The following is a 57,671-nucleotide window of genomic DNA, read 5'->3' on the forward strand; positions in this document are numbered from 1 at the left end:
GACCCGGGTGAAGATCTCGATACGCCGGCTGCGGCGGCTACTCGATCTGACCCGACCCGCGTCAACGCTGCTGCGCAGCATTGATCCGGGTGAAGATCTCGATACGCCGGCTGCGCCGGCTACTCGATCTGACCCGACCCGCATCAACGCTGCTGCACAGCATTGATCCGGGTCGCGTCACATATTGATCATGTGACCGGCGAGGCCGTGGAAGGCCTCCTGAACGGCCTCGGACAGCGTCGGGTGCGTGTGCACGTTGCGTGCCGCCTCGAGCGCCGTCAGGTCCCACTTCTGGGCGAGTGTCAGCTCGGGAAGAAGCTCGGACACGTCGGGGCCGATCATGTGGCCGCCGAGCAGCTCGAGGTGCTCGGCGTCGGCGATGAGCTTGACGAAGCCGACGGGCTCGCCGAGGCCGTTCGCCTTGCCGTTGGCCGAGAACGGGAACTTCGCGACCTTGATCTCGTGGCCGGCGGCGCGGGCCTGCTCTTCCGTGAGACCGAACGACGCGACCTGCGGTGAGCAGAACGTGGCGCGCGGCATCATCCGGTAGTCGCCGAGCGTCATCGTCTCGGCCTTGCCGATCGTCTCGGCCGCGACGACGGCCTGCGCCTCGGCGACGTGTGCGAGCTGCAGCTTGGCCGTGACGTCGCCGATCGCGTAGATGTGGGGGACCGAGGTGCGCATGTGATCGTCGATGTCGATCGCGCCGCGCTCGGTGAGCTTGACACCGGTGTTCTCGAGCCCGAAGCCCTCGACCCGGGCGGCGAAGCCGATCGACATAAGCACTTTGTCGGCCTCGATCGAGCCCTGCGCGCCGTCCTTGCCCGTGTAGGTGACGGTGACCTTGTCGCCCGCGTCGACGACGGTCTCGACCTTGGTCGAGGTGAGGATGTCGACGCCGAGCTTCTTGTACTGGCGCGCGATCTCCTTCGAGACGTCGGCGTCCTCATTGGGCAGCGCGCGGTCGAGGAACTCGATGATCGTGACCTTGACGCCGTAGTTGGCGAGAACGAACGCGAACTCCATGCCGATCGCGCCGGCGCCGACGACGACGATCGACGACGGCAGGTCGCGCGTGAGGATCTGCTCCTCATAGGTCACGACGTTGTCGCTCAGGGTGACGCCGGGCAGCAGACGGACGGTCGACCCGGTCGCGATGATCGCGTTGTCGAACGTGATCTCTTCGGTCGCGCCGTCGGACGTGGTGACCGTGATCGCCTTCGGCCCGGTGAACGAGCCGCGGCCCTCGTACTCGGTGACCTTGTTCTTCTTCATCAAGAAATGGATGCCCTTGACGTGCGTGTCGGCGACCTTGCGGCTGCGATCCCACGCGGTGCCGAAGTCGAAGTGCACGTCGCCCGAGATGCCGAACAGCTCGGCCTTGTGGGTGAAGGTGTGCGCCAGGTCGGCGTTGCGCAGGAGTGCCTTCGAGGGGATGCATCCCACGTTGAGGCAGACACCGCCCCAGTACTTCTCTTCGATGATCGCGACCGAGAGGCCGAGCTGAGCGCTGCGGACGGCCGCGACGTAGCCGCCGGGGCCCGCGCCGAGGATGACGACGTCGTAGTGAGGCATGTGTTCCAGCCTAACGCTCGGAGGTGTTCGCGGAGTCGGCCTGAGCGGCCTTCGCGCGACGGGCTCGCGAGGCGACGAGGTAGATGATCCCGCCGACGACCGCCAGGAGCACGACGATGCCCGCGATGATCCACGGGGTCATGTCGGCGGCATCCGAGGGGGCCTCGGTGACCGGCGTCTCCGTCTCGGCCGGCTCCGCCGTCTCGACCGGCGCGCTCGGCTCGGTCGTGGGGCTCGTCTCGGCCGTCTCGGTCGGCTCCGGTGCCGGCTCGGGAGCGGCCGCCGTCACGGTGAAGCCGTACTCGCCCGAGATGGGGTGGCCGTCGCTCGAGACGACCTTCCAGAGCACGGTGACCGCGCCCTCGCCCTGCGCGACGAGCGGCACCGTGAGGGTGTTGTCGGCGGCGACCGGGTCTCCGGCGAGCTGTGTGCCCGCGGCATCCGTCACCTGGACCTCCGAGGCCCCGGCGTCGGGTGAGATCACTCCGCTGAAGGTGAGCGTCAGCTGGGCGGGGGACTCGTCGACGGTCGCGCCGGCGGCGGGATCCGACCCGATGAGCCGGTCGTGCGCCGCCGCGGGAGAGGCGATGAGAGCGGATGCCGCGACCAGCAGCACCGCGAAGAGGGCGAGGAGACCGCGGGAGACGCGGTGGGAAACCTGTGTCATCACGGTTCGAGCCTAGCCAACCCCTTACTGTGCGGGCGCTGTCCGCTTAGCATGACGGCAAGGCGGGACCACGCCCGCCTCAGCCGTGACGAGGAGGCCCGTGATGGACGCCATGATGATGGATGCCATGTCGAAGGACATGATGAAGATGCCCGGCATGGACACGATGGACATGTCCCTCATGCAGGCGTGCATGGACGCGTGCGCCGCATGCGAGCAGGCGTGCACGGTGTGCGCGACCCAGCTGATGTCGTGCGCCACGACGAGCATGAACTGCGCCGACATGTGCAACACGATGATGCGCTCGATGCTGCGCATGCAGGGGATGAACGCCACGGCGATGATGGCGATGCTCGACGCGTGCATCGAGATGTGCCGCATGTGCATGGACGAGTGCGCGTCGCACGCGGATGCCAGCGAGGTCTGCCGGATGTGCGCGCAGGCCTGTCAGGCGTGCATGGACGCGTGCATGGCCATGAAGAACGCGATGGCCTGAATCAGCCTCGCAGCACGTTGAACTGACGGCGTCCGACCGCCAGGACGTCGTAGCGCGCGTGCACGGCGACCGGCGTTCCGACGGCGACGGCATCGGCCGCGCCGGAGCCGTTCCACAGCTCGATGGCCTCGCCGTCGAGCGTGCGCACGACGACGGTGCCCTCTGCGGCATCCGTCTGCTCGACGATCGCGTCGGACCACTCGGTGGGAGTCGCCGATGCGAGGCGCGCCTGGATCAGGTGCAGCGCGTGGCCTCGGGCGAACGAGGAGCAGACACCGTCGAACGCGCACATGCACGTCGCAGCCTCACGCGCCGGGGCGGGTGATGTGCGAAAGTGCGGACTCGACACGGTGGGCTCCTGTCAGTAGGTTCGATCAGCCACGTTAGGCCGCCCGAGCGCTCGAGACATCCCGCGCGAAACACTGCGAAACACTTCGGCGGATCGCCGTCGACGGATCGGCGGATCCGGCTGTTTCACGGAGGGACCGATCGGATAGGCTTTGCGCAGAAGGAGGAGCACCGTGGAGGACAACCGTCGACCCGAACCGGACGACATCCGCCGTGGCGCGGGTGCCGAGCGAGCGCACGATACGACGCAGACGTTCGGCCACGATTCCGACCTCTCGTTCGTGCCGTTCGGCAGTGACCTGTCCGGTCCTGAACTCGATGCGATCGACGCGCTCCCTTCGGGAGCCGCGCTCTTCCTCGTGCGCTCGGGTCCCACGGCGGGTGCACGCTACCTGCTCGACACGGATGTGACCACCGTCGGACGCCACCCCGAGGCCGACATCTTCTTCGACGACGTCACGGTGTCGCGTCGGCACGCCGAGATCACGCGCAGCGACACATCGTTCGAGCTCGTCGATCAGCGCTCCCTCAACGGCACCTATGTCAACGGGGAGCGGGCCGACCGCGCGACGCTGCGCAACGGCGCCGAAGTGCGCATCGGCAAGTTCCGTCTGAACTTCTTCGTCTCACCCGCCGACCTGGTTCAGGCGGCGGACGACTGATGGCGGCTCCCGCCCCCCGCGAACGGTCTACGTCCGCGGGTCTGCTCAGCATCGGTCAGGTGCTTGCGCGACTCGCCCCCGAATTCCCCGGACTGTCGGCGAGCAAGCTGCGCTTCCTCGAAGTGCAGGGCATCATCACGCCCACGCGGACCGAGTCGGGCTACCGCAAATTCTCTCCCGCCGACGTCGAGCGGCTGCGCCTGGCGCTGACTCTGCAGCGCGACCACTTCATGCCGCACAGCGTCATCCGCGAGTATCTCGCCGACCTCGACGCGGGCCGTGAGCCCGTGCAGCCGGCGTCGGTCCCGTCGATCGTCCCGGCTCCGCGACGATTCCGCCGCGAAGAGCTCCTCGCGACGGCCGGAGCCGCCCCCCAGCTGCTCAACGACGCGATCAGCACGGGGATCATCGCAGGTTCCGAGAGCTACACCGATCAGACCGTCGCGCTGCTGCGCGCACTCGTCGCGCTGGATCGTCACGGCATCGAGCCCCGTCACGTTCGGGCCCTGCGCCAGAGCTCGGAGCGCGATGTCGCCCTCGTCGAGTCGGCGCTCGCACCGCTGCTGCGACGGACGGATGCCGGTTCGCGCGGCCGTGCCGCAGAGGTCGCTCCGGAGCTGGCCAAGCGACTCGAAGACGTGCGCGCCATCTTCGTCCGCACGGCGCTGGACCGGCTGCTCGGTTGAGCCGCGGCGCGACACGCCAGAGCGGATGTCATTGCTCGGGGCGTCGCGCTGATCTAGCGTGGAGGAGTCCGATGGGGAGGATCAGCGTATGACCGCTCGAGAAACGGCAGGCGAGCCGACATTCGTCGCCGACCTCCTCTTCACCGATGGCCTTCCGCAGATGGACGACGAGGCCGGCTACAAGGGAGCCGTCGCGGCACGCGCAGCGGGAATCACCTACCGCCAGCTCGATTACTGGGCGCGCACCGAGCTCGTCGAGCCGACCGTGCGCGGGGCATCCGGCTCCGGCTCGCAGCGTCTGTACGGGTTCCGCGACATCCTCGTGCTGAAGCTCGTCAAGCGACTTCTCGACACCGGCATCTCGCTTCAGCAGATCCGCACGGCCGTGGATCAGCTGCGTGCCGCCGGCATCCGCGACCTCGCCGGTACGACCCTCATGAGCGACGGTGCGTCGGTGTACCTGTGCACGTCCAATGACGAGGTCATCGACCTCGTCAGCCGCGGACAGGGCGTCTTCGGCATCGCCGTGGGCAAGGTGCTGCGCGAAGTCGAATCGACGCTCGTCGAGTTCGACCCGCAGGTGCCCGACATCCAAGACGAGCTCGCCGCGCGTCGCGCCGCCCGCACGGCCTGACCTCGTCGAAGGCTCGTCCCTGAGCCCCTCGAAGGGTGGCCCCGGCCGCCCCGGTCCCTGAGCTCGCCGAAGGGTCGTCGCCAGCCGCCCGGCGCTGAGCCTGCCGAAGGGTTGTCGCCAGCCGCCCGGCGCTGACCCTGCCAAAGGGCGGTCCCTGAGCTCGCCGAAGGGTCGCCCCCGGTCCCTGAGCTTGTCGGAGGGTCGTCGCTGGCCGCCCCGGTCCCTGAGCTTGTCGGAGGGTCGTCGCTGGCCGCCCCGGTCCCTGAGCTTGTCGGAGGGCGTCGCTGGCCGCCCCGGTCCCTGAGCTTGTCGAAGGGTCGTCGCCAGCGGCCCGGCGCTGAGCCTGTCGAAGGGTGGTCCCTGCGCCTGTCGAAGGGCGGTCCCTGAGCCTGTCGAAGGGTCGTGAGGCGTCGCCTCCGCTCGGTTTGCCCTTCTCACCGGCCCGCGCCCCGCGCTCCTGCCAGACCCGATGCGGGTCTCGCGGAGGAGACGCCACACTCCGCCACACTCGGCTCCTGAACTTCTCGAACGCGGAGGAGCTCGCCAGGGCGCAGCCACCCATTGCAACCGCCGGCTCCGATGTCGGAGGTGTGTTCTAGTGTTGGCGCATGGAAGATGAAGCCGAGCTCGTACATCTGGATCGGGTGGATCGGGTGGTCGAGGTCGATGGGATGGTCGCGGTGTTCACCGCGGAGCGCTATGTGGTGATCGATCGGTTGCGGGTGGCGGCGATGTCGGATGCTGCGCAGTATGGTGCCGGTCTTGCCGGGGTCGCGGAGCGTTCGGTGCGTCTGGAGCTGGCCGCGGCGTTGCGGATCACCGAGCATGCCGCCGAGCGCCTCATGGTCCGTGCCGATGCCCTGGTGCACCGGTACCCGGCCGCGTTGACCTCACTGGGGGCTGCCCGGATCAGCGAGCAGCATGCCGCGGTGCTGGTGGACCTGCTCGATCCCCTCGACCCTGTCCTGCGTGAGGCTCTCACCGCCCGCGCGGTCGCCCTGGCCGAAACACAGCCGGTGGGGGTGTTTCGCCGCAAACTCCGTGACCTCATCGAAACCGAACGGCACACCACGTTGACCGAACGGCACACGGTCGCGTTGCGGCAACGGCATGTGCGTGTGGAGACCGTTGATGACGGGATGGCGTGGTTGACCGCGTACCTTCCCGCCGTCGAGGCCCACGCCATCCACGGGCGGGTCACCGCGATCGCCAAGACCCTGGGCGGTGACGACGATGACCGGTCCCTGGATGAGCGCCGCGCCGATGCGCTGTGCGACCTCCTCATCGACGGGGACACCACCACCCACCCCGACAGTGCCCGCGGGATCCGGCCCACCGTTGTCGTGACTGTCCCGGCGTTGGCGCTGCTGGGCACCGGGGAGGAGGACGTCCCGGCGACCGTGGAGGGAATCGGGCCGATCCCGATCGAGCGGGCACGCGAACTGTGCGGGAGCGCGGACGGGTGGATGCGGGTCCTCACCCACCCCGAGACCGGGATGGTGCTCTCCGTCGGTCGCCGGCAATACCGGCCCCCGAAATCACTGCGGAAGCTGGCCGCCTGGCGAGCGGACCGCTGCATGGCCCCCGGATGCGGGATCCCCGCCTGGCGATGCCAGATCGACCACTCCATCGCTTGGGAACACGGCGGAACCACCGCCCTGACCAACCTCGCCCCCCTATGCACCGGCCACCACACCATCAAGCACCACGGCCGATGGGCCCTCACCCAGAGGTGCAACGGGACCATCGAGTGGACCTCACCCACCGGCCGAAAATACCTCGTCGAACCCGAACGACGCACCCCCACCTTCCACCCGAACAACGAACCCGCCCCCTTCTAACGCACGACCCCCGAGCCTGCCGAACGGTCCGCGCCCGAACGAGCCGAGAGCCGGTCCCAGAGCCTGTCGAAGGGTCGGCCGTTGAGCGTAACGGAAGGCGGTCCCTGAGCGTGTCGAAGGGTCGGTCCCTGAGCTTGCCGAACGGCCGGCCGTTGAGCGTAACGGAAGGCGGTCCCCGAGCCTGTCGAAGGGCCGGTCCCTGAGCCTGTCGAAGGGTCGGTCCCTGAGCCTGTCGAAGGGTCGGTCCCTGAGCCTGTCGAAGGGTCGGTCCCTGAGCCTGTCGAAGGGTCGGTCCCTGAGCTTGCCGAACGGCAGGCCCTGGAGCGTAACGGAAGGCGGTCCCTGAACTTGTCGAAGGGCGGTCCCTGAGCCTGCCGAACGGCCGGCCCTGGAGCGTAACGGAAGGCGGTCCCTGAACTTGTCGAAGGGCGGTCCCTGAGCCTGCCGAAGGCCGGCCCTGGAGCATGCCGGAACGCGGTCCCTGAGCCTGCCGAAGCGTCGGTTCCCGAGCCTGCCGAAGGCGGGCCCTGGAGTGTGCCGGAACGCGGGCCCTGAGCTTGTCGAAGGGTCGTCAGCGCGTCACGCGGTCGGCGTGGGGATACGCCCCGTCCGCATGATGCGGTCGAGCAGCGCATCGAAGTCGGCCGCGAGCTCCTGAGCGGAGTCCCCGGGCCAGATGTGCAACGGCTTGGCCGCACCCTGCGCCTGCTGCAGCGACGTGCGCTCGGGCAATTGCGGCGAGAGCACGAGCGGACCGAACATGTCGCGCAGCTCTTTGATGCGGAACTGGTGCTCGATCGACTGCGGGCGCACGCGGTTCACGACGATGCCGAGCGGCTGCAGACGGGGGGAGAGTCCCCGTCGGATCTCTTCGATCGCGCGCAGGGCGCGATCGGCGGCCGCGACCGAGAAGAGGCCGGGCTCGGTCACGACGATGACGCGGTCGCTGGCGGCCCAGGCCGTGCGCGTGAGCGCGTTGAGCGAGGGGGCGCAGTCGATGAGCACGAGATCGTAGTCGGGCTCGATCGTGGCCAGCGCCTCCTCGAGCTTCCACACGTCGCGGACGCTCGGATGCGGGCCGTCGAAGTTGATCGCGGACGGGCTGCCGATCATCACGTCGATCGTGCCGGGGTGCACCTTCGCCCAGCCGCTCGACGTGATCGCCTGACGAACGACCTTCTCCTTGGGATTGGCCAGCACATCGGCGACATTGAGTCGCCCGGCGACCTGGATGTCCATACCCGTCGAGACGTCGGATTGCGGGTCGAGATCGACCACGAGAGTGCGCACTCCCCGTGCGAAGGCCGCCGAGGCGAGCCCGAGTGTAACGGTCGTCTTGCCGACGCCGCCCTTGAGGGAGCTCACCGAGAGTACGTGCACAAGCGACTACGTTACCGTCCCCTAGGCTGAGAGCACACTTGGCCCATCGTCGTGGCCGCTCTGCGAGGTGCACATGTTCCGAAAGATTCTGGTCGCCAACCGCGGTGAAATCGCCATCAGGGCGTTCCGCGCGGCATACGAGCTGGGGGCGCGCACGGTCGCGGTTTTCCCCTACGAAGACCGCGGATCACTCCACCGCCAGAAGGCGGACGAGTCCTACGTCATCGGCGAACAGGGTCACCCCGTCCGGGCATATCTCGACGTCGACGAGATCATCCGCGTCGCTCTCGAATCCGGTGCGGACGCGATCTACCCGGGCTACGGGTTCCTCTCCGAGAACCCCGAACTCGCCGCCCGCGCGGCCGAGAACGGCATCACGTTCATCGGGCCCCCGTCGAAGGCGCTCGAGATGGCCGGCAACAAGGTCACCGCCAAGGAGCACGCGATCGCCGCGGGCGTACCGGTGCTGAAGTCCACCCCCGCGTCAGACGATGTCGACGCACTCGTCGCCCAGGCAGACGACATCGGCTTCCCCATCTTCGTCAAGGCGGTCGCCGGCGGCGGCGGCCGCGGCATGCGTCGCGTCGAGACAGCGGGCGACCTGCCCCCGGCCATCGCCGAGGCGATGCGCGAAGCCGGCGCCGCGTTCGGTGACGCCCGGGTTTTCCTCGAGCAGGCCGTCGTACGCCCGCGCCACATCGAGGTGCAGATCCTCGCGGATGCCACGGGTCACACGGTGCACCTGTTCGAGCGGGACTGCTCGGTGCAGCGTCGTCACCAGAAGGTGATCGAAATCGCGCCCGCCCCGAACCTCGATGACGAGCTGCGCACGCGGATCCACCGGGATGCCGTCGCCTTTGCCGAATCCATCGGCTACAGCAACGCCGGCACGGTGGAATTCCTCGTCGATACGGCCGGCGAACGCGCCGGCCAGCATGTCTTCATCGAGATGAACCCCCGCATCCAGGTCGAGCACACCGTGACGGAAGAGGTCACGGATGTCGACCTCGTGCAGTCGCAGATCCGGATCGCCGCGGGGGAGACCCTCGAAGATCTCGGTCTGCAGCAGAGCAACATCGTGCTGCGCGGTGCGGCGCTGCAGTGCCGCATCACGACGGAGGATCCGTCGCAGGGATTCCGCCCCGACACGGGGCGCATCACCACCTATCGGTCGCCCGGTGGCGCCGGCATCCGTCTCGACGGCGGTACCACGGCCGCGGGATCCCAAATCAGCCCGCACTTCGATTCGATGCTCGCCAAGCTGACGTGCCGCGGACGCGACTTCCCCGCCGCCGTCGCCCGCGCGCGACGCGCGCTGGCGGAGTTCCGCATCCGCGGTGTCGCGACGAACATCCCGTTCCTGCGCGCCGTGCTCGATGACGACGCCTTCGTCGCGGGCGACCTCAGCACGGCGTTCATCGAAGAGCGTCCGGGGCTGCTCACGAGCCACCCGTCGCGCGACCGCGCGACGAAACTGATCAATTGGCTCGCCGATGTCACGGTCAACCGGCCGTACGGTGAGAAGCCGGTCTCCGTGTCGCCCGGCAGCAAGCTTCCCGACATCGACCTCACCGCCCCGGCACCGGCCGGAACGCTCGAGCGCCTCCGCGACCTGGGCCCCGCGGGCTTCGCCCGTGCGCTGCGCGAACAGACACCGCTCGCGGTCACCGAGACCACGTACCGCGACGCCCACCAGTCCCTCCTCGCCACGCGCGTGCGAACGCGCGACCTGGTGCGCATCGGCCCGCACGTCGCCCGCATGACACCCGAGCTGCTGTCGGTCGAGGCGTGGGGCGGCGCGACCTACGATGTCGCGCTCCGGTTCCTCGCCGAGGACCCGTGGGAACGGCTCGCGGCTGTGCGCGAGGCGATCCCCAACATCCCGATCCAGATGCTGCTGCGCGGACGCAACACGGTCGGATACACGCCGCGACCGGTCGAGGTCACCGACGCGTTCGTGCGCGAGGCCGCCGCGACCGGTGTCGACGTCTTCCGCATCTTCGACGCACTCAACGACGTCGACCAGATGCGCCCCGCGATCGCGGCCGTTCTCGAGACGGGCACGGCGGTCGCCGAAGTCGCGGTCTGCTACACGGCCGACCTTCTCGACCCCGCTGAGCGCCTGTATACGCTCGACTACTACCTGCGTCTGGCCGAGCAGATCGTCGAATCCGGCGCGCACGTGCTGGCGATCAAGGACATGGCGGGCCTTTTGCGTCCCGCCGCGGCGGCCAAGCTCGTCACAGCGCTGCGCGATCGGTTCGACCTGCCGGTGCACCTGCACACGCACGACACGGCGGGCGGCCAGCTTGCGACGCTCCTCGCCGCCAGCGCGGCCGGGGTCGACGCCGTCGACGCCGCTGCCGCGCCGCTGTCCGGCACGACGAGCCAGCCGTCACTGTCGTCGCTCGTCGCCGCCCTGGCGCACACCGACCGGGACACCGGAATCGATCTTCAGGCCGTGAGCGATCTCGAGCCCTACTGGGAGGGCGTGCGCCAGCTGTACCGCCCGTTCGAGTCCGGTCTGCCGTCGCCGACGGGTCGGGTGTACCACCACGAGATCCCGGGAGGCCAGCTGTCGAACCTGCGCCAGCAGGCGATCGCGCTGGGTCTGGCCGACGATTTCGAGCTCATCGAGGACATGTACGCGGCGGCGGACCGGATTCTCGGCCGCATCCCCAAGGTAACCCCGTCGTCGAAGGTCGTGGGCGACCTCGCTCTCGCTCTCGTGGCGGCCAAGGCCGATCCGGCCGATTTCGCCGAGAACCCGCAGAGCTACGACATCCCCGACTCGGTCGTCGGGTTCATGGCGGGCGAACTCGGCGATCTGCCCGGCGGCTGGCCCGAGCCCTTCCGCACCAAGGTCCTCGAAGGTCGCGAGGTGTCGATCAGCGTGCCTCCCCTCACGGACGAAGAGCGCGAGGGACTCGCGGGCGACGCCCCGACGCGTCAGCGCACGCTCAACCGACTGCTCTTCCCCGCCCCGGCCAAGGAGTTCGAGAAGAACCGCCAGGCGTACGGCGACCTGTCGGCGCTCGGGACTCCCGACTACCTCTACGGACTCAAGCCGGGCGAAGAGCACGTCGCCGAGATCGATCCCGGCGTGCAGCTGTATGTGGGTCTCGAGGCAATCGGCGAGGCCGACGCCAAGGGCATCCGGACCGTCATGACGACCCTCAACGGTCAGCTCCGCCCCGTATATGTCCGTGATCGCAGCATCGCGGTCGAGACGCGCCAGGCCGAGAAGGCGGACACGAGCAAGCCGGGTCAGGTGGCCGCGCCGTTCGCCGGTGTCGTGACGGTCAAGGCGACCGTCGGCGACACCGTCAAGGCCGGTCAGTCGCTCGCCTCGATCGAGGCGATGAAGATGGAAGCGGCGATCACGGCTCCCGTCGACGGCGTCATCGAGCGACTCGCGATCGGCGCGACGCAGCAGGTCGAGGCGGGCGACCTTTTGGTCGTCATCCGCCCCGCGCAGTAACCTGGAGGGCCGTACACGCTCGACACCCGCCTTTGGAGAGACCCGCAGTGACGTCTGATCGCCCCGACCAACCTGACGAAGATGCCCTGAACGGCGTCCTCTCCGACGCGGGCAGCCTCGACACCGCCGGGATCGGGATCCTCAACGGCGCCACGGCGCAGGTGAACCTGTCGTTCGCCGTGGCGGCCGAAGACGACGACGAAGACGACGTCATCGGCGACGAGGTGCCCATCGAACTCGGGTACGCGGCACTGGTCGACGCGCGCACCGACGACGAGGTTCCGCTCGAGACCGCCGAAGCCGAGATCGTCGCCGACTCGGCTTCGCCCGCCGCGGCGTCGCCGTCCGAAGACATCACCGACGCCGAAGAGGTGGAGGATGCCATGACAGCTCACTCCGATGAGACGCCCGCCGAGGCCGCGCAACCCGTGACGTCGTCGATCCCGACGACGCGCTGGGAGGCGCAGCATCCCGATTCACCGCGTCCTGCGCGCGGTCACGCCCTCGAGCGTGTGCCGTCGCGCGCTGATGTCGCGTTGACCTCGAAGCGGATCGGCGAGTTCGAAGCCGATCGTGAGAGCGCCGATCTGCTGACGGCGGATCGTCTGCTCGACCCGCACCACGTCGTGCGCCCCGAGCCCGAAGGCGCGTGGCAGCACCTCGTCTATTCGCTGTCGGGCAGGCGCATCAACCTCGGTGACGGCAAGCGCGCACGGGCGCGCAAGGAGCTCGACCGTCGCATCTCGGCGCCGCTGAACGGCGGTGCCCGCTTCGTGCCGGTGATGTCGCGCAAGGGCGGCGTCGGCAAGACGACGATCACGACACTGCTGGGCATGGCGCTCGCCGACGCTCGCGATGACCGCGTCATCGCCGTCGACGCGAACCCCGACCGGGGAACGCTCGCCGAGCGCATCGGTCGCACGAGCGGCAAGACCGTGCGCGATCTCGTGCGCACGCATGCCGAGGTCGTCGGCTACAACGACCTCTCCGGCATCGTCGCGCGCGATGAGACTCGCCTGGACGTCCTCGCGTCGGACAGCGACCCGCGCGTGTCCGTAGCGTTCAGCGATGACGACTACAACGACGTCGCCTCGATCGCCGCGCACTACTACTCGATCGTGCTCACCGACACCGGAACCGGCGTCGTCCACTCGGTCATGGAGGCGACACTCGGGCTCGCCGATCAGCTCGTCATCGTCACCGGGCTGAGCGTCGACGAGGCGCGACTGGCGTCCGAGACGCTCACCTGGCTCGAGACGAACGGCTACGCCGAGCAGGTGCGCGGCGCGGTCGTCGTGCTCAACAACGCCCGCCCCGGTGCTCCACTCGTGCGGCCCGACGAGCTCGAGGCGCACTTCCGCTCGCGCGTGCGCGCCGTCGTGCGGATGCCGTACGACGCGCACGTCGCCGCCGGCAGCGCCATCGCGTTCCGAGATCTGCAGCCTGCGACCCGTCTCGCCGCCCGTGAGCTCGCCGCGAAGGTGGTCGAGGGACTCCGCTCGCTCGCGGCGGCCGCCTGACATGGCGGTCCGTCCGATCCGCGTCTTCGGCGACCCCGTTCTGCGGGCGCCGGGTGCGCCCGTCGACGTCGTCGATGACGGCATCCGCTCGCTCGTGCAGGACCTGCTCGACACCGTCGCACTGCCCGGTCGCGCCGGGGTCGCCGCCTGCCAGATCGGCGTGGGAGTCCGCGCGTTCAGCTACAACATCGACGGCGACATCGGCTACGTGCTCAACCCCGTGCTCGTCGAGGTCGACGGTGAACCCGAGCTGGTCGCCGAGGGCTGCCTGTCCGTGCCGGGTCTGTGGCACGAGGCCCTGCGCCACCCGCGGGCCAAGGTCGTCGGCACCGACCTCGAGGGCAACGACGTCGTGATCGAGGGGGAGGGGCTGCTCGCCCAGGCCCTTCAGCACGAGACCGACCACCTCGACGGCATGCTCTTCCTCGATCGTCTTCCGGCCGAGACCCGCCGTGTCGCGATGCGCCAGATCCGGGAGTCGGACTGGTTTTGATGCGAGCAGGATCGATGCGCGCGTAGCGCGCGTTGATGCGGCTCGGATCAATGTCGAGTAGCGCGCGAAGCGCGCGTATCGAGATCCCGGGGTATCGAGCTGCGACTGCTCCGGTCCGCATCTCGATACGCGCCTGCGGCGCTACTCGATGACCGGGGGGCGACGGGTGGGGGCGCTACTGGACCACCGGGTGGGCGGTGCGGCGCTACTCGATGACCGGGGAGCGCGCGCTGAGGACCGGGTGAGCCGCGGCGCACCCGGTCCTGCGCGTCAGCCCAGCGAAACGTTCGTCGTGTTGACGGGAACGTCGTAGATCTTGTCGATCTCGGCGGCGAAGTCATCGAGGATGACGTTGCGCTTGATGCTCATCTTGGGAGTGAGGTGACCGCTCGCCTCGGTCCACTCCGTCGCGAGGATCGTGAACTTGCGGATCGATTCGGCACGCGACACCGACGCGTTGGCCTCGTCGATCGCACGCTGCACTTCGGCGCGGACGGCGGGATGCGCGGCGGCATCCGCGAGGGACATGTCACCCGGCAGGTTGTTGTTCGCAAGCCAGGTCGGCAGCATCTCGGAGTCGAGCGTGATGAGCGCCGCGATGAAGGGCTTCTGGTCGCCGAGAGCGACGACCTGCCCGACGATCGGGTTCGCCCGGATCGGGTCTTCCAGCGCAGCGGGGGCGACGTTCTTGCCACCGGCCGTGACGAGGATCTCCTTCTTGCGGCCCGTGATCGTGAGGAAGCCCTCGTCGTCGAACGAACCGATGTCGCCGGTCTTGAACCAGTCGCCGTCGAACGACTCGGCCGTCGCCTCGGGGTTGCGCCAGTACTCCTTGAAGACGTTGATGCCACGCACCTCGACTTCACCGTCTTCCCCGAGCCGGACGCCGATCCCGGGAAGCACGGGGCCGACGGTGCCGATCTTCGACTTGTTCGCGAGGTTGACCGTCGCGGGCGCCGTCGTCTCGGTCAGGCCGTAGCCCTCGAGGATCGTGACGCCGAGGCTGTGGAAGAAGTGACCCAGGCGCGGCCCGAGCGGAGCCGATCCCGAGACGGCGTACTCGACGCGCCCACCCATCGCGGTGCGCAGCTTGCTGTAGACGAGCTTGTCGAACAGTGCGAACTTGATCTTGAGGCCGAGCGGCACCTTCTTGCCGTCCTGCAGGAGCGTGGAGTGCTCGACGGCGGCGTGGGCGGCGGCGCGGAAGATCTTGCCCTTGCCTCCCGCTTCGGCCTTCTGCTCGGCGGAGTTGTACACCTTCTCGAACACGCGCGGGACGGCGAGGAGGAAGGTCGGCTGGAAGGAGCCGAGCGCCGGCAGGAGCTGCTTCGTGTCGGGCTGGTGGCCGGTCTTCACACCGGCGTGGATGTCCAGGATCGAGATGAAGCGTGCGAACACGTGCGCCGTCGTGATGAACAGCAGCGTCGAGGCGCCCGGCGTCTCGACGACCTCGTGCAGCGCCTTGGCGGAGTTGCGCGAGAGCTCGACGAAGTTGCTGTGCGTCAGCACGCACCCCTTGGGACGTCCGGTCGAGCCGGACGTGTAGATGAGCGTCGCGATGTCCGACCCGTTCGCGAGGTTGCGACGGCGTTCGATCTCGTCATCGGTGACGGATGCACCATCGGCGACGAGCTTGTCGAGGTCGCCCTTGTGCATGGCCCAGACCGATCGCACGAGCGGGACGTCGGCGCGCACCTCGTCGAGTCGTGCGCTGTGGTCCGGGGACTCCACGATGCAGGCGACGGCGCCCGAGTCCGAGAGGTTCCACGCGATCTGCGCGGGCGAACTCGTCTCGTAGATCGGCACCATGACGGCACCCGCGAAGAAGAGGGCCATGTCGACGAGGGTCCACTCGTACGTCGTGCGAGCGACGAATCCGATCTTGTCGCCGGGCTCGATGCCCCCCGCGACGAAGCCCTTCGCGAGTGCGATGACCTGGGCATGGAACTCGGCTGCCGTGATGTCACGCCAGCCCTCACCGTCGGGAACGGCGAACAGCGGCCGGTTCGGGGTGAGCTTGACGCGTTCGACGAGCAGGTCGCTGACGTTTGCCTGCGGGTCTGCGGGGACGATTGCGGGAACTTCGAATTGGACCACGGCAACTCCTTCGGTACCGGTGCGGAACGACATCGGCTTCGGGTGGGATCGAGTCTAGACTTCTTGTCGCCGTCGCACACGCACGGCGGGATGAGGGACACCACGTGCTCACAGTCGGGATCGACATCGGCGGGACGAAGATCGCCGGTGGCGTCGTCGACGACGAGGGGCGCATCATCGATTCCGTCCGCGTGGACACACCCGTCGACACCGATGCACTCGCCCGAGCCGTCATCGACATGGCGAATCACTTCATCGCGTCCCACGATGTGGCGGCCGTCGGCGTGGCGGCAGCGGGATTCATCGACCGCGAGCGGGCGACCGTCATCCACGCGCCGAACATCGCGTGGCGCGACGAACCGCTCAAGGCGACCTTGGAGAGCGGCATCCCTCGTCCCGTCACGATCGAGAACGATGCGAACGCGGCGGGGTGGGCGGAGTTCCGCTTCGGCGCGGGCCGCGGCGTCGACCACATGGTGATGCTGACGATGGGAACCGGCGTCGGTGGAGCCGTCGTGCTCGGCGACGAGCTCTTCCGCGGGGGCCACGGCATCGGCGGAGAGCTCGGCCACATCCGCTTCATGCGTGACGGCCGCCTGTGCGGCTGCGGTCAGCGGGGGTGCCTCGAGCAGTACGCGTCGGGCCGCGCGCTGCAGCGTGAGGCGAATGAGATCGCGGATGCCGGTGGCATCGGCGCCGCCCTCGCGGCGGTCCGCGACGAGCGCGGCGAGATCCCCGGACCGGCCGTCTCGCGTCTCGTACTCGCGGGCGACCCGGGTGCACTCGAGGCGCTGCGACGTGTCGCGACGGCACTCGGTGAAGCGTGCGGCGGATTCCAGGCCGTACTCGATCCCGAGCTCTTCGTCATCGGCGGGGGAGTCGCCGAGCTCGGCGAGCACCTTCTCGAACTCGTCCGCCCCGCCTACGAGAGTTCCGTGCCCGCGGTCGGCGAGCGCCCCGTCGCGGATTTCGCGATCGCGCGGCTGGGAAACGATGCGGGAGTCATCGGTGTCGCCGACCTCGCCGCGCGTGCCCGGAAGGAGGGGTAGCCGGGTGTTCTACTGGCTCATGAAGTACGTCGCGATCGGGCCGATCGTCAAGGCGATCTTCCGCCCCTGGATCGTCGGGCGACGCAACGTCCCGTCGCAGGGCGCTGCGATCCTCGCCAGCAACCACCTGTCGTTCGTCGACTCCGTCTTCCTTCCCCTCATGATCGACCGGCCCGTGTCGTTCCTCGCGAAGAGCGACTACTTCACCGGCAAGGGCCTGAAGGGGTGGGCCACGCGCATGTTCTTCAAGGCGACCGGCCAGCTGCCGATCGACAGGTCGGGCGGCAAGGCCTCGGAGGCGTCCCTCAACACCGGTCTTCAGGTGCTCGGCCGCGGCGACCTGCTCGGCATCTACCCCGAGGGCACGCGCAGCCCCGACGGCAAGCTCTACCGCGGCCGCACGGGCATCGCCCGGATGGCGCTCGAGGCGCACGTGCCCGTCGTGCCCGTCGTCATGGTCGACACCGACACGATGATGCCGATCGGCACCCGCGTACCGCGCGTCGCGCGCGTGGGCATCGTCATCGGCGAGCCGCTGGACTTCTCGCGTTTCGCCGGCATGGAGAGCGACCGCTACATCCTGCGTTCGATCACCGACGAGATCATGGTGGCGCTGCAGCGCCTGGGGGAGCAGGAGTACGATGACGTGTACGCCTCGACCGTCAAGGACCGGCTCAAGAGCCGTTCCTGACGGCTCGTCACCTGGCTCTCGCGTCGGTCGTGCGCGGATAGACTCGGGGGATGCTTCAGCACCTCGACGCGCTCGATCACTGGCGGACTCTGCCCATCAAGCAGCAGCCCACCTGGTATGACGCCGACGCTGTCGCGGCCGTGTCCGCCGAGCTCTCGACCTTGCCGCCGCTCGTGTTCGCCGGCGAGGTCGACAATCTGCGCGACCGGCTCGCCCGCGCAGCATCCGGAAAGGCGTTCCTGCTGCAGGGCGGGGACTGCGCCGAGACGTTCGCAGGAGCGACCGCCGACCAGATCCGCAACCGCATCAAGACGGTGCTGCAGATGGCCGTCGTGCTCACGTACGGCGCGTCGATGCCGGTCGTGAAGATGGGACGCATGGCGGGCCAGTTCGCCAAGCCCCGCTCGAGCGACACCGAGACGCGCGGCGACGTGACGCTTCCGGCGTACCGCGGCGACATCGTCAACGGCTTCGACTTCACCGAAGGGTCGCGCCGGGCCGACCCGGAGCGTCTGATGAAGGGCTACCACACGGCCGCTTCGACGCTGAACCTCATCCGCGCGTTCACGCAGGGTGGCTTCGCCGATCTGCGTGAAGTGCACTCGTGGAACAAGGGGTTCGCGAAGAACCCCGCAAACCAGCGCTACGAGCGCCTCGCGAACGAGATCGACCGCGCCATCAACTTCATGGAGGCCGCGGGAGCCGACTTCGACGAGCTGCGTCGCGTCGAGTTCTTCACGGGCCACGAGGGTCTGCTGATGGATTACGAACGACCCCTCACGCGCATCGACTCGCGCACGGACACGCCCTACAACACGTCGGCGCACTTCCTGTGGATCGGCGAGCGCACGCGCGACCTCGACGGTGCGCACGTCGACTACTTCTCGCGCATCCGCAATCCCATCGGCGTCAAGCTCGGGCCGACCACGACGCCCGAGACGGCGCTCGCCCTCATCGACAAGCTCGACCCCGAGCGCGAGCCGGGTCGTCTGACCTTCATCACGAGGATGGGCGCAGGAAAGATCCGCGACGCGCTGCCGCCGCTGCTCGAGGCCGTGAAGGACTCGGGAGCGACGCCGCTGTGGGTGACCGACCCGATGCACGGCAATGGCATCACGACGCCGACCGGCTACAAGACCCGCCGCTTCGACGATGTCGTCGACGAGGTGCGCGGGTTCTTCGAGGCCCACCGTGCCGTGGGAACCTTCCCCGGCGGCATCCACGTCGAGCTGACCGGCGACGACGTCACGGAGTGCCTCGGCGGCTCCGAGATGATCGACGAGGCGACGCTGGCGACGCGCTACGAGTCGCTCTGCGATCCGCGCCTCAACCACATGCAGTCCCTCGAGCTGGCCTTCCTCGTCGCCGAAGAGCTCGAGAAGCGCTGACCCCCTGACCGCGAGACTGCAACGGCACGCCGAGACAGCGGGGTAACCCCGCAGTCTCGGCCGCCCGTTGCAGTCTCGCGGAAAAGTCAGCCGGTGACGGTGATCTGGATGGTGACGGCGGTGCCGCGCTCGCGCAGCTCACCCCCGGCGGGATCCTGGGACGTCACTTCGGTCAGGGCATCGGGCCAGACGTTCCACAGAGCCGAGTAGTTCACCTCGAAGCCCGCATCGCGCAGGGTCTGCGCCGCCGCGTCACGCGTTGCGCCGATGACGCCGGGCACTTCGAACAGCGGCGGTCCCGTCGAGACGACCAGCGAGATGCGGTCGCCCGGCTGCCACCATCCCTCGCCCTCGCGTTCGCTCGTGCGGATGACATCGCCGCGCGGAATCTCTTCGCTGGACTCTTCGGCGACGGCTTCGTCGACCGCGAGACCGGCATCGGTGAGGATGCTGCGTGCTCGGTCCGCCGACTCGCCGACGACGTTCGGCAGGGGTCCGAGCGAGACCCACAGCGTCGCGGCATCGCCCTCGTGCACGGTGCATCCGTCGCCGCACGGGATGCCGTCTCCGCCGCCGGCGGGCTGGACCATGACGCCCACGACGGTGCCGGCCGCGGCGTCGGTGAAGAACTCGGTGTTCTCTTCGCCGGGCTCGATATACAGACTCGACAGCGTCTCGCGGGCATCGACCTCGGTCGAGCCGATGAGAGCGGGGACCGTCGCCTGAGCGGGACCGAGCGAGATGTACACGGCGACCTCGGCATCACGGTCGACGCGCTGCCCGGCCTCGGGGTCGGTGCGGATGACCTGACCTGCGGGCACGTCGCGGCTCGCCTCGCCGCGTTCGACCGCGATCAGTCGATGCTCGGCGAGCTGTGCCTGCGCATCGGCGAAGGTCCCTGACACGGCCGGCACCGCGACCAGCGAGCCCGGACCCGAGCCGAACCACCAGCCCGTGCCGCCGGTGAGGGCGGCCAGCAGCACGACGAGAACCGCGATCCATACGCCGCGCGTCGTACGACGCCGCGCGGCGCGGCGCAACCGGCTGCCGTGGTCGGTGTCTTCCACCGACGCCGTCTGCAGAGCACCCGTCGTCGGCAGCACCTGGGTCAGCTCGCCCGACGCGAGGCCCTCGTCGCGCACGATGCCGACGGCGGCGGTGGCCCGCGCGACCTGCGGCGAGATGCCGAGCTCGCGCTCGATCTCGCGCAGCCGATCGAGCATCTCGCTCGCGTCGACGGGACGATCGTCGGGCTCGCGCGCCGTCGCCCACAGCACGAGCTCGTCGAGCGGTTCGGGGACGCCGGGGTTCTTCACGCTCGGCCGGGGGACGGAGTCCGTCGCGTGCTGGTACGCGATCTGCATCGGCTGCTCGCCCTTGTACGGCTGCTCGCCCGTGAGCAGTTCGTAGAGCACGATGCCGAGGGCGTAGATGTCGCTGCGGGCGTCGGCCGTGCCGCGCGTGACGAGCTCCGGTGCCAGGTACGCGATCGTGCCGAGCAGCTGCGCGCCACTCGCGGTGTTCGCCGTCGTCGCGCGGGCCAGGCCGAAGTCGCCGATCTTGACCCGCCCGTCCTCGGCGAGCAGGACGTTCTCGGGCTTGACGTCGCGGTGCACGATGCCGGCGCGGTGGGCGGCAGCCAGGCCCGACAGCACGGCATCCATGATCGTGATCGCCTGGGGCACCGTGAGCCGCCGCTGCTCGCGGATGAGCTCGCGCAGCGTGATGCCGGGCAGGTATTCCATGACGAGATACGCCATGTCGCCGTCCTGGCCCTGATCGAAGACGTTCACGACGTGCGGGTCGGCGAGCCGCGCGGCGGCGCGAGCCTCTTGGATGAACCGGCTCTGGAACACGGTGTCGTCGCTGAGGTGCCCGTGCATGATCTTGAGGGCGATGCGCCGCTCGAGCCGCAGATCGGTCGCGACGTACACGGTCGCCATACCGCCGCGAGCGATGCGGGCACGCACCCGGTACCGGCCGTCGACGAGACGCCCGATCAACGGGTCCGTCTGCTGGCTCGTGCTCACGCGCAAAGTCTACGGAGCGCGGAGCGCGTCCCCGGGCAGCGGCGCACCTCTGACCCGGTGTCGCAGGTCACCCGAGGGCTGCCAGCCACGCGTACGCGGGCTGCTCCCAGAGCGCGTAACGATCCGGGAACGCCGAGATCTGCACCGCCTGGGCGGCATCGGCGAACGTCATGTCCTGCCATCCGGGGATGTCGAGGAGCCCCCGCGTCGCGGATCCGTTCGGGTCGTGCGCCCCACCGTAGAACACCCGCGCCGCACGATGCGGGTCGCGGATCTGCTCGGCCGTGCCCCATCCCATGCTCGGTCGCTGCTGGAACAGACCGAGCGAATCCCGGTCGCCCCAGTCGAGGTTGCGGATCCATGACTCGACCATCGCCGTGCCGAGCGCGATCGCGATGCCGCGATCGGGTACGCCCAGCTCACGCCCGACCTGGACGATGATGCGGGCGTTCGCCGTCTGCTCGGCGTCGAGTCCCGCCACGACCGCCGAGACGGATGCCGCCAGCACGGGCGCGCCGGGAAGTGCGAGCTGCTGACCCGGATAGATGATCGCGGACCGGTCGAGCCCGTTGGCATCGAGCATGCCCTGCACCGAGACGCCATGGTGCGCGGCGATGCTCGTGATGGTGTCGCCGCCGATCACCGTGTGGCTTCCCGCGGGAGCGGGAGCGGGAGCCGGTGCCGGGGTCGGGGCCGGCGCGGCCGGGGCCGGCGCTGCGCCCGGGAGACTGAGCTTCTGGCCGGGGTAGATGATCGACGACCAGTCGAGTCTGTTGGCGGTGAGCATGGCCTGCGTCGTGACCGCGTGCCGGGCGGCGATGCCGACGATCGTGTCGCCCGCCTGCACGACGTACGTGCCGTGGGGAGTGGTGGGCGCGGGGGCGGCCCCGCCGCTGAGGCGCAGCACCTGACCGGGCTGGATGACCGAGTTCCAGGTCAGTCCGTTCAACGCCAGCACGTCGTCGGTGCGCAGGCCGTGGCGCGAGGCGATGCCGCTCACGGTGTCGCCCGCCGTCACGGTGTGGGTCGGCGGTGCGACGGCAGCGGAGCGCGCGGCCGGCAGCGCGGACGCCGGGAGCGTGCGCGTCGACGGAGAAGAAGAGTGCTCGGACGAGCGTTCGACGGCGGCCGCCGGGGTCGAGGACAGGATCACGGCGAGGGATCCCGCCACGGCGACGGGCACGACGAGCGGTCGCGGATCACGGAGGGGTTTGACGGCGGTGTCCACAGGTTTCGGGTCCCTTCATCGACGCCAAAACGCTGTCACGGATGTAATCGGCTGTCAACTGGTGTCATCTCGAGGGGCTGATGTGCCTGCTGTGATTCAAGTGGTGTCGACCGTGATCGTGCAGAGGTGCGATCATGGGGGCGTGAACGCTGACACCGCGCCGCGCATCCCGACCGACTGGCTCTCACTGCCCGACCTCGTCGAGGTGATCGGCGAACCGCTCGGACGTGTGCGGCGCCTCCTCGAAGACTTCCACCTGATCGGGTCGCGTCGCGAGGGCGGCCTCAAGGTTCCGTCGGTGTTCCTCATCGACGGCCAGCCGGTGCCGTCGCTGCGCGGCACGGTCTTCGTGCTGCACGACGCCGGCTTCGACGACGACGAGATGATCGACTGGCTCCTGACCTACGAGGATTCCATCGGGCTCGCGCCCATCGAAGCGCTGCGCGCCGGCCGCAAGGGCGACGTCCGGCGTGTGGCCCTTACGCTGGCGTAGCGCGGATCAGGTCGTGCGCACGGCCGCCGCGTGGGCGAGGTCGCGCAGCGACGAGACCGCGGCGTTGTCGAGGCGCGCGCCGGAGAGGGCCCGTCGCGCCTGGCCGACGTAGTCCGCGATGAGCGCCTCGAGGCGGTCGAGTGCTCCCGTCTCGCGGATCGTGCGCTGCAGCGATGCGATCTGATCCGCGTCGAGCGTCGGGTCGCCGAGCAGTTCGTCCATGATGCGCCGAGCCGTCGGCGAAAGGGCTTCGCGGGCGAAGGCGATCAGGACGGTCCGCTTGCCCTCGCGCAGATCGTCGCCCGAGGGCTTGCCGGTCTCGGCTTCGTCTCCGAACACGCCGAGCACGTCGTCGCGCAGCTGGAACGCCATGCCGGCGGGATGACCGAAGGCGACGAGCGCCGCGAGCTGATCGGCGTCTGCGCCCGCGAGTGCCGCGCCGATCGCGAGCGGCTGCTGGATCGAGTAGCGGGCCGATTTGAAGGATGCCACGCGCAGAGCTCGCTCGGCGTGCTGATCGTCGGGCTCGACGACGAAGGCGGACTCTTCGGCGATGTCGAGGAACTGGCCGATCGTCACTTCGCGGCGCATCGTGGCGTACTCGCGGCGGGCGGCGCGTGCGCGCTCCGGGGCCGAGAGCTCATCGAGTCCTTCTTCGAACAGGTCGTCGCTCCACGCCACGAGCAGGTCGCCGAGCAGGATCGCCCCCGACCGCCCGAAGCTCGCGGCATCTCCCGCCCATGCCGCCGCGCGGTGCAGCTCCTCGAGCGCGCGGTGCGCCGCGGGGCGCCCACGCCGAGTGTCCGAGTTGTCGATGATGTCGTCGTGCACGAGTGCCGCAGCGTGGAACAGCTCGAGCGATGCGGCTGCCGAAGCGACGGCATCCGGGATCGGAGTCCCCGGCCTGCGGGCATCCTCCACAGCCCTCCACCCCGCGATGCAGAACCGGCCGCGCAGGCGCTTTCCACCGCTCGCAGCCGCGCGGGCCGCCTCGACGAAGAGGCCCGCCTCATCGCCGAGAGGGGCGGAAGCGGCGCGTTGTGCCGCCAAGAACGTGTCGAGTCGCTGGGAAACCGCCTCGATCGGCTCGGAGGTGTGTTGCACGGGCCTAGCCTAGTGATTGACGCGACGCGTAGAATCATCGAAGACCAGCAGCCAAGGGGGATGCATGCCACTCTCCGAACAGGAGCAGCGCCTGCTCGACGAGATGGAACGCCATCTCATGCACAACGACGCCGACGTCGTGAGCGCATCGAGCGATGGACGCACGCTCAGTTACCGCAACATCGTCTACGGGACGATCCTCGTCCTGCTGGGGCTCGGCGGCCTGCTCGTCGGCGTCGCCGTCCCCTCGCTCCTCGTCGTCGGCATCATCGGGTTCGTCGTGATGCTCGGCGGCGTGATCCTCGCCGTGACGCCGACTCGCGGACTCGGCAAGCCGACGCCCGAGCGGGCGTCCCGTCCGTCGCCGCAGGCAGCCGGCGGGTCGTTCATGGACCGCATGAGCGACCGCTGGGACAAGAGGCAGGGCGAGCGCTGATCCGCTCCACCTGAGCGCGGGCTTCCGCGCCACCGACGAAAGCACCGACCTTCGGGTCGGTGCTTTTTTCGTGCGCTTTCGTGCGCGGAATGGGGTTCGGGGGAGTCCTCGACGTGAAAACGATGGTGAAGTGGAGTGAAGTGGAGTAAAGTGGTGGATACTCCAGCGGGGGCCGGACAGACAGGGGAGGAGTGGACCGATGCTTCTCGGCACGCACACTCCCAAGCTCGACGACAAAGGCCGCGTCATCCTTCCGGCGAAGTTTCGCGACGACCTCGGCTCGGGCGTCGTCGTGACCCGCGGGCAAGACCGCTGCCTCTACGTCTTCAGCACGCAGGAGTTCGAACGCGTCCACGAGCGCATCCGCGAAGCGCCGCTGGCCAACAAGCAGGCCCGTGACTTCCTGCGCATGTTCCTCTCCGGCGCGAGCGCCGAGAAGCCCGACAGCCAGAACCGCATCACGATCCCGCCGCCGCTGCGCGCCTACGCGGGCCTCGAGAAGGAACTCGTCGTCACCGGCGTCGGCGCGCACGCCGAGATCTGGAACGCCGACGCCTGGAACACCTACGCCGAAGCCAACGAAGAGAACTACGCCGAACTCGAGCAGGAGGTGATTCCGGGCCTGTTCTAGCCGGCCCCTGTGTCCTGACTCCCAGCCGCTCACACCCTGGCGCACTTCCCCGGTGCCAGGTCGGAGCGGATGGGGATCAGGACACAGGAACCGCAGGGCCCCGACAGCATGAGCCTCCGCGACATCCACACCCCGGTCCTCCTCGAGCGCTGCGTCGAGCTGCTCGCCCCCGCCCTCGACCGTGACGGCGCCGTCTTCGTCGACGCGACGCTGGGCATGGGCGGTCACTCGGAGGCGTTCCTCGAGCGCTTTCCGGGGCTGCGGCTCGTCGGCCTCGACCGCGACACCGACGCGCTGCGCATCGCGGGGGAGCGGCTCGCCCGCTTCGGCGATCGGGTGACGCTCGTGCACACCGTCTACGACGGGATAGCGGATGCTGTCGCCTCGGCCGGATACGCCGCGGCCGACGGCATCCTGTTCGACCTCGGCGTCTCGTCGCTCCAGCTCGACGTCGCCGACCGCGGCTTCGCGTACGCGCAGGACGCGCCCCTGGACATGCGGATGGACCAGACCGGCGGCACGACGGCGGCCGACGTCCTCGCGACCTACGGCGAGGGAGACCTGCGACGCATCTTCGAGCGCTACGGCGAGGAGAAGCTCGCGGGTCGGTACGCGCGCGCCATCATCGCGGCGCGCGCCGAGGCGCCGCTCGACCGGTCGGGGCGTCTCGTCCAGATCCTGCAGGACGCCACCCCCGCGGCACTCAAACAGGGCGGCCACCCCGCCAAGCGCGTCTTCCAGGCGCTGCGCATCGAGGTCAATCGCGAACTGTCCGTGCTCGAGCGCGCCATCCCGGCGGCGCTGGACACGCTGCCCGTCGGCGGGCGCATCGTCGTGATGGCCTACCAGTCCCTCGAGGACCGCCTCGTCAAGCGCGAGTTCGCCGACGCGTCGACGTCGAAGACGCCCCCGGGGCTTCCGGTCGAGCTGCCCGAGCACGCGGCGCGCTTCCGGCTGCTCGTGAAGGGAGCCGAACTGGCCTCCGACGAAGAACGTGCGCGCAACCCGCGCGCGACCCCCGTGCGTCTGCGCGCGGCCGAGCGAGTGAGGGAGGCCGCATGAGTCTCGACTCCACGGCGTGGTCCCTTCCGACCGTCGCGCCGATCCGGGATCCGCGGCGCGGCCTTCGCGTCGTCGAACAGGCGGCGCCCCGGCGCCGGCCCCGTCTGGTCTACGGCGTCGTGGCGGTGCTGGGCGCCTTCCTGATCGGCGCGGCGCAGATGGGCCTGTCGATCCTCACGACGCAGACCTCGTACGAGATCTCGACGCTCACGCGCGAGCAGCGCGACCTGACCTGGGAACGCCAGATCCTCGCCGACGATCTCGCCGGACTCAGCTCGCCGCAGTACCTCGCCGCGAACGCCGCTGCTCTCGGCATGGTCATCGACGAGTCGCCCAGCTATCTGCGACTGAGCGACGGCGCCGTTCTCGGCACGGGCCAGGCGGCGTCCTGGATCTCGTCGGTCGATGCGTTCAACCGCGGCTCCGTCGCGAACTCGCTCATCACCTCGACGCCGCTCATCACGGCGCCCGATGCCACGATCGCCCAGGTCCCGGTCGAGACCCCCGCGGATCTCACGGGCGGAGTCTCCAACACACCGCCGCCGATCACCGACGGACTGCCCACCCCGAGCACACACTGAGCACATGACCACGAAGAGCACGCGCGGCACGCGCCGCCGCACCGTCGTGGCCCTCGCGGTCGTCCTCGCCGTCCTCGGCGGCTTCCTCGTGCGGCTCGTCGACATCCAGGTGGTCAGCGCCGACGAGCACATCGCGGACTCGATGGACAAGGCGTTCCGCGCATCGCAGGCGCTGTACGGCACCCGGGGCGCGATCGTCGACGAGACCGGGCAGCCGCTCGCCGGCAGCATCGTCGAATACGACTGTCAGCTCGATCCGCTGCTCATCACGCAGATCGACGCGAAGGTCGCCGAGGGCGAATCGACCGCGAAGCCCTGGTCGAAGGTGTCGCACGAGATCGCGCGCATCATCGACAAGGACCTCGACGAGGTGCAGAGCATCGTCGGCGACGCACTCGCCATCGACGAGAACTCGCGCTACGCGCAGCTGGCCAAGGGGCTGTCGACTCAGCAGTACCGGGCACTGGCCGACACCGGCGTGCCGTATCTCGCGTGCGGGCCGCATCCTGCCCGCGCGTATCCCGACGGCGCTGTCGGCGGCAACCTGGTGGGCTTCATGACGTCCGACGGAGAGCCGATCGAGGGGCTCGAGCTCTCGCAGAACCAGTGCCTCGCGGCGACCGACGGGTCGCTGACGTATCAGCAGGGCAAGGACGGCGTGACGATCCCCGGCACGGCGCGCGAGGTCGCCGCCGTCGACGGCGGCACGCTGCAGCTCACGATCAACCGCGACCTCAACTGGTATCTGCAGCAACTCATCGCCGAGCAGGTGCAGAACATGGAGGCCCAGAGCGGCGCGATCCTCGTCGTCGAGACGAAGACGGGAAAGATCCGCGCGGCGGCCGAATACCCCACGGTCGATCCCAACGAGCCGACGGCGGCCGAAGAAGACGACCGTGCGAGCCGGATCTTCCGCGGCACGTTCGAGCCGGGCTCGACCTTCAAGGCGCTCACGGCGGCGACGGTGGTGGATGCCGGCGGTCAGACCACGACCTCCACGGTCATCGCATCCGGGCGCGAGACCTTCGCCAACGGCGCGCGCGTCAACGATGCGTTCAACCACCCCGCCTACACCTACACGCTCGCGGGCGTCCTGATGGATTCGTCGAACGCCGGGATCGCCCGCTTCAGCGAGACCGTCGACGCGCAGACCCGGCACGACTACTTCGAGAGGTTCGGGATCGGCCAGGGCACCGACGTCGGCTATCAGAAGGAAGAGCGCGGCACGCTGCATCCCGCGGAATCGTGGGACAACCAGACGGTCTACAACACGTCGTTCGGTCAGGGGCTCACGACGACGATGCCCGAGCTCGCCGGCGCGTACGCCGCGATCGCGAACGACGGTCTGCGCATGCCCCTCTCGCTCATCGAATCGTGCACGACGACGGACGGCACCGTCATCGAGCCCGATGCGCCCGAGCCCACGCGCGTCGTGAGTGCCGAGGCGGCGTCGGCGACGCGCGACATGCTCGAGAACGTCATCGCGCAGAGCAGCATGTCCAGGCAGCTGAGCGTGCCCGGCTACCGCGTCGGCGGCAAGACCGGCACCGGCGAGAAGCACGACAGCGAGACGGGCGGCTACAAGGCCGGGGCCTACTACACGACCCTCATCGGCATGGCGCCCATCGAGGACCCCGAGTACGTCGTCGTCGTCACGATGGACGAGCCGACGAAGGTAAAGTCGTCTGCGGCCAACGCGACGGCGTTCCAGAAGGCCATGACGCAGGTGCTCAAGACCTACCGCGTCATGCCGTCCACGACGACGCCGACGCTGCTGCCGAAGTTCGGCTGAGCAGTGCTGATCCGGCCGGAGACTCGATGATCGCCCTGACCCTCGCCCGTGTGGTGGATGCCGTCCGCGGCGACCTCCGCCTCGCGGCATCCGACACCGTCGACACGATCGTGTCGGGCGCCGTGGACACCGACTCGCGCCTCATCGCGCCCGGCGGCATCTTCGTCGCCAAGCCCGGCGAATCCACCGACGGGCACCGGTTCGTCGATGCCGCCGTCGAGCGCGGCGCCGTGCTCGCGATCGTCGAGCGTCCCGTCGCGGCGGCCGTGACCCAGATCGTCGTGCCCGACGCCGTCGCCGCACTCGCCGACCTCGCGCGGGTCGTCGTGGCCGACGTGCGCTCGCGCGGCGACCTGCGGGTCATCGGGATCACGGGCTCGAACGGCAAGACCACGACGAAGAACATGCTCGCGCGCATCCTCGAGCCGGCGGGCGAGACGGTCTCGCCCAAAGCCTCGTTCAACAACGAGGTCGGCGCGCCCCTGACGATGCTGCGGGTCACCGAATCGACGCGATACCTCGTCTGCGAGTTCGGCGCGAGCGGACCGGGCGAGATCGCGCGGCTCGCGGGCCTGGTCGAACCGGACGTCGGTGTCGTGCTCATGGTCGGGATGGCCCACGCGGGCGGCTTCGGCGGCATCGAGGCGACGTTCCTCGCGAAGTCCGAGCTCGTGCGCGCCGTGCGCCCGGGCGGTCTGGCCGTGCTCAACGGCGACGACCCGCGGGTCGCAGCGATGGCGCCCCTCGCCCACGAGCACGACATCGCCGTGCGCTGGTTCGGGCGCGGACCCGTCGCGGACGTGCGCGCGGCAGACCTCGACGTGACGGCGTCCGGCACGTCCTGCACGGTGACCGTCGGCGCCGAATCGGCGGCGCTGCGCCTGCGCGTTCTCGGCGAGCACCACATCATGAACGCCCTCGCGGCGATCGCTGCGGCGACAGCCCTCGGCGTGCCGCTCGTGGACTGCATCGAGCGGCTCGAAGCGGTCGAGATCGCCGAGCGCTGGCGCATGCAGCCGCTCGGCTCGGATCGCGTCCGCATCATCAACGACGCCTACAACGCCAGCCCTGACTCGATGTCGGCCGCCCTGCGCACCCTCGCGCAGATCACGGGACCGGACCAGCGCATGGTCGCTGTCCTCGGCGCCATGAGCGAGCTCGGCGAGCATGCCGGCGACGAGCACGACCGCATCGGAGAGCTCGCCGTGCGGCTGCGCATCCCGCGCATCGTCGTCGTCGGCACCGAGGCGCGGCGACTCTTCCTCGCCGCCGTCGGCGAGGGCTCCTGGAGCGACGAGGCCGTCTTCTTCGCGACGGCCGACGAGGCGTACGACTACCTCCTGGGCGAGCTGCGCGACGGCGATCGGGTGCTGGTGAAATCCTCGAACGCGGCGGGTCTGCGGTTCCTGGGGGATCGTCTGGGAGAATCGTTCGCGTGAGATCACTCCTGACTGCCGCAGCGATCTCGCTGGCCTTCACGCTGTTCCTCACACCCGTCTTCCTGCGGCTGTTCCGCAAGTGGGGCTGGGGACAGGTCATCCGCACGCCCGACAACGTGCACAACCCGAGCCACGGCGAGAAGCGCGGCACCGCGACGATGGGCGGCACGATCTTCATCGTCGGCGCGATCGTCGGCTATCTCGTCGGAACCTATACGGGCAACAACCCGCCCACGATCTCGGGCTGGCTCGTCGTGTGGATGATGGTCGGGTTCGGCGCCGTCGGCTTCATCGACGACTACATGAAGGTGCGGCGTCAGCGCAGTCTCGGGCTGACCGGGTGGCGCAAGATCCTCGGGCAGGTCATCGTCGCGGTGCCGTTCGGCGTCGCGTCGCTGATGTTCCCGGATGCCACGGGCCAGACGCCCGCCTCCCCGTACGTCTCGATCTTCCGTGACGTGCCCTGGCTCGGCTTCATGACGCTCGGGCTCATCGTGGGCTGGATCGTCTACCTGCTGTGGATCACGTTCATCGGTGTGGCCTTCTCGAACAGCGTCAACGTGTCCGACGGCCTCGACGGCCTCGCCGCGGGCGCGGGCATCTTCGTCGTCGGCGCCTACAGCCTCATCGCCTTCTGGCAGTTCAACCAGGCCTGCGGCGGCGGCGCGCTCTCGCCCGATCTCGGGGCCGCGTGCTACCAGGTGCGCAACCCCTTCGACCTCGCCATCATCTCGGCCTCGTTCGTCGGCGCCCTCGTCGGCTTCCTGTGGTGGAACGCCCCCAAGGCCAAGGTCTTCATGGGTGACGTCGGATCGATGGCGATCGGTGGCGTGATCGCCGCGATGGCGATCCTCACGCGCACCGAACTGCTCGCCGTGCTCGTCGCGGGCGTGTTCATCATCGGCCCGGGATCGGTCATCCTGCAGCGGCTGTACTTCAAGGTGACGCGCGGCAAACGCCTCTTCCTGATGAGCCCGTTCCACCATCACCTCGAGATGCGCGGGTGGTCCGAGATCACGATCGTCGTGCGCATGTGGATCATCGCGGGGATGCTGGCGGTCTCGGGCATCGGCTTCTTCTACGTCGAATGGCTCTCACGCACATGACCGCGGATCGCCTCGCATCCCTCACGAGCTGGCACGCCGACTGGAAGGGACTGCGCGTCGCGGTGCTGGGCCTGTCGGTCACGGGCTTCTCGGTCGCCGACACCCTCGCCGAGCTCGGTGCCGACGTGCTCGTGCTCACGGAGCAGGCCGACGAGGAATACGCGCGGCTCGTGCCCGTCATCGGGGCGCGGTTGTGGGAAGGGTCGCTGCGCAGCGCCCCGCAGCCGCTCATCGAGTTCGCCCCCGAGCTCGTCATCGCCTCGCCGGGCTTCTCGCCGCGGCATCCGCTCGTCGAGTGGACGCGCGCGCAGGGCATCGCGCTGTGGGGCGACATCGAGCTGGCCTGGCGGGTCCGCGACAAGGTCGTGCGCTCCGACGGCTCGGCCTCAGACTGGATCCTCGTGACGGGCACGAACGGCAAGACCACGACGACCCGGCTCGCCGCGACGATGCTCGTCGCGGGTGGGCTGCGCGCCGCTCCCGTCGGCAACATCGGCACGCCGGTGCTCGACGCCGTCCGGGACCCGGCAGGCTTCGACGCGCTCGTCGTCGAACTCTCCAGCCACCAGCTGTGGTATCTCGGGCTGCAGACGGGTCCGGAGCCGCTTTCGCCGCACGCCGCCGTGTGCCTCAACCTCGCCGACGACCACCTCGAGTGGCACGGCACGGCGGCGGACTACCGCGCCGCGAAGGCGCGGGTCTACGACCGGACCCGGGTCGCGTGCGTCTACAACAAGAGCGACGTCGCGACGCGCGAGATGGTCGAGGACGCCGACGTCGTCGAGGGGGCGCGTGCCATCGGATTCGACCTGGGCGTCCCCGGCCCCAGCGATCTGGGCGTCGTCGACGGCATCCTCGTCGACCGTGCCTTCCTCGAGGACCGCCGCACGAGCGCGCTCGAGCTGACGACGGTGGCCGACCTCGCATCGATGGGCCTGGCCGCTCCGCACATGGCGGCGAACATCCTCGCCGCCGCGGCGCTGGCACGCTCGCTCGACGTGCCGCCCGCGGCGATCCGCGACGCTCTCGTCCGTTTCCGTCTCGACCCGCACCGCATCGAGGTCGTCGCGTCGGTGGCGGGCATCACCTGGGTCGACGATTCGAAGGCGACGAACCCGCATGCGGCGGCATCCTCTCTCGCGGCGTATCCGGGCGCCGTGTGGGTCGTCGGCGGGGTGCTCAAGGGCGTGGACATCTCGGATCTCGTCGCGCAGCGCGGCGTGTCGGTCAAGGCCGCGATCGTGATCGGCGAGGAGCGCACGTCGGTCGTCGAGGCGTTCTCACGACACGCGAGCGGGGTGCCCGTCTTCGAGGTCGACGCCGCTCAGACTGAAGACATCATGGCGCGGGTCGTGGAGCTGGCGACCGAGATCGCGCGTGACGGGGACGTCGTCCTACTCGCCCCCGCCGCCGCGTCGTTCGACCAGTTCTCGTCCTACGCCGACCGCGGCCGGCGCTTCGCCGATGCGGTGAGAGAACGGCTCGGGAGGGGGACCGATGGCGGACACGACGTCGACCCGGAAGGGCCCGCGACCGAGCGAGCCTGAGCGCCCCTCCAAGCGCGGGCTCTCCGCGCGCGTGTCGCTCGGCAGGGTCTTCGCGCCCGTTCCGAGCGAGTTCCTGCTCATCTCGTCGACGGCCCTGCTGCTGACGATCTTCGGGCTCGTCATGATCCTCTCGGCGACATCGGCGAACTCGGCGGCGATCGGGGAATCGCCCTTCGAGTCGATGATCCGGCAGGGCATCTTCGCGATGCTCGGCGTGCCGCTCATGTTCATCGCGAGCCGGTTCCCGATCACCTTCTGGAAGCGCGTCGCGTGGCCGGCACTCATCGGGGCGACGATCTTCCAGCTGCTCGTCTTCGTGCCGGGCCTGGGCGTCGAAGCGTACGGAAACCGCAACTGGATCTCGATCGGGGGAGTGCAGGCGCAGCCCTCCGAGTTCCTCAAGCTGGCCCTGGCCCTGTGGGTCGGCTACGTGCTGTACCGCAAGCGCACGCTCCTGGGACTCTGGCGTCACGTGTTCATCCCGCTCGTGCCCGTCTCGATCCTCGTCATCGGCACCGTCATGGCCGGAGACGACCTCGGCACCGCCATGATCCTCGTGCTGATCGTGCTCGGAGCCCTCTTCTTCTCCGGCGTCAAGCTGCGGATCTTCCTGCTGCCGGCGATCGGTGCGGCGGCCGCCGTGGCGTTCCTCGCGGTCACGAGCCCCGACCGCGTGCGCCGGTTCATGAGCTTCCTCAACCCGAACTGCCTCGACGACTATCTCAACGACTGCTATCAGCCGCTGCACGGCATGTGGGGCCTCGCGGGCGGCGGCATCTTCGGGCTGGGCCTGGGCAACTCGCGGGAGAAGTACGACTGGCTCCCCGCCGCGGCGAACGACTACATCTTCGCGATCGTCGGCGAGGAGCTCGGACTCATCGGGTGCATCGTCGTGCTCGCCCTGTTCGCCCTGTTCACGGTCGGCGCGTTCCACGTCATCCGCAAGACCGACGACCCCTTCGTGCGCATCGTCGCGGGCGGGATCACCGTGTGGATCGTCGGGCAGGCGCTCATCAACATCGGCGTCGTGCTCCGGGTCTTCCCCGTGCTCGGCGTGCCCCTGCCGTTCATGTCGCAGGGCGGAACCTCGCTGCTGTCCGTGCTCATCGCCTGCGGCGTGCTGCTGTCCTTCGCCCGCTCGCTGCCGCCCCCGGCATCCCGGGTCGTCCCAGCGGGGCGTGCGAAGATCTCTCGGTGAGTTCTTCGCCCCCGCCCCGCACCTACCTGCTCGCAGGCGGCGGCACCGCCGGTCACGTCAATCCGCTGCTGGCCGTCGCCGACGCCCTGCGCGAGCGCGAGCCCGACGCGCAGATCCTCGTCCTGGGCACCCGCGAGGGGCTCGAGGCCCGGCTCGTGCCGGCGCGCGGGTACGAGCTCGTCTTCGTCGACAAGGTCCCCTTCCCCCGCCGCCCGAATCGGGATGCCGCGGCCTTCCCGCTGCGCTTCCGCCGTGCCGTCGGGCAGGTGCGCGACATCGTCCGCGCCCGCGGCGTCGACGTCGTCGTCGGCTTCGGCGGCTACGCGTCGGCACCGGCCTACGTCGCGGCGCGCCGCGCCCGCGTGCCGGTCGTCGTGCACGAGGCGAACGCCCGGCCCGGGCTCGCGAACATCCTCGGCGCCCGCTCGGCGGCGTCGGTCGGGGTCGCCTTCGAGGGCACGCCCATCAAGCGCGCCCGTGTCGTGGGCATGCCGCTGCGGCGCGAGGTCGTCGAGCTCGACCGCTCCGCGCTGCGCGTCGAAGCGGCCGCGCACTTCGGGCTCGAGCCTGACAGGCCGACGCTCCTCGTGTTCGGCGGGTCGCTCGGGGCGGCCCGGCTCAACGCGGCCCTCGAGGGTTCCTGGCGCGATGTGCTCGACGCCGGATGGCAGCTCGTGCACGTCACGGGCGAGCGCTCCGACCTCGCCGACCCCGGTGCATCCGGCTACGCCCTGCGCCGCTACGTCGACCGCATGGACCTCGCCTTCGCGATGGCCGACCTCATTGTCGCACGCGCCGGTGCGGCGACCGTGAGCGAGATCAGCGCACTGGGCATCCCCGCGGTGTACGTGCCGTACGCCGTCGGCAACGGCGAGCAGGCACTCAACGCCGGCTCGGCCGTGCGGGCCGGCGCGGCACGCCTCATCGCGGACGCCGAGTTCACACCCGACCGGGTGCGGTCGGAGATCGTGCCGCTGCTCGCCGACGGCGCGACGCGAGAGCGGATGCGCGAGGCGGCATCCCGCATCGGCACGCGCCGCGGCACCGAGAACGTCGTCGCCCTCGTCGACGAGGCGCTGACCTGATCGTCCCGCGCGGCGAGAGCCGGCGCCTGCGGGGCCGACTTAGGATTGACGGGCCATGATCCGACCCGACCTGAGCCTTCCGATCCCCGAGACCATCGACGCCGCGCACTTCATCGGCATCGGCGGCTCGGGCATGTCCGGGCTGGCCCGCATGTTCCTCGAGCGGGGCATCCGCGTGTCGGGCTCCGACCGTGCCGACAGCCCCGGGCTGCGCCAGCTCGCCGAGCTCGGAGCGATCGTGCACGTGGGTCACGACGCCGCGAACCTCGCAGACGACGTCGACACCGTCGTGCACACGGGGGCCATCTGGCCCGAGAACCCCGAGTTCGTGCTCGCCAAGGAGCGCGGGCTGCACGTCATCCACCGCTCGCAGGCCCTGCACTGGCTCATCGGCGGCCGGCCGCTCGTCTCGGTCGCCGGAGCGCACGGAAAGACGACCTCGACCGGCATGATCGTCACGGCGCTGCAGGCGCTGGGCGCCGACCCGACGTTCGTCAACGGCGGGGTCATCGAGCAGCTCCGCGTCTCGAGCGGCAGCGGAGCCGACGATCTCGTCGTCATCGAGGCCGACGAGTCCGACGGCACGTTCCTGCTCTACGACACGGCGGTCGCCCTCATCACGAACGTCGACCCCGACCACCTCGACCACTGGGGCTCGCGCGACGCCTTCGACGCGGCGTTCGCCCGCTTCGCCGACGAGGCGCGCGATGCCGTCGTGCTCTCGTCCGACGACCCTGGCGCCGTGTCGGTGCGCGAGCGCATCACCCACCCGAACGTGCTGACCTTCGGCACGGCACCGGACGCCGACGTGCGCGTGACCGACATCGTCACCGATGGTCCGGTCGCCTTCACGATCCGGCACGGCGTCGCGGCGGCGGCCGTGCAGCTGACCGTGCCGGGTGCTCACAACGCGCTCAACGCCGCCGGTGCGGTCGCCGTGCTCATCGCCCTCGGCCATGACGTGCTCGACGCGGCGCGTGCCGTCGAGGGCTTCGCGGGCACCGCCCGCCGCTTCGAACTGCACGGCGTCATCCGCGGCGTGAGCGTCTTCGACGACTACGCGCACCACCCCACCGAGGTCGCCGCGGCCCTCGCCGGCGCGCGCACCGTCGCGGGCGGGGGGCGGATCATCGCGCTGCACCAGCCGCACACCTACTCGCGCACGGCGGACATGTTCCAGGAGTTCGCCGACGTCCTCGAGTCCCACGCCGACCACACCGTCGTCCTCGACGTCTACGGCGCGCGGGAGGATCCCGTTCCCGGCGTCACGGGCGCCCTCGTCAGCGAGGCCTTCGCCGACCCGGCGCACGTCCACTTCGTCGCCGATTGGCAGGACGCCGCCGACTACACCGCGTCCGTGGCACGCGAGGGCGACTTCATCGTGACGCTCGGGTGCGGCAACGTCAACCTGATCGTGCCGCAGGTGCTCGAGGCCCTCGGCCGCGCGACGCCCGCGGCGGAGTAGGCATGCGCCGGCCCCCGCCGCTGCCGCAGCCGAGCACGGCCCCGCCCCGGCCCGAGCGCCCGGCGACCGGCGCCGAGCCCGATGCGACGGCACCCATCGTGCCGATCACGTTCGCGGGTCCCGATCCGGATGCTGCCGCCCCGCCGCCGTCGGATCGCGAGTCGGCGGGCGACGCGCCCGACGGCATCGGCGTGCGCGACGTCTGGGCCGCCACACGGGCGCGCCGTCGGGCGCTGCGCGCCGAAGTGCGCCGCTTCACGGCGCGGCAGCGCAGGCGACGCGCGGTGTGGATCAGCGCCGTGGCCTCGGTCGTGCTGCTCGCGGCGGCGACCGTCGGTGCGGCATACAGTCCCCTCTTCGCCGTCGAGCAGGTGACCGTCGTCGGCGCGTCGCAGCTCGATGCCGCCGCTGTCGAAGACGCGCTGTCGGGCCAGATCGGCACACCTCTCGCCTCGGTCGACGAGAGCCGGGTGAAGGCGGCGCTCGTGGGCTTCCCGCTCGTCGAGACGTACACGCTCGAGGCGCGCCCCCCGCACGAGCTCGTCGTGCGGATCGTCGAGCGCACACCGGTCGGCTACATCGAGACCTCAGCCGGATTCACCCTCGTGGATGCCGCGGGGGTGGCGCTGTCGACCGCGCCCTCGCCCGGCGAGGGAGCCCCCGTCCTGACCGTGCGGGGCGGTGCCGACTCGTCGGCGTTCCGGGCCGTGGGCCTGGTCATGCGTACGCTCCCCGAATCCATCCGCGCGCAGGTCACGGCCGTCACGGCGACCTCCCCGGACGATGTGCGCCTGTCGCTGGGCGGCTCGAACGCGATGGTCGTGTGGGGGAGCGCCGATGACTCGGCGATGAAGGCCGTCGTGCTCGAGACGGCGATGGCGGCGCGCCCGCCGGACACGGTCGTCGAATACGACGTTTCGTCGCCGGCCGCCGTCGTCATCCGCTGACGATCCCGACTTCCGACGGCAACTTCACGGGCGATGTCGCGACACGCCGTCCTCCTCCGGCCCGAGGCGCGGCATCCGCCTACGTTCGGAATCAGGAATTGCATACCGAGCAATTCTTTAAACCTCTAGATGAGGTTGAAGGTTTGGTTCGAAAGACGGAGGCCGGCATGAGCCAGAACCAGAACTACCTCGCAGTCATCAAGGTGGTCGGAGTGGGCGGGGGCGGCGTGAACGCCGTGAACCGCATGATCGAGCTCGGACTGCGCGGCGTGGAGTTCATCGCGGTGAACACCGACGCGCAGGCGCTGCTCATGAGCGACGCGGACGTCAAGCTCGACGTCGGGCGTGAACTCACGCGCGGACTCGGCGCGGGCGCCGATCCCGAGGTGGGTCGCCGGGCGGCGGAAGACCACGCCGAGGAGATCGAGGAGGCCTTGCGCGGTGCCGACATGGTCTTCGTCACGGCGGGCGAAGGCGGCGGTACGGGCACCGGCGGTGCGCCGGTCGTCGCGAAGATCGCGAAGTCCATCGGAGCGCTCACCATCGGTGTCGTGACGAAGCCGTTCTCGTTCGAGGGTCGCCGCCGGCAGCAGCAGGCGGAGACCGGCGTCGCGAAGCTCAAGGAAGAAGTCGACACCCTCATCGTGGTGCCGAACGACCGACTCCTCGAGATCAGCGACCGCGGCATCTCGATGATCGAGGCGTTCGCGACGGCCGACCAGGTGCTCCTGGCCGGTGTGCAGGGCATCACCGACCTCATCACGACGCCCGGTCTGATCAACCTCGACTTCGCCGACGTCAAGTCGGTCATGCAGGGCGCGGGCTCCGCCCTCATGGGCATCGGCTCCGCCCGCGGAGCGGACCGCGCCATCAAGGCCGCCGAGCTCGCGGTCGAATCGCCCCTGCTCGAAGCATCCATCGAAGGCGCGCACGGCGTGCTGCTGTCGATCCAGGGCGGGTCGAATCTCGGGATCTTCGAGATCAACGACGCCGCGCAGCTGGTCAAAGAGGCGGCGCACCCCGAGGCCAACATCATCTTCGGAACGGTCATCGACGACACGCTCGGAGACGAGGTGCGGGTCACGGTCATCGCGGCGGGCTTCGACGGCGGACAGCCGCAGGCGCGTATCGAGCCGATCACGGCGTCGCGCGACTTCTCGGCACCGGTCGTGCCGGCGACGCCCGCTCAGGACGCCGCCCGCGAGCTCGACACGCCCGAACCCGCTCCCGCCGAGCCGGTCTCGGTCGGCGTCTCGGTGCCCGACGCCTACGACTCGGCGTTCGGCGACGACGACCTCGACATCCCGGACTTCCTCAAGTAAGTCCCGCACGACGATCGACAGACTCAGAGAACGGATTTTCATGCCCCCGTCCCCTGAGTCTGTCGACGTCGCGGCGCTGTCGGCGCGACTGGCCGACATCGACGAACGCATCGCCCAGGCGGCGCGCGACGTCGGCCGCGCACCGAGCTCCCTCACGCGCATCGTCGTGACGAAGTTCCATCCCGCGGCGCTGGTCACAGCCCTCGCCGACCTCGGTGTGTGCGATGTCGGCGAGAACCGCCAGCAGGAGCTCACCGCCAAGCGCGCCGAGCTGCCCGACCTCGACGTCGATTGGCACTTCATCGGCCAGCTGCAGACCAAGAAGGCTCGCGCCGTGCGCGCCGCGGCATCCATCGTTCACTCGGTCGACCGCGGTCGGGTCGCCGATGCGCTCGACGCCGCGGCGGAGGCCTCCGATCCCGTCCTGGATGTGCTGCTGCAGGTGAACCTCACGGCAGACCCGGGTCGAGGCGGCGTCGCGCCGGAGGATCTCGCCGAGCTCGCCGAACACGTCGCCGATCGACGGTCGCTGCGCGTGCGCGGGATCATGGCCGTCGCGCCCCTCGAGGAGCCGCCCGCCGCCGCGTTCGCGCGCCTGGCAGCCTTCAGCGATGTGGTGCGAGCGACGGTGCCGGATGCGGATTGGATCTCAGCCGGCATGACGGCAGACTTCGCCGAGGCGATCGCCGCGGGTGCGACACACCTGCGGATCGGCTCGGCAATCACGGGACCGCGGCCCGACCGCGGTTAACCTCGGAACAGACGAGCACAACGGAGGATGCGATGTCGAACCCGCTCAAGAAGACCATGGTGTACCTGGGCCTCGCCGACGAGGAAGAGGTGTACGAGGAGCCTGCGCCGCAGCCCCGCGGTCGCAAGACCGAAGCCGTCGTCGAGAAAGCAGCGCCCGTGACCCCGATCCATCGCCCCGCCGTCGTGCGCCAGCCGGCGCCGACCGCCATCAGCGAGATCCTGACGGTGCATCCCAAGCAGTACCGCGACGCGCAGGTCATCGCCGAGAACTTCCGCGACGGCGTGCCGGTCATCATCAATCTCTCGCAGATGAGCGACGCCGACGCGCGCCGTCTGATCGATTTCGCGAGCGGACTCTCGCTGGGCCTGTTCGGGCGCATCGAGCGGGTCACGAGCAAGGTCTTCCTGCTCTCGCCCGAGAACGTCGCCGTGTCGGGTGACGGCGCCGTCGCGCACGCCGACGCGGAGTCCGTGCCCTTCGCACAGCAGTAAGCCGTGGAGCTCGTCCGCCTCGCCGCGGCGATACTGAACGGCGCGCTCGTCCTGTACGTGCTCGTGCTGCTCGTGCGTCTCGTGCTCGAATGGGTGCCGATCTTCAACCGCGAATGGCGGCCCAAAGGGCTCGGCCTCGTCGCCGCCGAGATCGTCTACACCGTGACCGACCCGCCGATCCGACTCTTCCGACGCCTCATCCCTCCGTTGCGCGTCGGGGCCATCGCGATCGACTTCGGTTTCGCCCTCACGATGCTCCTGTGCTTCGTGCTGCTCTCGATCACGAGAGCCTTCATGTCCGTCTGACTCCGCACGGACCGACACCACAGGGGTGGATGCCGCGGCTATGCTTGGCAGGTACGGCTTGCCAGTCGGCGGGTCCGCCCCAGACCGTTGCCACCGACCTGAGCGCTCGAAAGAGGAATCACCATGGCTTTGACTCCGGATGACGTCGTCACCAAGCAGTTCCAGCACGTCCGTTTCAAGGAAGGCTTCGACCCGGACGAGGTCGATGACTTCCTCGACGAGATCGTCGTCGAGTGGCGCAAGACGATCGCCGAGAACGAAGAGCTGAAGGCGAAGCTCGCCGCGTACGAGTCCGGCGAGGCGCCGGCCTCCGAGACCGTCGAGTCCGTCGAGGTCATCGAAGAGGTGTCGGTTCCCGCACCCGCGGCCGAAGCGGCACCGCAGGCCACCCCCGCGCCCGTCTCGGCATCGGCCGGCCTCATCGAGCTCGCTCAGCGGGTGCACGACGAGCACGTCGCCGAGGGCGAGGCTCAGCGCGACAAGCTCATCGCCGACGCCAAGTCGCAGGCGGCCGCCATCATCTCGGACGCCGAGACACGTGGTCGCGAAGAGATCGCACGCCTCGATCGCGAGCGCGTCTCGCTCGAGGGCCGCATCTCCGATCTGCGTCAGTTCGAGCGCGACTACCGCACGCAGCTGCGCGGCTACATCGAGAGCCACCTCCGCGACCTCGAGACGACCGGCACGGCATCGGGTTCGACCCCGATCTCTGCGGCCGGCCTCTGAACCTGTCCCTTTGACACGCCCGCACACGAGCGCGTCGAAGCTTCGTCCGGCGGCGGCCGGCATCACGATCGCGATTCTCGCGGCAGTGGTGCTGGCCGCCGACCAGTTCTCGAAGCAGCTCGCCCTCGAGAACCTGCCGCTGCAGCAGACGGTCCCCGTTTTCGGGGACTTCCTGAGCTTCTATCTCGTGAAGAACCCCGGCGCGGCCTTTTCGCTCGGCGAGGGGGTCACCTGGATCTTCACGATCGCGCTGGCTCTGGTCGCGGTGGTCATCGGCTGGCTCGCCGTCACGCGCGTGCGCTCACGCCTGTGGGCGGTCGTGCTCGGCCTGCTGCTGGGGGGTGTGCTCGGCAATCTCACCGATCGCCTCTTCCGCGAGCCCGGCTTCGCGGTCGGGCACGTGATCGACTTTATCAACACGCCCTGGATGTGGTTCTTCCCGGGCATGTCGCCGGCGATCTACAACGTCGCCGACATCTTCATCGTGTGCGACATGATCCTGGTCGCACTGCTGATCATCCTGGGAGTGCACATGGACGGAACACGCGAATCGCGACACGACTCCGAGCGCGAGACGATTCTCGGCGAAGGCGACGAAGTGGCGCCCGGCGGCGCAGTCTCGGGCTTCGGCGACGAGTTCCCCGTCGCCGACCCTGATGTCGGCATCCCCGCCGATGAACGCGGACTGCCGCCGCTCACGCAGCGCGAGCAGCGTGAGGTCGAGCGCGAAGCGGACCGCGAGGCGGACGAACACCGCGACGACCGCTGACATGCCCACCCGGATGCTCCCCGTGCCCGACGGGCTCGACGGAACTCGGGTGGACCAGGCGCTCGCGAAGATGCTCGGCTTCTCGCGCACGTTCGCGGCCGAGGTCGCCGAAGCGGGCGGCGTGCTGCTCGACGGCGGTGTCGTGGGCAAGTCCGACCGGGTCTCGGCAGGAAGCGTGCTCGACATCACGTGGACGGATCGGCAGGAGCCCGTCGTCGTGCCGCTCGCGGTTCCCGACCTCGGCATCGTGCACGAAGACGACGACATCGTCGTGATCGACAAGCCGGTCGGCGTCGCGGCGCATCCCTCCGTCGGCTGGGAGGGTCCGACCGTGCTGGGGGCGCTGGCGGCGGGCGGCGTGCGCGTCGCGACAACGGGGGCGGCCGAGCGCCAGGGCATCGTGCATCGGCTCGACGTGGGCACGAGCGGGCTCATGGTGGTCGCCAAGTCCGAGCACGCCTACACGGCGCTCAAGCGGGCGTTCAAGGAGCGCGAGGTCGAGAAGATCTATCACGCGATCGTGCAGGGGCATCCCGACCCCCTCACCGGCACGATCGACGCACCGATAGGCCGACACGCGACCCACTCGTGGAAGTTCGCGGTCACACCCGACGGCAAGGACTCCGTGACGCACTACGAGACGATCGAGGCGTTCCCCGGAGCATCGCTGCTCGAGATCCACCTCGAGACGGGCCGGACGCACCAGATCCGTGTGCACATGGCCGCCCACCGGCATCCGTGCGTCGGCGATCCGCTGTACGGCGCCGATCCGACCCTCTCCGCTCGGCTGGGGCTCACGCGCCAGTGGCTGCACGCGCACCAGCTCTCCTTCGCGCACCCCGCGACGCGGGAGTGGTCGACCTTCACCTCGGAGTACCCCGGCGACCTCGCTCACGCGCTCGAGGTCCTGCGCGGCGACTGAGCCGACGGGGGAGGAGGTCGCGACGCCGGCCCGGGATGACATCCCCCACGGACCTCCTCGTGCCGGCGTCGCACTTCGACGTTAGGCACGCCGTGTCCGGCGTCGACGGGGATCACCGCCGGTGCCGTGCCCGTCGGGCGGGTTGCCGTGGCACGGCGGCGTTCCTGCGTGTCGTGCGCCGTGCACCTGCGTGTTCGGCGCGGGCGAGGGGGACACAGGACGACACCGTGCACGGCATGCGCGGCCGAGGGCCACCTCGGGCCCTGATGTCCGAGCCGCTACGTAGACTCGATGCGTGGCATCCGACTCTTTCGTACACCTGCACGTGCACAGCGAATACTCGATGCTCGACGGGGCCGCGCGCATCGGATCGATGGTGCAAGAGGCGGTGCGGCTCGAGATGCCGGCGATCGCCGTCACCGACCACGGCAACACGTTCGCCGCCTTCGAGTTCTACAAGGCGGCGAAAGATGCCGGCATCAAGCCGATCATCGGGATCGAGGCCTACGTCACCCCGGGAACGCACCGCGGCGACCGCTCGCGCGTGCGATGGGGCACGCCCGGACAGTCCGACGACGACGTGTCGGGCTCGGGCGCGTACACGCACATGACCCTGCTGTCCGAGACGACGGAAGGCATGCACAACCTCTTCCGGCTCTCGTCGCGGTCGAGCCTCGAGGGCTACTATTTCAAGCCCCGCATGGACCGCGAGCTGCTTCAGACCTATGCGAAGGGTCTCATCGCCACGACCGGCTGCCCCTCGGGCGAGATCCAGACGCGACTGCGGCTCGGACAGTACGACGCGGCGCGGGCCGCGGCGGCGGAATTCCAGGACATCTTCGGCAAGGACAACTACTTCACCGAGATCATGGATCACGGTCTGTCGATCGAGCGACGCGTCATCGGCGACCTGCTGAAGATCTCGAAAGACCTCGGCATCCCGCTCGTCGCGACGAACGACCTGCACTACACGCATCAGCACGATGCGAAGAGCCACGCGGCGCTGCTCTGCGTGCAGTCCGGCTCGACCCTCGATGACCCGAAGCGCTTCAAGTTCGACGGCGACGGGTATTACGTCAAGACCGCCGCCGAGATGCGACAGGTCTTCCGCGAGCACCCTGAGGCGTGCGACACGACGCTGCTGATCGCCGAACGGTGCGACGTCGAGTTCAACACGTCGGCGAACTACATGCCCCGCTTCCCCGTGCCGGACGGCGAGACCGAGGAGTCCTGGTTCGTCAAAGAGATCGAGCAGGGGCTGCACGTCCGGTATCCCACCGGCATCCCCGACGATGTACGCAGGCAGGCCGAGTACGAGACCGGGGTCATCGTTCAGATGGGCTTCCCCGGCTACTTCCTCGTCGTGGCCGACTTCATCAACTGGGCCAAGCGCAACGGCATCCGCGTCGGTCCCGGTCGCGGATCGGGCGCCGGATCGATGGTGGCGTACGCGATGGGGATCACCGATCTCGACCCGCTGCAGCACGGGCTCATCTTCGAGCGCTTCCTCAACCCCGACCGCGTCTCGATGCCCGACTTCGACGTCGACTTCGACGACCGTCGCCGCGGCGAGGTCATCCAGTACGTCACCGAGAAGTACGGCGACGAGCGCGTGGCCCAGATCGTCACGTACGGCACCATCAAGGCCAAGCAGGCCTTGAAAGACGCCGGGCGCGTGCTCGGCTTCCCGTTCAGCATGGGGGAGCGGCTCACCAAGGCCATGCCGCCCGCCGTCATGGGCAAGGACATGCCGCTCGAGGGCATGTTCGACACGAAGCACCCGCGCTTCAAAGAGGCCTCCGAGTTCCGCGCTCTCATCGAGACCGACGCCGAGGCCAAGACGGTGTTCGACACCGCGGTGGGCCTCGAGAACCTCAAGCGCCAGTGGGGCGTGCACGCCGCCGGCGTGATCATGTCCAGCGAGCCGCTGCTCGACATCATCCCGATCATGAAGCGCGAGCAGGACGGCCAGATCGTCACGCAGTTCGACTACCCCGCGTGCGAATCGCTCGGCCTCATCAAGATGGACTTCCTGGGGCTGCGCAACCTCACGATCATCAATGATGCGCTCGACAACATCGAGGCCAACCGCGGCCACCCCCTCGTGCTCGAAGATCTCACGCTCGACGATGCGGCATCCTACGAGCTGCTCTCGCGCGGTGACACGCTGGGCGTGTTCCAGCTCGACGGCGGGCCCATGCGCTCGCTCCTCCGGCTGCTCAAGCCCGACAACTTCGAGGACATCTCGGCCGTCATCGCCCTGTACCGTCCAGGACCCATGGGTGCGAACTCGCACATCAACTACGCCCTGCGCAAGAACGGGCAGCAGGACATCACGCCGATCCACGAGGAGTTCACCGACTCGCTCTCGGACATCCTCGACACGAGCTACGGCCTGATCATCTACCAGGAGCAGGTCATGGCGATCGCCCAGCGTGTCGCCGGATTCAGCCTGGGTCAAGCCGACATCCTGCGCCGCGCGATGGGAAAGAAGAAGAAGTCCGAGCTCGACAAGCAGTTCGAGGGCTTCCAGGCGGGCATGCACGCCAACGGCTACTCCGACGAGGCCGTGCAGAAGCTGTGGGAGATCCTGCTGCCGTTCTCGGACTACGCCTTCAACAAGGCGCACTCCGCCGCATACGGGCTGGTCTCGTACTGGACGGCCTATCTCAAGGCGCACTATCCCGCCGAGTACATGGCGGCCCTGCTCACGAGCGTGGGCGATGCGAAGGACAAGCTCGCGATCTATCTCAACGAGTGCCGGCGCATGGGCATCAAGGTGCTGCCGCCCGACGTCGGCCAGTCGATCCGCTACTTCGCCGCCGTCGGCGAGGACATCCGCTTCGGACTGGGTGCCGTCCGCAACGTCGGCACGAACGTCGTCGATGCGATCGTCGCGTCGCGTGCCGACGAGCCGTTCACGTCGTTCCACGGCTTCCTCACGAAGGTGCCCGTGCACGTCGCCAACAAGCGCACGGTCGAATCGCTCATCAAGGCGGGTGCGTTCGACTCGCTCGGCGACACCCGGCGCGCCCTCATGGAGATCCACGAGGATGCCACCGAGGCCGCCGTGCTCGACAAACGGCGCGAGGCCAACGGCGAGGTCGGATTCGACTTCGACTCGCTGTGGGGCGACGACGAGCCGCAGCAGGCGGCGAAGGTGCCCGATCGCCCGGAGTGGACCAAGAAGGACAAGCTCGCGTTCGAGCGCGAGATGCTCGGCCTGTACGTGTCCGACCACCCGCTCGCCGGGCTCGAGATCCCGCTCGCGAAGCACGCGTCCATCAGCATCCACGACCTGCTCGCGAGCGAGGTCCTCGATGACGGCGACCAGGTCACGATCGCGGGGCTCGTCACGAGCGTGCAGCACCGTGTCGCGAAGCAGAGCGGCAACCCCTACGGCATGATCACCGTCGAAGACTTCAACGGCGAGATCACCGTCATGTTCATGGGCAAGACCTACACCGAGTTCTCGTCGATGCTGCAGGCCGACTCGATCCTCGTCGTTCGCGGCCGCGTGTCCCGCCGCGACGACGGCATGAATCTGCACGCGCAGGCGGTGTTCTCGCCCGATCTCGGAACGATGGATGCCGCGGGGCCGCTCACTCTGACGATGCCCGAGCACCGTGCGACCGAGACGGTGATCGGCGATCTCGCCGACGTCCTCGGGCGCCACCGCGGCGAGACCGAAGTGACCCTCAAGCTGCACAAGGGCGGCACGGCGAAGGTCTTCGAGGTGCCCCTCACCGTCACCGTGACCGCTGACCTGTTCGGTGAGCTCAAGGGGCTGCTCGGCCCGCAGTGCCTCGGATGAGCCGCCGGTAGGATTCAGAAGACCCCTTGCTCGGAACCGGAAGGACCATCGTGACCGACCACCAGGACGAGAACATCGACGTCGACACCGACATCACGGTCGACGAAACCGACATGACGGTCGACGAACCCGCGAGCTCGGGGGAGCGTCCCCAGTACGGGGTCGGACCGTTCACGATCCGCGAGGTCTCGCTCGCGGGGATCTGGCTCGCGGCGTTCGTCGTCTCGTTCTTCCCCGTCGCCGCCATCATCGGGGGCCCCCGCGAGAGCCTCCTGTTCGGCTTCGGTTCGGTCTGGACCTCGGGTCTGGGCTGGGTCCTCACGATCGGTCTGCCCACGATCGCCGTCTTCCTGCTCGTGCTGCGGCGGCTGTCCCCCCAGGGCATCCGGCGATTCGGCTCACTCGGGATCGATCAGTTCGCCTCGGTGGCCTTCTCGGTGTCGACGGTCGTGTGGCTACAGCTGGTCTGGGAGACCGTCGCGTTCTCGCTCGCGGGCGGTGCATGGTTCCGCTCATGGGTCATCTGGGTGGAGTTCTTCCTCATGCTCGCCGGTGTGCTGCTGACGGTGTTCGGCTCGCTCATCCCGCCGTTCTCCGAGGACTTCGAAGGGCGTCGCGAGATCGCCGCGCACCGCAACGCGCGACCGGTCCGCGCCGTCTCCCCGCGTCCGGTGCGACCCCGGCCCGAGCCGCACGCTCCGGAAGCCGAGCGGGGTGCGCCGGCCGACGGCACGTACGCGCCCGTCGCCGAGGCCGACGCCTACGACGCCGGCACGGCCGACGAGCCGCCCTACGGCGCCGAGCCCGCCGAAGCTGATGCGGACTGGGACCCCGATCAGGTGCGCGACACCTACGAGCCCGTCGCGCAGGAGCCCGTCGCGGACGAACCCGTGCGGCACCAGGCTTTCTGGGCGCTCGTTCCCGAGGAGCGCGACGTCGTCGACGAGCACGGCGCGCCGCTGTTCCGCATCGGACCGACCGCCTGGGCACTCGTCATCGAGGACCACGGCGACCGATTCGTCGTGCGCCACGAAGACGGCCGGGTCGGGCACCTGCTCGACATCGAGGACGTGACGCGCGGCTGAGGCCCGCTGCCGCGCTAGCGTAGACGGATGCTTCGCACGATCGACCTTCGCGGGCGCGCCCTCTCACCCACCGAACTGCTCGCCGCTGTGCCCCGTGCCGTCTCGGCGCGGGACGAAGCCCTCGCGGCGGCGGCGCAGATCGTGTCCGACGTCGCCGCGCGCGGCGAGGATGCGCTCCGCGAGCAGGCCGAGCGCTTCGACGGCGTGACCGGCCACGCGATCCGCGTGCCGGCGGCGCATCTCGACGAAGCCCTCGCGAACCTCGATCCCGCCGTGCGCGACGCCCTCGAAGCGGCGATCGAGCGCGTGCGCGCGGCATCCCTCGCTCAGATTCCGCCCCCCGTCGTCACGGAGCTCGCCCCGGGTGCCCGCGTCGCGCAGCGCTGGCAGCCCGTGCGCCGCGTCGGGTTGTATGTGCCCGGCGGCAAGGCCGTATACCCGTCGAGCGTCGTCATGAACGTCGTGCCGGCGCAGGTCGCCGGAGTCCAGCGGATCGCCCTCGCGTCGCCGCCGCAGCGCGACGCGGACGGTCGCGTGCATCCCGTCATCCTCGCGGCGGCCCGCCTGCTCGGCGTCGACGAGGTCTACGCGATGGGCGGGGCCGGCGCGATCGCCGCATTCGCGCACGGTGTGGCGTCGTTCGGGCTCGACCCCGTCGACGTCGTGACCGGACCGGGCAACAACTTCGTCGCGGCGGCCAAGCGCGCCGTCGCGGGGCGTGTCGGCACCGATTCCGAGGCGGGAGCGACCGAGATCCTCATCGTCGCCGACGAGACGGCCGATCCGCGGCTCGTCTCGGCCGATCTGATCAGCCAGGCCGAACACGACGAACAGGCCTCGGCCGTGCTCGTGACCACTTCAGCGGCACTCGCGGCCGAGGTTCACGCCGACCTCGAGCAGCGCGCGCCGCGCACGAGGCACGCCGATCGGGTGGCGACGGCGCTGCGCGGACCGCAGTCCGCGATCGTGCTCGTCGACGATCTCGCGGCGGCGACGGCGTTCAGCAATGCGTATGCGCCCGAGCACCTCGAGCTGCACCTGTCCGATCCGCATCCCGAGGACTTCGTGCACGCCGGGGCCGTATTCGTCGGCGCGAACTCGCCCGTGAGCCTCGGAGACTACCTCGCCGGCTCCAATCACGTGCTGCCGACGGGCGGTCAGGCGCGGTACGCGGCGGGTCTCTCCGCCGCGACGTTCCTGCGCCCGCAGCAGGTCATCGAGTATGACCATGACGCGCTGGCGGGCGTGCGCGAGGCGATCGTGACCCTCGCCGAAGCCGAGCACCTGCCCGCGCACGGCGAAGCCGTCGACGTGCGGTTCGACGCGTAGGCTGGGGCTGACATGCACTGCCCGTTCTGCCGCCACTCCGACTCGCGCGTCATCGATTCGCGCACGAGCGATGACGGGCTGAGCATTCGTCGCCGGCGCCAGTGCCCCGAATGCGGCGGCCGCTTCACGACGGTCGAGACGGCGAGCCTCAGCGTCATCAAGCGCTCCGGCGTCGTCGAGCCGTTCAGTCGCGAGAAGGTCGTCTCGGGAGTGCGCAAGGCATGCCAGGGCCGGCCTGTGACCGATGCCGATCTCGCGATGCTCGCGCAGCGCGTCGAGGAGTCGATCCGCCAGACGGGCTCATCGCAGCTCGATGCAAATGAGATCGGACTGGCGATCCTCGGCCCCTTGCGCGAACTCGACGAGGTCGCGTACCTGCGGTTCGCGAGCGTGTATCGGGCGTTCGAATCGCTCGAGGACTTCGAGTCGGCGATCGACCAGCTGCGTGCGGATCGTGCACCGGCTCCTGCTGCCGTCGACGAGTGAGCGCCCCCGGGGCGATACCCTGAACGGGATGTATCCCCTTCTCTTCCGCACCGTCCTGTCGCGCATCGATCCCGAATCGGCGCACCACCTCGGGATGAAGGTGATCCGGATGCTGGGGCTTCCGGGTCTCGCGTGGGCTTCGCGCGCGCTCACCCGACCCCATGCCGACCTGCGCACCGAAGCGCTCGGGCTGCGTTTCGACTCGCCCTTCGGGGTCGCCGCCGGCTTCGACAAAGACGTGATCGGCGCATCGGGACTGTGGGCGCTCGGCTTCGGCCATGTCGAGGTCGGCACGGTGACGGCCATCCCCCAGCCCGGCAACCCGCGTCCGCGCCTGTTCCGGCTGGTCCCGGACCGCGCCGTGATCAACCGGATGGGCTTCAACAACGGCGGGGCGGCTGCCGCGTCGGTGCGGCTCGAGAAGCTGCGGCGGCGTCGACGACGACCTGTCGTCGGGGTCAACATCGGCAAGAGCCGCGTCGTCGATGTCGCCGACGCGACGGCCGACTACGTGCGCAGCGCGACGCTGCTGGCTCCGCTGGCCGACTACCTCGTCGTCAACGTCTCGTCTCCGAATACGCCCGGCCTGCGCAGCATGCAGGCCGTCGAGACGCTGCGTCCGCTGCTCGAAGCGGTTCGGGATGCCGCGGGTTCCACGCCCTTGCTGGTCAAGATCGCGCCCGACCTGTCCGATGACGAGGTCGAGGCGATCGCGCGGCTCGCGGTCGACACGGATCTGGCAGGGATCATCGCGACCAACACGACGATCTCGCGCGAGGGCCTGCGCACGTCGTCTGACGTCGTCGAGGCCGCCGGCGCGGGCGGGCTGTCCGGCGCACCGCTCAAAGCACGCGCGCTGGAGGTGCTTCTCCTGGTGCGCGCCGTCGTGCCGGCGCAGTTCTGCGTCATCTCGGTCGGCGGAGTCGAGACGGCCGCCGATGTGCGGGAGCGCCTCGACGCCGGCGCGAACCTCGTGCAGGGCTACACGGCGTTCCTCTACCGCGGCCCGCTGTGGGCCCGTCAGATCAACCGTGAGTTGCGCCGGATCACTGCCGCGAAGCGGCGTTGACGCGGCGGGATTCACCGTCGAGGAGCGCGCGAAGCGCGCGTATCGAGACCGCCTGCGACGACCTCAGTCGGGGCGCCCGCCGCGCTTGACCTGCGGCTTGGGCAGCCGCAGGAAGCGCATCTGGATCGTGCGCATCGCGGCGTACCAGCCGAGGCCCTTCTCCGTCTGGTCGCCCCACTTGGCCCGTGCGGCCTTCTTGACGCGGATCGACGTGATGATCATGTCGCCGACGACGAAGAGGATGAAGATACACAGGGAGATGAAGGAGTAGTACTGGATTCCGGCGACCGGGATGAAGGTCGCGACGATGACGAGCACCATGGCCGGCATGACCGCCTCGCCCAAGTGCCACCCGGCATCGACGAAGTCGCGCACCCATCGTCGCTGGGGGCCCTTGTCGCGCGGCGTCAGGTAGCGGTCGTCGCCGGCTGCCATGCCGACGCGCGCCTTCTCGCGCTGTGCCGCGATCTCGGCCTTCGCGCGCGCCTTGCCCTCTTTCGTGTCCGGAACGAGCGGGCGCTTGCGCGCTGCTTCACGCTCGGCGCGCGATGGCGTCGGCCGGCCCTTCCCGATGGAGGTGCCGTTGAGCACGGTGCCGTCGGACGGCGCGTCGCCGGACGCGGATGTTGCGGGGGTCTTGGCCACGATGGATCCTCGGATCTGCGGGAAGGGTGCCCTCTAAGATTACCCGCATGACCTCAGAGCTCTCCCGCCAGAAGTCCGTCGCGGATGCCGCGAGCGCCGGCATCCCCTCGGCGCTCGCCGATCTCGGCGCCCTCGTGCGCATCCCCTCGATCGCCTTTCCGGGGTTCGATCCGAGTGACGTGCGCCGCAGCGCTGAAGCCGTCGCGGCCCTCGCCGAAGGCCTCGGCATCTTCGACCGCGTCGAGATCCGCGACGCGGCGATCCCCGGCACCGGCGAGCGGGGGATGCCGGCCGTGCTGGCCACGCGTGCCGCGCGCAACGGCCGGCCGACCATTCTGCTCTACGCGCACCACGACGTTCAGCCTGTCGGCGACGAATCGCTGTGGGAGTCGGCGCCCTTCGAGCCGACGGTGCGCGACGGACGGCTCTACGGTCGCGGCGCGGCCGACGACAAGGCCGGTGTCATGGTGCACATCGGTGCGCTGCGCGCGCTCAAAGAGGTGCTCGGCGACGACTTCGACCTCGGCGTCGCCCTCTTCATCGAGGGGGAGGAAGAGGCGGGATCGCGGTCGTTCGCGCAGTTCCTCGCCGACAACGCCGATGCGCTGCGCGCCGACGTCATCGTCGTCGCGGACTCGGGCAACTGGGATGCCAAGACACCCGCGCTCACGGTGTCGCTGCGCGGCAACGCGCGTTTCACCATGTCCGTCCGCACGCTCGAGCACGCGTCGCACTCCGGCATGTTCGGCGGCGCCGTGCCCGACGCCATGATGGCCACCGTGACGCTGCTGGCGACGCTGTGGGACGAGAACGGCTCGGTCGCCGTCGAGGGCCTGCAGACGCGGGATGCCGCGACCCCGGACTACACCGAAGAGACCCTGCGCGACGAGGCGGGCCTGCCCGAGGGGGTCCGCCCGATCGGCGACGGCACGATCCTGAGCCGCATCTGGAACAAGCCGTCGATCACCGTGACGGGAATCGACGCGCCGAGCGTCGTGAACGCGTCGAACACCCTGACGCCCGAAGTGAGCGTCGTCGTCAGTGCGCGCATCGCGCCGGGGCAGTCCGCCGAAGAGGCGTACGCCGCGATCGAAGCGCATCTGCGGTCGCATGCCCCGTTCGGCGCTCAGCTGTCCTTCCGCGACGCCGATTTCGGCAACGGGTTCCTGGGGGACACGTCCGGCTGGGCCGCCGCCACGGCGCGCGAAGCCCTCGACGAGGGATACGGAGTGACTCCGGTCGATCTCGGCATCGGCGGGTCGATCCCGTTCATCGCGGATCTGGTGAGGGAGTTCCCGGGGGCGCAGATCCTCGTCACCGGTGTCGAAGACCCGCACGCGCGGGCGCACAGCCCGAACGAGTCGCTGCACCTCGAGACGTTCCGCAACGCCCTCGTGTCCGAGGCGCTGCTGCTGGCCAAGCTCGACGCGCGGCGGGGCGACTGAGCCAATACGCCGAGTGCGGAGCCCCTTCCGGGCTGCGCGGCGTAGAATCGTGGCATCCGGCAGCACCGATCTCGGAGGATCACATGACCGACACCGCTCTGTCTACCGACCAGGAAGCCCGCGCGCACAACGTGTCGCTGACCGACGCTGCGGCACTCAAGGTCAAGAACCTGCTCGAGCAGGAGGGCCGCGACGACCTGCGCCTGCGGGTCGCTGTGCAGCCCGGCGGCTGCAGCGGACTGATCTACCAGCTCTACTTCGACGAGCGCTACCTCGAAGGTGACCAGGCGGTCGAGTTCGAGGGCGTCGAAGTCATCGTCGACGAGATGAGCGTCCCGTACCTCGACGGCGCCTCGATCGACTTCAAGGACACGATCTCCGAGCAGGGATTCACGATCGACAACCCGAACGCCGGCGGCAGCTGCGCGTGCGGAGACAGCTTCCACTGATCGGAACGGAAATCCGACGGAACCCGGCGCGCTCATCAGCCGCCGGGTTCTGTCGTCCTCGGCGGGAGATGGCGCGACAAGCTGGGCAGATGGCCTGAAGTGCCTGAGCGGTTGCCCTAGACTGGCGTGAGTCACATTCGCGACTTGGAAAGGTGCACCGTGCCCTCGAAACGCCGCCTCCGCTGGGCCCTCCTCCCCGTCGGGATCGCTACGGCCGCCATCTTGGCCGGATGCACCCCGACGGAGCTCAACGGGTATCTACCGGGCTTCGTCGAGGACGGTCCCGCGACGACGAACCACACCGAGATGGTGTCGGGCCTGTGGGTCAACTCCTGGATCGTGCTGCTCGCCGTCGGCGTCATCACGTGGGGTCTCACGCTGTGGGCCGCGATCGTCTACCGACGTCGCCGCGGACAGACCGGTCTGCCGGTCCAGCTGCGCTACAACATGCCGATCGAGATCTTCTACACGGTCGTGCCGGTCATCCTCGTGCTCGGATTCTTCGCGTTCACCGCGCGTGACCAGGCCATCCTCGAGGACTACGACGAGAACCCCGACGTGTCGATCACGGCGATCGGCAAGCAGTGGGCGTGGGACTTCCAGTACGACGGCGCCACCGACGACGACACGGTCTGGTCGATGGGCGTCCAGGCGCAGACCGACGAGTCCGGCAACATCATCAACGAGCTGCCGACGCTCTACCTGCCGGTCGACAAGTCCGTCACGATCAACCTGCAGTCGCGCGATGTCATCCACTCCTTCTGGATCATCGACTTCCTCTACAAGAAGGACATGTACATCGGCCGCGACAACCTGTGGTCGTTCACGCCGACGCGCGAGGGTGAGTACGCCGGCAAGTGCGCCGAGCTCTGCGGCGAGTACCACTCGATGATGCTCTTCAACGTCAAGGTCGTCAGCGAGGCCGAGTACGAGGACTACCTCGACTCCCTCGAAGCCGCGGGGCAGACCGGTGACATCAACAACGAATACGACCGGCTCCAGAACCTTCCCGGTACGGGCGGGGTCGCATCGGAGGGACAAGACTGACCATGGCGACGACACTTCCCCTCAATGAACCCGCGCAGGGGCGTCCGACGACCCTGCCGCCTCGCCAGGCCGCTCTGCTCAGCGCATCTCGCGTCGAGCAGAAGGGCAACATCATCGTCAAGTGGATCACCTCCACCGACCACAAGACGATCGGCTACATGTACCTGATCGCCTCGGTGATCTTCTTCATGCTGGGCGGTGTGATGGCGCTGATCATCCGCGCCGAGCTCTTCGAACCGGGCATGCAGATCGTCCCGACGAAGGAGCAGTACAACCAGCTGTTCACGATGCACGGCACGATCATGCTGCTGATGTTCGCGACGCCGCTGTTCGCAGGCTTCGCGAACGCGATCCTGCCGCTGCAGCTCGGTGCCCCCGATGTCGCGTTCCCGCGACTCAACGCCTTCGCTCTCTGGCTGTTCACGTTCGGCTCGCTCATCGCGGTCGCCGGCTTCCTCACGCCCCAGGGTGCGGCATCCTTCGGCTGGTTCGCCTATCAGCCACTCGCGAGCACGACGTTCTCGCCAGGTGTCGGCGGAAACCTGTGGATGCTCGGACTCGGCATGAGCGGTTTCGGAACCATTCTCGGTGCCGTGAACTTCATCACGACGATCATCACGATGCGCGCACCGGGCATGACGATGTGGCGCATGCCGATCTTCTCGTGGAACACGCTCGTGACGAGCATCCTGATCCTGATGGCCTTCCCTGTCCTCGCCGCCGCGATCCTCGCCGCCGCGACCGACCGCGTGCTGGGCGCCCACATCTACGATCCGCAGAACGGTGGAGTGCTCCTCTGGCAGCACCTGTTCTGGTTCTTCGGACACCCCGAGGTGTACATCATCGCGCTGCCGTTCTTCGGCATCATCTCCGAGGTCCTGCCGGTCTTCAGCCGCAAGCCGATCTTCGGGTACAAGACCCTGGTCTACGCCACGATCGCGATCGCCGCGCTGTCGATCGCCGTGTGGGCCCACCACATGTACGTCACGGGCGCCGTCCTACTGCCGTTCTTCGCGCTGATGACGATGCTCATCGCGGTACCGACGGGCGTGAAGATCTTCAACTGGATCGGAACGATGTGGCGAGGATCGGTGACCTTCGAGACGCCCATGGTGTTCTCGCTGGGCTTCCTGGTCTCGTTCGTCTTCGGTGGCCTCACGGGCGTCATCCTCGCCTCGCCGCCGCTGGACTTCCACATCTCCGACTCGTACTTCGTCGTCGCCCACTTCCACTACGTCGTCTTCGGCACGGTCGTGTTCGCGATGTTCGCCGGGTTCTACTTCTGGTGGCCCAAGTGGACCGGTCGCATGCTCAACGAGCGGCTCGGCATGGTGCACTTCTGGATGCTGTTCATCGGCTTCCACATGACGTTCCTCATCCAGCACTGGCTGGGCGTCGACGGCATGGTGCGCCGCTACGCGGACTACTCGGCCGCTGACGGCTGGACGTGGCAGAACCAGGTCTCGACGGTCGGTGCGATGCTCCTCGGCGCATCCATGATCCCGTTCCTGTTCAACGTGTGGATCACGGCCCGCAAGGCGCCCAAGGTCACGGTCAACGACCCGTGGGGCTACGGCGCCTCGCTCGAGTGGGCGACGTCGTGCCCGCCGCCGCGTCACAACTTCACGTCCATCCCGCGCATCCGCAGCGAGCGTCCCGCATTCGACCTGAACCACCCCGAGGCGGGAATCCCCGTCGGCGTCGGTCCAGCGAAGGATGCACCCGAAGCCCCGGTCGTCGACGCGGCCGAAGGAGAGGTCAAGTAGATGCGTACCAACACCGCGCTCTGGTGGATCCTCACCGTCTTCTTCCTCGTCGTCTTCACGATGTACACGGTGTGGAACCTGATTGCCCACTGGGGGACGTATGCCGCTCCCGGGCTGTCCTGGTGGGACACCTTCACCCTCTCGATCGAGTGGGTCGGAAGCGTCGCACTGCTTTTCACGGCGTTCATGACGGGCCTCATCGCCTTCTACACGAGCCGTGTGCACAAGGCACAGGGCGGCGAGCTGCCCGAGGACATCCTGACGTCGGACATCGACGACGGCGACCCCGAGGTCGGCGAGTTCAGCCCGTGGTCGTGGTGGCCGATCGTCCTCGCGGGGGCGTCTGCCGTCGCGATCCTCGGCCTCGCTGTCGGCGTCTGGATGTTCCCCATCGGCATCGCACTGTTCGTCGTCGCGATCGTCGGCTGGGTCTACGAGTACTACCGCGGTCACTTCGCGCGCTGACCCGCTCGCGGCTCATAGCGGCCGGCATCCTGGATCTCGATCCGGATGCCGGCCGCTTCGCTGTGGTGGGACGCCCGGGCGGCGCTGCGTCCCTGTCGGCGCCGGATCCACGTCGTCGCTGCCCCACCGGTCGGCCTGCGGACGCACGCCGCTCCACGGCTCGGCGATAGTGCCGCAACCGTGGAAGAACGGGTCTTGCTACCCTGACGCCCATGGCGGTCAGCGACCGGGAGATCGAGTCGTTCCTCAACGACTACCAAGACGGACTCGGCACCTACGACGTGGCGCGGAGTGTGGCCCTGTGGGGCGTGCCGGGCACGATCCTGAGCGACCCGTTCGTGGGCACGGTCTCCTCGCGTGAGGAGATGGCGCAGGGCCTGGAGCAGTCCTATCCGCTGTATCGACAGCTCGGACTGAAGCGCGTGGAGCACACGCTGCTCGAACGCGTGGACCTGACCGCCGCGATCACCAGACTGAGGGTCCGGTGGCACTTCTACGGCGCCGGCGACGAGTTGCTCACCGATGGCGACTACGAGTATCTGCTGCGTCGTGACGAGGAGGGTCTGCGAATGTATGTCGCGGTCTCGATCGACGAGGCCGAGAAGATCGCCGAACTGGCTGCGCGCAAGGGGGTGGAGCTGCCCGACGCCGGGTCGTGACACGCCGGATGCCGCCCTGACGTGTGGCGGTGGACCGGGCCGCTCTTCGGACGGGCACACGACCTCGGATGCCGCATCCCGGCGCTCACGGAAGAGCAAGAGCCCCGGCTGCGTGATGCAACCGGGGCTCTTCGCGACTGGACCGCGCTACTTGTCGCGTCCCTCGTCCTCGGGGATGATGACGTTCGACGGGCGGTTGGCCGTCTCGGTGTTGTGACCGTCGTCGATCGGCACGTGCGGTGCATCCGGGACACCCGCGCGCTCATGCGCGCCCTGGATCTCGGCGTGCTCTTCGTCCGCGATGTGGTCGAGCTCGTGGTGCTGGTGAGCATCGGCCGCGTCGAGTTCGGTCTGCGTGAGGGGGGAGAGGCGGTCCTCGAAGAACCAGCGCGAGAAACCGGCACGCAGGTTCTCGTGCCACGGGATCCGTCCCTGTGCATTCGGACGCACGACGAGCGGCTCGTAGGTCTCGTAGTCGACGAGCTTGAAGCGGTCGTACTGATCGACGGGCTGGTGGACCTCGATGTACTCGCCACCGGGAAGACGCACGATGCGTCCGGACTCGTAGCCGTGCAGCACGATCTCGCGATCCTTGCGCTGCAGCGCGATGCAGATCCGCTTCGTGACGAAGTAGGCGATGATCGGACCCAGGATCAGCAGCGCCTGCAGAGCGTGGATCACGCCCTCCATCGTCAGCCAGAAGTGCGTCGCGATGATGTCCGACGAGGCAGCCGCCCACAGCACGGCGTAGAACGTGACGCCGGCCGCACCGATCGCGGTGCGCGTCGCGGCGTTGCGCGGGCGCTGGGCGATGTGGTGCTCGCGCTTGTCGCCCGTGATCCACGACTCGATGAACGGGTAGATCGCGACGATCAGGATGAAGACCACGAGCACGCCGAGCGGGATCAGGATGTTCCACGACCACGTGCGGTCGAGGAAGACGCTCTCGAGATGCGGCGGAACCAGGCGC

General features: G+C 69.1%; 52 protein-coding genes (1 of these 52 running past the window's edge). 42 read left to right on the forward strand and 10 right to left on the reverse strand.

Annotated elements, in window-relative coordinates; translation table 11 throughout:
- Positions 1–177: 177 nt before the first annotated feature.
- Complete coding sequence (gene lpdA / locus ACFC3F_RS02355) at positions 178–1,575, reverse strand: dihydrolipoyl dehydrogenase (protein ID WP_376126133.1); 1,398 nt, start codon at positions 1,573–1,575, stop codon at positions 178–180.
- Positions 1,576–1,585: 10 nt separating this feature from the next.
- A complete protein-coding gene (locus tag ACFC3F_RS02360; RefSeq protein WP_376126518.1) occupies positions 1,586–2,242 on the reverse strand; it encodes a copper resistance protein CopC in 657 nt (218 codons plus the stop codon).
- Between the two features lie 103 nt (positions 2,243–2,345).
- On the opposite strand from ACFC3F_RS02360, the gene ACFC3F_RS02365 reads away from it, so the two are divergent.
- On the forward strand, positions 2,346–2,738 hold the full coding sequence (locus ACFC3F_RS02365) for a hypothetical protein (RefSeq protein ID WP_376126136.1): 393 nt from the start codon (positions 2,346–2,348) through the stop codon (positions 2,736–2,738).
- 1 nt (position 2,739) lies between these two features.
- Here the strand turns inward: ACFC3F_RS02365 and ACFC3F_RS02370 are convergent, their stop codons facing one another.
- Positions 2,740–3,030, reverse strand: a complete 291-nt coding sequence (locus ACFC3F_RS02370; RefSeq protein ID WP_376126139.1) for a hypothetical protein — start codon at positions 3,028–3,030, stop codon at positions 2,740–2,742.
- 229 nt (positions 3,031–3,259) lie between these two features.
- Here ACFC3F_RS02370 and ACFC3F_RS02375 point away from each other — a divergent pair, with 229 nt between their 5' ends.
- The 4 genes from ACFC3F_RS02375 (at position 3,260) to ACFC3F_RS02390 (ending at position 6,909) form a co-directional block, all read left to right on the forward strand.
- Positions 3,260–3,748: an FHA domain-containing protein gene (locus tag ACFC3F_RS02375; protein WP_376126141.1), complete on the forward strand. Its 489-nt coding sequence runs from the start codon at positions 3,260–3,262 to the stop codon at positions 3,746–3,748.
- Complete coding sequence (locus ACFC3F_RS02380; protein ID WP_376126144.1) at positions 3,748–4,434, forward strand: MerR family transcriptional regulator; 687 nt, start codon at positions 3,748–3,750, stop codon at positions 4,432–4,434. The genes ACFC3F_RS02375 and ACFC3F_RS02380 overlap by 1 nt, the downstream gene beginning before the upstream one ends.
- Positions 4,435–4,522: 88 nt before the next feature.
- The gene (locus tag ACFC3F_RS02385; protein WP_376126147.1) at positions 4,523–5,068 is read left to right on the forward strand and encodes a MerR family transcriptional regulator; all 546 of its coding nucleotides are present in this window, start codon (positions 4,523–4,525) and stop codon (positions 5,066–5,068) included.
- Between the two features lie 608 nt (positions 5,069–5,676).
- Positions 5,677–6,909 carry a DUF222 domain-containing protein gene (locus ACFC3F_RS02390; RefSeq protein ID WP_376126150.1) on the forward strand — a complete coding sequence of 411 codons (1,233 nt, stop codon included), beginning with the start codon at positions 5,677–5,679 and terminating at the stop codon, positions 6,907–6,909.
- Positions 6,910–7,488: 579 nt separating this feature from the next.
- Here ACFC3F_RS02390 and ACFC3F_RS02395 read toward each other — a convergent pair.
- The gene (locus tag ACFC3F_RS02395; protein ID WP_376126153.1) at positions 7,489–8,289 is read right to left on the reverse strand and encodes a ParA family protein; all 801 of its coding nucleotides are present in this window, start codon (positions 8,287–8,289) and stop codon (positions 7,489–7,491) included.
- 73 nt (positions 8,290–8,362) lie between these two features.
- Between ACFC3F_RS02395 and ACFC3F_RS02400 the strand changes: the two genes are divergently transcribed.
- From ACFC3F_RS02400 to ACFC3F_RS02410, 3 genes are read left to right on the forward strand one after another with little or no spacing between them, the layout of a single operon-like run.
- Complete coding sequence (locus tag ACFC3F_RS02400) at positions 8,363–11,770, forward strand: pyruvate carboxylase (RefSeq protein WP_376126156.1); 3,408 nt, start codon at positions 8,363–8,365, stop codon at positions 11,768–11,770.
- 47 nt (positions 11,771–11,817) lie between these two features.
- Positions 11,818–13,290, forward strand: coding sequence for a MinD/ParA family protein (locus tag ACFC3F_RS02405; protein ID WP_376126159.1), 1,473 nt, complete (start codon positions 11,818–11,820; stop codon positions 13,288–13,290).
- 1 nt (position 13,291) lies between these two features.
- The gene (locus ACFC3F_RS02410) at positions 13,292–13,783 is read left to right on the forward strand and encodes a peptide deformylase (RefSeq protein ID WP_376126162.1); all 492 of its coding nucleotides are present in this window, start codon (positions 13,292–13,294) and stop codon (positions 13,781–13,783) included.
- Positions 13,784–14,053: 270 nt separating this feature from the next.
- Here ACFC3F_RS02410 and ACFC3F_RS02415 read toward each other — a convergent pair whose 3' ends face one another.
- Positions 14,054–15,880, reverse strand: a complete 1,827-nt coding sequence (locus ACFC3F_RS02415) for an AMP-dependent synthetase/ligase (RefSeq protein ID WP_376126166.1) — start codon at positions 15,878–15,880, stop codon at positions 14,054–14,056.
- 104 nt (positions 15,881–15,984) lie between these two features.
- On the opposite strand from ACFC3F_RS02415, the gene ACFC3F_RS02420 reads away from it, so the two are divergent.
- The 3 genes from ACFC3F_RS02420 to ACFC3F_RS02430 are packed head-to-tail and all read left to right on the forward strand — an operon-like array spanning position 15,985 to position 19,008.
- Positions 15,985–16,929, forward strand: coding sequence for an ROK family glucokinase (locus ACFC3F_RS02420; protein ID WP_376126169.1), 945 nt, complete (start codon positions 15,985–15,987; stop codon positions 16,927–16,929).
- Between the two features lie 4 nt (positions 16,930–16,933).
- Positions 16,934–17,620 carry a lysophospholipid acyltransferase family protein gene (locus ACFC3F_RS02425; protein ID WP_376126171.1) on the forward strand — a complete coding sequence of 229 codons (687 nt, stop codon included), beginning with the start codon at positions 16,934–16,936 and terminating at the stop codon, positions 17,618–17,620.
- A 50-nt stretch (positions 17,621–17,670) separates the two neighbouring features.
- On the forward strand, positions 17,671–19,008 hold the full coding sequence (locus ACFC3F_RS02430) for a class II 3-deoxy-7-phosphoheptulonate synthase (protein WP_376126173.1): 1,338 nt from the start codon (positions 17,671–17,673) through the stop codon (positions 19,006–19,008).
- An 86-nt stretch (positions 19,009–19,094) separates the two neighbouring features.
- Here ACFC3F_RS02430 and pknB read toward each other — a convergent pair whose 3' ends face one another.
- Both pknB and ACFC3F_RS02440 read right to left on the reverse strand, forming a co-directional pair.
- Positions 19,095–21,038, reverse strand: a complete 1,944-nt coding sequence (gene pknB / locus ACFC3F_RS02435) for a Stk1 family PASTA domain-containing Ser/Thr kinase (RefSeq protein ID WP_376126176.1) — start codon at positions 21,036–21,038, stop codon at positions 19,095–19,097.
- Positions 21,039–21,105: 67 nt separating this feature from the next.
- Positions 21,106–22,266 carry a LysM peptidoglycan-binding domain-containing protein gene (locus tag ACFC3F_RS02440; RefSeq protein WP_376126179.1) on the reverse strand — a complete coding sequence of 387 codons (1,161 nt, stop codon included), beginning with the start codon at positions 22,264–22,266 and terminating at the stop codon, positions 21,106–21,108.
- A 142-nt stretch (positions 22,267–22,408) separates the two neighbouring features.
- Between ACFC3F_RS02440 and ACFC3F_RS02445 the strand changes: the two genes are divergently transcribed.
- The gene (locus ACFC3F_RS02445) at positions 22,409–22,759 is read left to right on the forward strand and encodes an Rv2175c family DNA-binding protein (RefSeq protein ID WP_376126182.1); all 351 of its coding nucleotides are present in this window, start codon (positions 22,409–22,411) and stop codon (positions 22,757–22,759) included.
- Between the two features lie 6 nt (positions 22,760–22,765).
- On the opposite strand, the gene ACFC3F_RS02450 is transcribed toward ACFC3F_RS02445, so the two are convergent.
- Complete coding sequence (locus tag ACFC3F_RS02450; protein ID WP_376126184.1) at positions 22,766–23,863, reverse strand: polyprenyl synthetase family protein; 1,098 nt, start codon at positions 23,861–23,863, stop codon at positions 22,766–22,768.
- Positions 23,864–23,927: 64 nt separating this feature from the next.
- Here ACFC3F_RS02450 and ACFC3F_RS02455 point away from each other — a divergent pair, with 64 nt between their 5' ends.
- The 24 genes from ACFC3F_RS02455 (at position 23,928) to ACFC3F_RS02570 (ending at position 50,225) form a co-directional block, all read left to right on the forward strand.
- Entirely contained in the window at positions 23,928–24,299 is a 372-nt protein-coding gene (locus tag ACFC3F_RS02455; protein WP_376126187.1) for a DUF3040 domain-containing protein, read from the forward strand.
- A 199-nt stretch (positions 24,300–24,498) separates the two neighbouring features.
- A complete protein-coding gene (gene mraZ, locus ACFC3F_RS02460) occupies positions 24,499–24,930 on the forward strand; it encodes a division/cell wall cluster transcriptional repressor MraZ (protein WP_376126190.1) in 432 nt (143 codons plus the stop codon).
- Between the two features lie 108 nt (positions 24,931–25,038).
- Positions 25,039–25,992, forward strand: coding sequence for a 16S rRNA (cytosine(1402)-N(4))-methyltransferase RsmH (gene rsmH, locus ACFC3F_RS02465; RefSeq protein WP_376126193.1), 954 nt, complete (start codon positions 25,039–25,041; stop codon positions 25,990–25,992).
- On the forward strand, positions 25,989–26,573 hold the full coding sequence (locus ACFC3F_RS02470; protein WP_376126195.1) for a hypothetical protein: 585 nt from the start codon (positions 25,989–25,991) through the stop codon (positions 26,571–26,573). Before rsmH ends, ACFC3F_RS02470 begins: the two co-directional genes overlap by 4 nt.
- A 4-nt stretch (positions 26,574–26,577) precedes the next feature.
- Positions 26,578–28,365 carry a peptidoglycan D,D-transpeptidase FtsI family protein gene (locus ACFC3F_RS02475; protein WP_376126198.1) on the forward strand — a complete coding sequence of 596 codons (1,788 nt, stop codon included), beginning with the start codon at positions 26,578–26,580 and terminating at the stop codon, positions 28,363–28,365.
- 26 nt (positions 28,366–28,391) lie between these two features.
- A complete protein-coding gene (murF, locus tag ACFC3F_RS02480; protein ID WP_376126201.1) occupies positions 28,392–29,804 on the forward strand; it encodes a UDP-N-acetylmuramoyl-tripeptide--D-alanyl-D-alanine ligase in 1,413 nt (470 codons plus the stop codon).
- Positions 29,801–30,910 carry a phospho-N-acetylmuramoyl-pentapeptide-transferase gene (gene mraY / locus ACFC3F_RS02485; protein WP_376126204.1) on the forward strand — a complete coding sequence of 370 codons (1,110 nt, stop codon included), beginning with the start codon at positions 29,801–29,803 and terminating at the stop codon, positions 30,908–30,910. Before murF ends, mraY begins: the two co-directional genes overlap by 4 nt.
- Entirely contained in the window at positions 30,907–32,457 is a 1,551-nt protein-coding gene (murD, locus tag ACFC3F_RS02490) for a UDP-N-acetylmuramoyl-L-alanine--D-glutamate ligase (RefSeq protein ID WP_376126206.1), read from the forward strand. Before mraY ends, murD begins: the two co-directional genes overlap by 4 nt.
- Positions 32,408–33,655 carry a putative lipid II flippase FtsW gene (ftsW, locus tag ACFC3F_RS02495; RefSeq protein ID WP_376126209.1) on the forward strand — a complete coding sequence of 416 codons (1,248 nt, stop codon included), beginning with the start codon at positions 32,408–32,410 and terminating at the stop codon, positions 33,653–33,655. Before murD ends, ftsW begins: the two co-directional genes overlap by 50 nt.
- Entirely contained in the window at positions 33,652–34,740 is a 1,089-nt protein-coding gene (murG, locus tag ACFC3F_RS02500) for an undecaprenyldiphospho-muramoylpentapeptide beta-N-acetylglucosaminyltransferase (RefSeq protein ID WP_376126211.1), read from the forward strand. Before ftsW ends, murG begins: the two co-directional genes overlap by 4 nt.
- Before the next feature lie 55 nt (positions 34,741–34,795).
- Positions 34,796–36,205 carry a UDP-N-acetylmuramate--L-alanine ligase gene (gene murC, locus ACFC3F_RS02505; RefSeq protein WP_376126214.1) on the forward strand — a complete coding sequence of 470 codons (1,410 nt, stop codon included), beginning with the start codon at positions 34,796–34,798 and terminating at the stop codon, positions 36,203–36,205.
- A gap of 2 nt (positions 36,206–36,207) precedes the next feature.
- Entirely contained in the window at positions 36,208–37,152 is a 945-nt protein-coding gene (locus ACFC3F_RS02510; protein WP_376126216.1) for an FtsQ-type POTRA domain-containing protein, read from the forward strand.
- Between the two features lie 167 nt (positions 37,153–37,319).
- Positions 37,320–38,474: a cell division protein FtsZ gene (gene ftsZ, locus ACFC3F_RS02515; RefSeq protein WP_376126219.1), complete on the forward strand. Its 1,155-nt coding sequence runs from the start codon at positions 37,320–37,322 to the stop codon at positions 38,472–38,474.
- A gap of 40 nt (positions 38,475–38,514) precedes the next feature.
- On the forward strand, positions 38,515–39,225 hold the full coding sequence (locus tag ACFC3F_RS02520) for a YggS family pyridoxal phosphate-dependent enzyme (protein WP_376126222.1): 711 nt from the start codon (positions 38,515–38,517) through the stop codon (positions 39,223–39,225).
- A gap of 32 nt (positions 39,226–39,257) precedes the next feature.
- The gene (locus tag ACFC3F_RS02525) at positions 39,258–39,719 is read left to right on the forward strand and encodes a cell division protein SepF (RefSeq protein ID WP_376126225.1); all 462 of its coding nucleotides are present in this window, start codon (positions 39,258–39,260) and stop codon (positions 39,717–39,719) included.
- 3 nt (positions 39,720–39,722) lie between these two features.
- On the forward strand, positions 39,723–40,025 hold the full coding sequence (locus ACFC3F_RS02530; RefSeq protein WP_376126227.1) for a YggT family protein: 303 nt from the start codon (positions 39,723–39,725) through the stop codon (positions 40,023–40,025).
- A gap of 123 nt (positions 40,026–40,148) precedes the next feature.
- Positions 40,149–40,751: a DivIVA domain-containing protein gene (locus tag ACFC3F_RS02535; RefSeq protein ID WP_376126230.1), complete on the forward strand. Its 603-nt coding sequence runs from the start codon at positions 40,149–40,151 to the stop codon at positions 40,749–40,751.
- Positions 40,752–40,812: 61 nt separating this feature from the next.
- Positions 40,813–41,520, forward strand: coding sequence for a signal peptidase II (locus ACFC3F_RS02540; protein WP_376126521.1), 708 nt, complete (start codon positions 40,813–40,815; stop codon positions 41,518–41,520).
- Between the two features lies 1 nt (position 41,521).
- Positions 41,522–42,442 (forward strand): RluA family pseudouridine synthase, encoded by a 921-nt coding sequence (locus ACFC3F_RS02545; protein WP_376126232.1) that lies wholly within the window; start codon positions 41,522–41,524, stop codon positions 42,440–42,442.
- A gap of 295 nt (positions 42,443–42,737) precedes the next feature.
- On the forward strand, positions 42,738–46,256 hold the full coding sequence (dnaE, locus tag ACFC3F_RS02550; RefSeq protein ID WP_376126235.1) for a DNA polymerase III subunit alpha: 3,519 nt from the start codon (positions 42,738–42,740) through the stop codon (positions 46,254–46,256).
- A gap of 50 nt (positions 46,257–46,306) precedes the next feature.
- Positions 46,307–47,341 carry a hypothetical protein gene (locus ACFC3F_RS02555; protein WP_376126238.1) on the forward strand — a complete coding sequence of 345 codons (1,035 nt, stop codon included), beginning with the start codon at positions 46,307–46,309 and terminating at the stop codon, positions 47,339–47,341.
- Positions 47,342–47,368: 27 nt separating this feature from the next.
- On the forward strand, positions 47,369–48,670 hold the full coding sequence (gene hisD / locus ACFC3F_RS02560; RefSeq protein WP_376126240.1) for a histidinol dehydrogenase: 1,302 nt from the start codon (positions 47,369–47,371) through the stop codon (positions 48,668–48,670).
- 12 nt (positions 48,671–48,682) lie between these two features.
- The gene (gene nrdR / locus ACFC3F_RS02565) at positions 48,683–49,156 is read left to right on the forward strand and encodes a transcriptional regulator NrdR (protein WP_376126243.1); all 474 of its coding nucleotides are present in this window, start codon (positions 48,683–48,685) and stop codon (positions 49,154–49,156) included.
- A 28-nt stretch (positions 49,157–49,184) separates the two neighbouring features.
- Positions 49,185–50,225, forward strand: coding sequence for a quinone-dependent dihydroorotate dehydrogenase (locus ACFC3F_RS02570; RefSeq protein WP_376126246.1), 1,041 nt, complete (start codon positions 49,185–49,187; stop codon positions 50,223–50,225).
- 63 nt (positions 50,226–50,288) lie between these two features.
- On the opposite strand, the gene ACFC3F_RS02575 is transcribed toward ACFC3F_RS02570, so the two are convergent.
- Entirely contained in the window at positions 50,289–50,870 is a 582-nt protein-coding gene (locus ACFC3F_RS02575; RefSeq protein ID WP_376126248.1) for a DUF3043 domain-containing protein, read from the reverse strand.
- A 47-nt stretch (positions 50,871–50,917) separates the two neighbouring features.
- Between ACFC3F_RS02575 and ACFC3F_RS02580 the strand changes: the two genes are divergently transcribed.
- The 6 genes from ACFC3F_RS02580 to ACFC3F_RS02605 all read left to right on the forward strand — a co-directional run bounded on the left by ACFC3F_RS02580 (position 50,918) and on the right by ACFC3F_RS02605 (position 56,701).
- Positions 50,918–52,315, forward strand: coding sequence for a dipeptidase (locus tag ACFC3F_RS02580; RefSeq protein WP_376126251.1), 1,398 nt, complete (start codon positions 50,918–50,920; stop codon positions 52,313–52,315).
- An 83-nt stretch (positions 52,316–52,398) separates the two neighbouring features.
- On the forward strand, positions 52,399–52,764 hold the full coding sequence (gene erpA, locus ACFC3F_RS02585) for an iron-sulfur cluster insertion protein ErpA (protein ID WP_376126253.1): 366 nt from the start codon (positions 52,399–52,401) through the stop codon (positions 52,762–52,764).
- A 159-nt stretch (positions 52,765–52,923) separates the two neighbouring features.
- Positions 52,924–53,811: a cytochrome c oxidase subunit II gene (coxB, locus tag ACFC3F_RS02590; protein ID WP_376126255.1), complete on the forward strand. Its 888-nt coding sequence runs from the start codon at positions 52,924–52,926 to the stop codon at positions 53,809–53,811.
- A gap of 2 nt (positions 53,812–53,813) precedes the next feature.
- Positions 53,814–55,577 carry a cytochrome c oxidase subunit I gene (ctaD, locus tag ACFC3F_RS02595; RefSeq protein WP_376126258.1) on the forward strand — a complete coding sequence of 588 codons (1,764 nt, stop codon included), beginning with the start codon at positions 53,814–53,816 and terminating at the stop codon, positions 55,575–55,577.
- On the forward strand, positions 55,578–56,042 hold the full coding sequence (locus tag ACFC3F_RS02600; protein WP_376126260.1) for a cytochrome c oxidase subunit 4: 465 nt from the start codon (positions 55,578–55,580) through the stop codon (positions 56,040–56,042). It begins immediately after the preceding gene.
- A 212-nt stretch (positions 56,043–56,254) separates the two neighbouring features.
- A complete protein-coding gene (locus ACFC3F_RS02605; RefSeq protein ID WP_376126262.1) occupies positions 56,255–56,701 on the forward strand; it encodes a hypothetical protein in 447 nt (148 codons plus the stop codon).
- 147 nt (positions 56,702–56,848) lie between these two features.
- Here the strand turns inward: ACFC3F_RS02605 and ACFC3F_RS02610 are convergent, their stop codons facing one another.
- Positions 56,849–57,671 carry the 3' portion of a cytochrome bc complex cytochrome b subunit gene (locus ACFC3F_RS02610; RefSeq protein WP_376126264.1) on the reverse strand. The gene runs 971 nt beyond the window's last position, so 823 of the gene's 1,794 nt are visible here — the last part of the coding sequence; the start codon falls outside the window, past its right edge — the gene reads right to left on this strand; it ends in the stop codon at positions 56,849–56,851.

The organism is Microbacterium sp. NPDC055910 (assembly GCF_042271185.1).
In the GTDB taxonomy this organism is placed as follows: Bacteria; Actinomycetota; Actinomycetes; order Actinomycetales; family Microbacteriaceae; genus Microbacterium.

Bases quoted from the DNA above. Each gene is read 5' to 3' on its own strand.
- lpdA (WP_376126133.1), bottom strand. From the start codon at position 1,575: ATGCCTCACTACGACGTCGTCATCCTCGGCGCGGGCCCCGGCGGCTAC.
- ACFC3F_RS02360 (WP_376126518.1), bottom strand. From the start codon at position 2,242: ATGACACAGGTTTCCCACCGCGTCTCCCGCGGTCTCCTCGCCCTCTTC.
- ACFC3F_RS02365 (WP_376126136.1), top strand. From the start codon at position 2,346: ATGGACGCCATGATGATGGATGCCATGTCGAAGGACATGATGAAGATG.
- ACFC3F_RS02370 (WP_376126139.1), bottom strand. From the start codon at position 3,030: ATGTGCGCGTTCGACGGTGTCTGCTCCTCGTTCGCCCGAGGCCACGCG.
- ACFC3F_RS02380 (WP_376126144.1), top strand. From the start codon at position 3,748: ATGGCGGCTCCCGCCCCCCGCGAACGGTCTACGTCCGCGGGTCTGCTC.
- ACFC3F_RS02385 (WP_376126147.1), top strand. From the start codon at position 4,523: ATGACCGCTCGAGAAACGGCAGGCGAGCCGACATTCGTCGCCGACCTC.
- ACFC3F_RS02390 (WP_376126150.1), top strand. From the start codon at position 5,677: ATGGAAGATGAAGCCGAGCTCGTACATCTGGATCGGGTGGATCGGGTG.
- ACFC3F_RS02400 (WP_376126156.1), top strand. From the start codon at position 8,363: ATGTTCCGAAAGATTCTGGTCGCCAACCGCGGTGAAATCGCCATCAGG.
- ACFC3F_RS02410 (WP_376126162.1), top strand. From the start codon at position 13,292: ATGGCGGTCCGTCCGATCCGCGTCTTCGGCGACCCCGTTCTGCGGGCG.
- ACFC3F_RS02430 (WP_376126173.1), top strand. From the start codon at position 17,671: ATGCTTCAGCACCTCGACGCGCTCGATCACTGGCGGACTCTGCCCATC.
- ACFC3F_RS02455 (WP_376126187.1), top strand. From the start codon at position 23,928: ATGCCACTCTCCGAACAGGAGCAGCGCCTGCTCGACGAGATGGAACGC.
- mraZ (WP_376126190.1), top strand. From the start codon at position 24,499: ATGCTTCTCGGCACGCACACTCCCAAGCTCGACGACAAAGGCCGCGTC.
- rsmH (WP_376126193.1), top strand. From the start codon at position 25,039: ATGAGCCTCCGCGACATCCACACCCCGGTCCTCCTCGAGCGCTGCGTC.
- ACFC3F_RS02470 (WP_376126195.1), top strand. From the start codon at position 25,989: ATGAGTCTCGACTCCACGGCGTGGTCCCTTCCGACCGTCGCGCCGATC.
- ACFC3F_RS02475 (WP_376126198.1), top strand. From the start codon at position 26,578: ATGACCACGAAGAGCACGCGCGGCACGCGCCGCCGCACCGTCGTGGCC.
- murF (WP_376126201.1), top strand. From the start codon at position 28,392: ATGATCGCCCTGACCCTCGCCCGTGTGGTGGATGCCGTCCGCGGCGAC.
- murD (WP_376126206.1), top strand. From the start codon at position 30,907: ATGACCGCGGATCGCCTCGCATCCCTCACGAGCTGGCACGCCGACTGG.
- ftsW (WP_376126209.1), top strand. From the start codon at position 32,408: ATGGCGGACACGACGTCGACCCGGAAGGGCCCGCGACCGAGCGAGCCT.
- murC (WP_376126214.1), top strand. From the start codon at position 34,796: ATGATCCGACCCGACCTGAGCCTTCCGATCCCCGAGACCATCGACGCC.
- ACFC3F_RS02510 (WP_376126216.1), top strand. From the start codon at position 36,208: ATGCGCCGGCCCCCGCCGCTGCCGCAGCCGAGCACGGCCCCGCCCCGG.
- ftsZ (WP_376126219.1), top strand. From the start codon at position 37,320: ATGAGCCAGAACCAGAACTACCTCGCAGTCATCAAGGTGGTCGGAGTG.
- ACFC3F_RS02520 (WP_376126222.1), top strand. From the start codon at position 38,515: ATGCCCCCGTCCCCTGAGTCTGTCGACGTCGCGGCGCTGTCGGCGCGA.
- ACFC3F_RS02525 (WP_376126225.1), top strand. From the start codon at position 39,258: ATGTCGAACCCGCTCAAGAAGACCATGGTGTACCTGGGCCTCGCCGAC.
- ACFC3F_RS02535 (WP_376126230.1), top strand. From the start codon at position 40,149: ATGGCTTTGACTCCGGATGACGTCGTCACCAAGCAGTTCCAGCACGTC.
- ACFC3F_RS02545 (WP_376126232.1), top strand. From the start codon at position 41,522: ATGCCCACCCGGATGCTCCCCGTGCCCGACGGGCTCGACGGAACTCGG.
- hisD (WP_376126240.1), top strand. From the start codon at position 47,369: ATGCTTCGCACGATCGACCTTCGCGGGCGCGCCCTCTCACCCACCGAA.
- nrdR (WP_376126243.1), top strand. From the start codon at position 48,683: ATGCACTGCCCGTTCTGCCGCCACTCCGACTCGCGCGTCATCGATTCG.
- ACFC3F_RS02570 (WP_376126246.1), top strand. From the start codon at position 49,185: ATGTATCCCCTTCTCTTCCGCACCGTCCTGTCGCGCATCGATCCCGAA.
- ACFC3F_RS02580 (WP_376126251.1), top strand. From the start codon at position 50,918: ATGACCTCAGAGCTCTCCCGCCAGAAGTCCGTCGCGGATGCCGCGAGC.
- erpA (WP_376126253.1), top strand. From the start codon at position 52,399: ATGACCGACACCGCTCTGTCTACCGACCAGGAAGCCCGCGCGCACAAC.
- ctaD (WP_376126258.1), top strand. From the start codon at position 53,814: ATGGCGACGACACTTCCCCTCAATGAACCCGCGCAGGGGCGTCCGACG.
- ACFC3F_RS02600 (WP_376126260.1), top strand. From the start codon at position 55,578: ATGCGTACCAACACCGCGCTCTGGTGGATCCTCACCGTCTTCTTCCTC.
- ACFC3F_RS02605 (WP_376126262.1), top strand. From the start codon at position 56,255: ATGGCGGTCAGCGACCGGGAGATCGAGTCGTTCCTCAACGACTACCAA.